The sequence below is a fragment of the Halomonas sp. EF61 genome (genome assembly GCF_040147045.1).
In the GTDB taxonomy this organism is placed as follows: Bacteria; Pseudomonadota; Gammaproteobacteria; order Pseudomonadales; family Halomonadaceae; genus Halomonas; species Halomonas litopenaei.
Window position 1 is genome coordinate 1436410 of record NZ_JAMSHM010000001.1, and the last position, 54186, is coordinate 1490595.

58 protein-coding genes and 1 pseudogene (1 of these 59 only partly in view) are annotated in these 54186 nt (G+C 65.6%); 20 read left to right on the forward strand and 39 right to left on the reverse strand.

Annotated elements, in window-relative coordinates; all coding sequences use genetic code 11:
* The first annotated feature begins 33 nt into the window (after positions 1-33).
* Positions 34-1113, forward strand: a complete 1080-nt coding sequence (locus NFI08_RS06235) for an aldo/keto reductase (protein ID WP_349588078.1) — start codon at positions 34-36, stop codon at positions 1111-1113.
* A 308-nt stretch (positions 1114-1421) separates the two neighbouring features.
* Entirely contained in the window at positions 1422-2972 is a 1551-nt protein-coding gene (locus tag NFI08_RS06240) for a Na+/H+ antiporter NhaC family protein (protein WP_045993895.1), read from the forward strand.
* Positions 2973-3189: 217 nt separating this feature from the next.
* On the opposite strand, the gene NFI08_RS06245 is transcribed toward NFI08_RS06240, so the two are convergent.
* The 5 genes from NFI08_RS06245 to ribA form a co-directional block, all read right to left on the reverse strand.
* Positions 3190-3486, reverse strand: coding sequence for a hypothetical protein (locus tag NFI08_RS06245; RefSeq protein WP_349588081.1), 297 nt, complete (start codon positions 3484-3486; stop codon positions 3190-3192).
* 204 nt (positions 3487-3690) lie between these two features.
* On the reverse strand, positions 3691-3987 hold the full coding sequence (locus tag NFI08_RS06250) for a hypothetical protein (protein WP_108131883.1): 297 nt from the start codon (positions 3985-3987) through the stop codon (positions 3691-3693).
* A gap of 282 nt (positions 3988-4269) precedes the next feature.
* Positions 4270-4587, reverse strand: a complete 318-nt coding sequence (locus tag NFI08_RS06255; RefSeq protein ID WP_108449474.1) for a hypothetical protein — start codon at positions 4585-4587, stop codon at positions 4270-4272.
* A gap of 174 nt (positions 4588-4761) precedes the next feature.
* Positions 4762-5046, reverse strand: a complete 285-nt coding sequence (locus NFI08_RS06260; RefSeq protein WP_045993899.1) for a hypothetical protein — start codon at positions 5044-5046, stop codon at positions 4762-4764.
* A gap of 84 nt (positions 5047-5130) precedes the next feature.
* Positions 5131-5766 carry a GTP cyclohydrolase II gene (gene ribA / locus NFI08_RS06265; RefSeq protein ID WP_045993900.1) on the reverse strand — a complete coding sequence of 212 codons (636 nt, stop codon included), beginning with the start codon at positions 5764-5766 and terminating at the stop codon, positions 5131-5133.
* Positions 5767-5937: 171 nt separating this feature from the next.
* Between ribA and hemE the strand changes: the two genes are divergently transcribed.
* Together hemE and NFI08_RS06275 are read left to right on the forward strand one after the other, a co-directional pair.
* Positions 5938-7014 (forward strand): uroporphyrinogen decarboxylase, encoded by a 1077-nt coding sequence (gene hemE, locus NFI08_RS06270; RefSeq protein ID WP_108131917.1) that lies wholly within the window; start codon positions 5938-5940, stop codon positions 7012-7014.
* Entirely contained in the window at positions 6992-7381 is a 390-nt protein-coding gene (locus NFI08_RS06275; RefSeq protein ID WP_108131881.1) for a VanZ family protein, read from the forward strand. Before hemE ends, NFI08_RS06275 begins: the two co-directional genes overlap by 23 nt.
* A gap of 300 nt (positions 7382-7681) precedes the next feature.
* Here the strand turns inward: NFI08_RS06275 and NFI08_RS06280 are convergent, their stop codons facing one another.
* Entirely contained in the window at positions 7682-8200 is a 519-nt protein-coding gene (locus tag NFI08_RS06280; protein WP_045993901.1) for a hypothetical protein, read from the reverse strand.
* Positions 8201-8490: 290 nt separating this feature from the next.
* Here NFI08_RS06280 and NFI08_RS06285 point away from each other — a divergent pair, with 290 nt between their 5' ends.
* A complete protein-coding gene (locus NFI08_RS06285) occupies positions 8491-8922 on the forward strand; it encodes a host attachment protein (protein WP_045993902.1) in 432 nt (143 codons plus the stop codon).
* Between the two features lie 58 nt (positions 8923-8980).
* Here NFI08_RS06285 and NFI08_RS06290 read toward each other — a convergent pair whose 3' ends face one another.
* Entirely contained in the window at positions 8981-9907 is a 927-nt protein-coding gene (locus NFI08_RS06290) for a LysR family transcriptional regulator (RefSeq protein WP_045993903.1), read from the reverse strand.
* Between the two features lie 187 nt (positions 9908-10094).
* Here NFI08_RS06290 and NFI08_RS06295 point away from each other — a divergent pair, with 187 nt between their 5' ends.
* Positions 10095-10871 (forward strand): ferredoxin--NADP reductase, encoded by a 777-nt coding sequence (locus tag NFI08_RS06295; protein ID WP_045993904.1) that lies wholly within the window; start codon positions 10095-10097, stop codon positions 10869-10871.
* A gap of 103 nt (positions 10872-10974) precedes the next feature.
* Here the strand turns inward: NFI08_RS06295 and NFI08_RS06300 are convergent, their stop codons facing one another.
* Positions 10975-11610 (reverse strand): SDR family oxidoreductase, encoded by a 636-nt coding sequence (locus tag NFI08_RS06300; RefSeq protein ID WP_349588089.1) that lies wholly within the window; start codon positions 11608-11610, stop codon positions 10975-10977.
* Between the two features lie 155 nt (positions 11611-11765).
* Here NFI08_RS06300 and NFI08_RS06305 point away from each other — a divergent pair, with 155 nt between their 5' ends.
* Positions 11766-11981 (forward strand): DUF3820 family protein, encoded by a 216-nt coding sequence (locus NFI08_RS06305; protein WP_045993906.1) that lies wholly within the window; start codon positions 11766-11768, stop codon positions 11979-11981.
* Between the two features lie 147 nt (positions 11982-12128).
* On the opposite strand, the gene glnK is transcribed toward NFI08_RS06305, so the two are convergent.
* From glnK to NFI08_RS06320, 3 genes are all read right to left on the reverse strand, one after another.
* Positions 12129-12467 carry a P-II family nitrogen regulator gene (gene glnK / locus NFI08_RS06310; RefSeq protein ID WP_045993907.1) on the reverse strand — a complete coding sequence of 113 codons (339 nt, stop codon included), beginning with the start codon at positions 12465-12467 and terminating at the stop codon, positions 12129-12131.
* Positions 12468-12657: 190 nt separating this feature from the next.
* Positions 12658-13908 (reverse strand): ammonium transporter AmtB, encoded by a 1251-nt coding sequence (locus NFI08_RS06315; protein WP_108131880.1) that lies wholly within the window; start codon positions 13906-13908, stop codon positions 12658-12660.
* A 49-nt stretch (positions 13909-13957) separates the two neighbouring features.
* On the reverse strand, positions 13958-14296 hold the full coding sequence (locus NFI08_RS06320) for a P-II family nitrogen regulator (RefSeq protein WP_045993909.1): 339 nt from the start codon (positions 14294-14296) through the stop codon (positions 13958-13960).
* Between the two features lie 409 nt (positions 14297-14705).
* Between NFI08_RS06320 and NFI08_RS06325 the strand changes: the two genes are divergently transcribed.
* Positions 14706-15086: an accessory factor UbiK family protein gene (locus tag NFI08_RS06325; RefSeq protein WP_045993910.1), complete on the forward strand. Its 381-nt coding sequence runs from the start codon at positions 14706-14708 to the stop codon at positions 15084-15086.
* Positions 15087-15205: 119 nt separating this feature from the next.
* Positions 15206-16711: a YifB family Mg chelatase-like AAA ATPase gene (locus NFI08_RS06330; protein ID WP_349588095.1), complete on the forward strand. Its 1506-nt coding sequence runs from the start codon at positions 15206-15208 to the stop codon at positions 16709-16711.
* Between the two features lie 108 nt (positions 16712-16819).
* Here the strand turns inward: NFI08_RS06330 and NFI08_RS06335 are convergent, their stop codons facing one another.
* Together NFI08_RS06335 and NFI08_RS06340 are read right to left on the reverse strand one after the other, a co-directional pair.
* Complete coding sequence (locus NFI08_RS06335) at positions 16820-17356, reverse strand: hypothetical protein (RefSeq protein ID WP_240184265.1); 537 nt, start codon at positions 17354-17356, stop codon at positions 16820-16822.
* Complete coding sequence (locus NFI08_RS06340) at positions 17341-18363, reverse strand: alpha/beta hydrolase (RefSeq protein WP_108449478.1); 1023 nt, start codon at positions 18361-18363, stop codon at positions 17341-17343. Before NFI08_RS06340 ends, NFI08_RS06335 begins: the two co-directional genes overlap by 16 nt.
* Before the next feature lie 473 nt (positions 18364-18836).
* Between NFI08_RS06340 and NFI08_RS06345 the strand changes: the two genes are divergently transcribed.
* Together NFI08_RS06345 and NFI08_RS06350 are read left to right on the forward strand one after the other, a co-directional pair.
* The gene (locus NFI08_RS06345; RefSeq protein WP_349588100.1) at positions 18837-21023 is read left to right on the forward strand and encodes a malate synthase G; all 2187 of its coding nucleotides are present in this window, start codon (positions 18837-18839) and stop codon (positions 21021-21023) included.
* Between the two features lie 200 nt (positions 21024-21223).
* Entirely contained in the window at positions 21224-21637 is a 414-nt protein-coding gene (locus tag NFI08_RS06350; protein WP_045993913.1) for a PaaI family thioesterase, read from the forward strand.
* A 9-nt stretch (positions 21638-21646) separates the two neighbouring features.
* Here NFI08_RS06350 and NFI08_RS06355 read toward each other — a convergent pair whose 3' ends face one another.
* Entirely contained in the window at positions 21647-22039 is a 393-nt protein-coding gene (locus tag NFI08_RS06355) for a DUF423 domain-containing protein (RefSeq protein ID WP_349588102.1), read from the reverse strand.
* A gap of 106 nt (positions 22040-22145) precedes the next feature.
* Here NFI08_RS06355 and thiS point away from each other — a divergent pair, with 106 nt between their 5' ends.
* The 3 genes from thiS to trmB all read left to right on the forward strand — a co-directional run bounded on the left by thiS (position 22146) and on the right by trmB (position 24059).
* Complete coding sequence (gene thiS, locus NFI08_RS06360; protein WP_181248714.1) at positions 22146-22346, forward strand: sulfur carrier protein ThiS; 201 nt, start codon at positions 22146-22148, stop codon at positions 22344-22346.
* Positions 22347-22432: 86 nt separating this feature from the next.
* The gene (locus tag NFI08_RS06365) at positions 22433-23227 is read left to right on the forward strand and encodes a thiazole synthase (protein WP_045993915.1); all 795 of its coding nucleotides are present in this window, start codon (positions 22433-22435) and stop codon (positions 23225-23227) included.
* 85 nt (positions 23228-23312) lie between these two features.
* Complete coding sequence (gene trmB / locus NFI08_RS06370) at positions 23313-24059, forward strand: tRNA (guanosine(46)-N7)-methyltransferase TrmB (RefSeq protein ID WP_045993958.1); 747 nt, start codon at positions 23313-23315, stop codon at positions 24057-24059.
* Between the two features lie 58 nt (positions 24060-24117).
* Here the strand turns inward: trmB and NFI08_RS06375 are convergent.
* Positions 24118-25065, reverse strand: a pseudogene (locus tag NFI08_RS06375) (DMT family transporter); the annotation flags it as partial.
* A gap of 168 nt (positions 25066-25233) precedes the next feature.
* On the opposite strand from NFI08_RS06375, the gene NFI08_RS06380 reads away from it, so the two are divergent.
* Positions 25234-26163 (forward strand): LysR family transcriptional regulator, encoded by a 930-nt coding sequence (locus NFI08_RS06380; RefSeq protein ID WP_045993916.1) that lies wholly within the window; start codon positions 25234-25236, stop codon positions 26161-26163.
* 643 nt (positions 26164-26806) lie between these two features.
* Here the strand turns inward: NFI08_RS06380 and NFI08_RS06385 are convergent.
* Positions 26807-27718: an AEC family transporter gene (locus NFI08_RS06385; protein WP_045993917.1), complete on the reverse strand. Its 912-nt coding sequence runs from the start codon at positions 27716-27718 to the stop codon at positions 26807-26809.
* Positions 27719-27875: 157 nt separating this feature from the next.
* On the opposite strand from NFI08_RS06385, the gene NFI08_RS06390 reads away from it, so the two are divergent.
* Both NFI08_RS06390 and NFI08_RS06395 read left to right on the forward strand, forming a co-directional pair.
* Positions 27876-28397, forward strand: coding sequence for a hypothetical protein (locus NFI08_RS06390; RefSeq protein WP_045993918.1), 522 nt, complete (start codon positions 27876-27878; stop codon positions 28395-28397).
* A complete protein-coding gene (locus NFI08_RS06395; protein ID WP_045993919.1) occupies positions 28394-29020 on the forward strand; it encodes an SCO family protein in 627 nt (208 codons plus the stop codon). Before NFI08_RS06390 ends, NFI08_RS06395 begins: the two co-directional genes overlap by 4 nt.
* Before the next feature lie 109 nt (positions 29021-29129).
* Here NFI08_RS06395 and NFI08_RS06400 read toward each other — a convergent pair whose 3' ends face one another.
* The 7 genes from NFI08_RS06400 to NFI08_RS06430 form a co-directional block, all read right to left on the reverse strand.
* Entirely contained in the window at positions 29130-30176 is a 1047-nt protein-coding gene (locus NFI08_RS06400) for an alpha/beta hydrolase family protein (RefSeq protein ID WP_045993920.1), read from the reverse strand.
* A gap of 4 nt (positions 30177-30180) precedes the next feature.
* Positions 30181-30897: a BamJ family beta-barrel-assembly machinery protein gene (gene bamJ / locus NFI08_RS06405; protein ID WP_045993921.1), complete on the reverse strand. Its 717-nt coding sequence runs from the start codon at positions 30895-30897 to the stop codon at positions 30181-30183.
* Between the two features lie 169 nt (positions 30898-31066).
* On the reverse strand, positions 31067-31510 hold the full coding sequence (locus NFI08_RS06410) for a universal stress protein (RefSeq protein ID WP_045993922.1): 444 nt from the start codon (positions 31508-31510) through the stop codon (positions 31067-31069).
* Positions 31511-31555: 45 nt separating this feature from the next.
* Entirely contained in the window at positions 31556-32839 is a 1284-nt protein-coding gene (locus tag NFI08_RS06415) for a TRAP transporter large permease (RefSeq protein WP_045993923.1), read from the reverse strand.
* Positions 32840-32873: 34 nt separating this feature from the next.
* A complete protein-coding gene (locus tag NFI08_RS06420) occupies positions 32874-33452 on the reverse strand; it encodes a TRAP transporter small permease (protein WP_045993924.1) in 579 nt (192 codons plus the stop codon).
* A 217-nt stretch (positions 33453-33669) separates the two neighbouring features.
* Positions 33670-34692: a TRAP transporter substrate-binding protein gene (locus tag NFI08_RS06425; RefSeq protein WP_045993925.1), complete on the reverse strand. Its 1023-nt coding sequence runs from the start codon at positions 34690-34692 to the stop codon at positions 33670-33672.
* Positions 34693-34850: 158 nt separating this feature from the next.
* The gene (locus NFI08_RS06430) at positions 34851-35378 is read right to left on the reverse strand and encodes a TIGR02444 family protein (RefSeq protein WP_045993926.1); all 528 of its coding nucleotides are present in this window, start codon (positions 35376-35378) and stop codon (positions 34851-34853) included.
* A 71-nt stretch (positions 35379-35449) separates the two neighbouring features.
* Here NFI08_RS06430 and NFI08_RS06435 point away from each other — a divergent pair, with 71 nt between their 5' ends.
* On the forward strand, positions 35450-37396 hold the full coding sequence (locus NFI08_RS06435) for an ATP-binding cassette domain-containing protein (RefSeq protein ID WP_045993927.1): 1947 nt from the start codon (positions 35450-35452) through the stop codon (positions 37394-37396).
* A 73-nt stretch (positions 37397-37469) separates the two neighbouring features.
* Here the strand turns inward: NFI08_RS06435 and NFI08_RS06440 are convergent, their stop codons facing one another.
* The 5 genes from NFI08_RS06440 to thiD all read right to left on the reverse strand — a co-directional run bounded on the left by NFI08_RS06440 (position 37470) and on the right by thiD (position 42165).
* On the reverse strand, positions 37470-38882 hold the full coding sequence (locus NFI08_RS06440) for a uracil-xanthine permease family protein (protein ID WP_349588113.1): 1413 nt from the start codon (positions 38880-38882) through the stop codon (positions 37470-37472).
* Positions 38883-39081: 199 nt separating this feature from the next.
* On the reverse strand, positions 39082-39519 hold the full coding sequence (gene dtd / locus NFI08_RS06445) for a D-aminoacyl-tRNA deacylase (RefSeq protein WP_045993928.1): 438 nt from the start codon (positions 39517-39519) through the stop codon (positions 39082-39084).
* A gap of 90 nt (positions 39520-39609) precedes the next feature.
* Positions 39610-40221 (reverse strand): chalcone isomerase family protein, encoded by a 612-nt coding sequence (locus NFI08_RS06450; protein WP_052704448.1) that lies wholly within the window; start codon positions 40219-40221, stop codon positions 39610-39612.
* A gap of 86 nt (positions 40222-40307) precedes the next feature.
* A complete protein-coding gene (locus NFI08_RS06455) occupies positions 40308-41153 on the reverse strand; it encodes a universal stress protein (RefSeq protein ID WP_045993929.1) in 846 nt (281 codons plus the stop codon).
* A 181-nt stretch (positions 41154-41334) separates the two neighbouring features.
* Complete coding sequence (gene thiD / locus NFI08_RS06460) at positions 41335-42165, reverse strand: bifunctional hydroxymethylpyrimidine kinase/phosphomethylpyrimidine kinase (RefSeq protein WP_287163596.1); 831 nt, start codon at positions 42163-42165, stop codon at positions 41335-41337.
* A 74-nt stretch (positions 42166-42239) separates the two neighbouring features.
* Between thiD and NFI08_RS06465 the strand changes: the two genes are divergently transcribed.
* Complete coding sequence (locus NFI08_RS06465; RefSeq protein ID WP_045993931.1) at positions 42240-42665, forward strand: YqaA family protein; 426 nt, start codon at positions 42240-42242, stop codon at positions 42663-42665.
* 138 nt (positions 42666-42803) lie between these two features.
* On the opposite strand, the gene NFI08_RS06470 is transcribed toward NFI08_RS06465, so the two are convergent.
* From NFI08_RS06470 to NFI08_RS06495, 6 genes are all read right to left on the reverse strand, one after another.
* Positions 42804-43907, reverse strand: a complete 1104-nt coding sequence (locus tag NFI08_RS06470) for a TRAP transporter substrate-binding protein (protein WP_045993932.1) — start codon at positions 43905-43907, stop codon at positions 42804-42806.
* Between the two features lie 266 nt (positions 43908-44173).
* A complete protein-coding gene (locus NFI08_RS06475) occupies positions 44174-45577 on the reverse strand; it encodes a TRAP transporter large permease (protein WP_108131869.1) in 1404 nt (467 codons plus the stop codon).
* Positions 45578-46138, reverse strand: coding sequence for a TRAP transporter small permease subunit (locus tag NFI08_RS06480; protein ID WP_124805047.1), 561 nt, complete (start codon positions 46136-46138; stop codon positions 45578-45580).
* A 315-nt stretch (positions 46139-46453) separates the two neighbouring features.
* Positions 46454-47278, reverse strand: coding sequence for an endonuclease/exonuclease/phosphatase family protein (locus NFI08_RS06485; protein ID WP_045993935.1), 825 nt, complete (start codon positions 47276-47278; stop codon positions 46454-46456).
* Positions 47275-47916: a thiol:disulfide interchange protein DsbA/DsbL gene (locus NFI08_RS06490; RefSeq protein ID WP_045993936.1), complete on the reverse strand. Its 642-nt coding sequence runs from the start codon at positions 47914-47916 to the stop codon at positions 47275-47277. The genes NFI08_RS06485 and NFI08_RS06490 overlap by 4 nt, the downstream gene beginning before the upstream one ends.
* 214 nt (positions 47917-48130) lie before the next feature.
* On the reverse strand, positions 48131-48751 hold the full coding sequence (locus NFI08_RS06495; RefSeq protein ID WP_045993937.1) for a c-type cytochrome: 621 nt from the start codon (positions 48749-48751) through the stop codon (positions 48131-48133).
* Between the two features lie 233 nt (positions 48752-48984).
* Here NFI08_RS06495 and yihA point away from each other — a divergent pair, with 233 nt between their 5' ends.
* A complete protein-coding gene (gene yihA, locus NFI08_RS06500) occupies positions 48985-49593 on the forward strand; it encodes a ribosome biogenesis GTP-binding protein YihA/YsxC (protein ID WP_108449490.1) in 609 nt (202 codons plus the stop codon).
* A 40-nt stretch (positions 49594-49633) separates the two neighbouring features.
* Here yihA and NFI08_RS06505 read toward each other — a convergent pair whose 3' ends face one another.
* The 5 genes from NFI08_RS06505 to dapF all read right to left on the reverse strand — a co-directional run.
* Positions 49634-50767, reverse strand: a complete 1134-nt coding sequence (locus tag NFI08_RS06505; RefSeq protein WP_162816506.1) for a fimbrial protein — start codon at positions 50765-50767, stop codon at positions 49634-49636.
* 75 nt (positions 50768-50842) lie between these two features.
* Complete coding sequence (locus NFI08_RS06510) at positions 50843-51601, reverse strand: HAD family hydrolase (RefSeq protein ID WP_240184269.1); 759 nt, start codon at positions 51599-51601, stop codon at positions 50843-50845.
* A complete protein-coding gene (locus NFI08_RS06515; RefSeq protein ID WP_108449540.1) occupies positions 51598-52578 on the reverse strand; it encodes a tyrosine recombinase XerC in 981 nt (326 codons plus the stop codon). The genes NFI08_RS06510 and NFI08_RS06515 overlap by 4 nt, the downstream gene beginning before the upstream one ends.
* Complete coding sequence (locus tag NFI08_RS06520) at positions 52571-53290, reverse strand: DUF484 family protein (protein WP_045993941.1); 720 nt, start codon at positions 53288-53290, stop codon at positions 52571-52573. Before NFI08_RS06520 ends, NFI08_RS06515 begins: the two co-directional genes overlap by 8 nt.
* 115 nt (positions 53291-53405) lie before the next feature.
* Positions 53406-54186, reverse strand: the 3' portion of a protein-coding gene (gene dapF / locus NFI08_RS06525; protein ID WP_108449492.1) for a diaminopimelate epimerase. The gene runs 53 nt beyond the window's last position; the window shows 781 of its 834 coding nt (coding positions 54-834); its start codon lies beyond the right edge, outside the window — the gene reads right to left on this strand; its stop codon occupies positions 53406-53408.

The window sequence follows — 54186 nt, forward strand, 5'->3', positions numbered from 1 at the left end:
GCTGTATCCGCCATCCGCGATCAGGAGCTTCACATGTCCTCGAATGACACTTGCCAGACCCCCGCAACCGCCACCTATACGGCGTCCGTCCCCGTTACCACATCCGCCGTGACCAGTTTGCGCCGGCTTGGCAGCGGACTGCGCGTCTTCCCGCTCGGGCTTGGCTGCATGGGCATGTCCGAGTTCTACGGGCAGAGCGATGACAAGGCCTCGCAGCGGCTGATCCATGAGGCGCTGGAGCGCGGGATCAGCCTGTTCGACAGCGCCGACACCTATGGCCAGGGCCATAACGAGAGCTTGCTGGGCAGAGCGTTGCTGGGGCGTCGCGAGAACGCCGTCATCGCCACCAAGTTCGGAATCGTGCGCGAGCCAGGTGCCTACGCCAGGACCATCAACACCCGCCCGGACTACGTGAAGCTGGCCTGCGAGGCCTCGCTGAAGCGCCTTGGCGTCGAGACCATCGATCTTTACTACGCCCATCGTCTCGACCCCCAGGTGCCCATCGAGGACACCGTGGGTGCCATGGCCGAACTGGTGGCGGAAGGCAAGGTGCGGGCGCTGGGTCTGTGCGAGGTGTCGGCGTCGACCCTGGAGCGCGCCTGCGCCGTTCATGCCATCGCGGCGGTGCAGAGCGAATACTCGTTGTGGAGCCGAGGTGTCGAGACCGAGGTACTGCCAGCCTGTCGTCGCCTGGGGGTGTCGCTGGTGCCTTATTCGCCACTGGGGCGTGGCTTTTTAAGCGGACAGATCCGCACCACCGACGCCATGAGTGAGGACGACTTTCGTCGTCAGGCTCCGCGCTTCACGGAGCATAACCTGGCGCTCAACCGTCACTTGCTGGAAAAGCTTGAGGCCTTCGCCCAGGGACGCCAGGTCACGACGGCTCAGGTCGCGCTGGCCTGGCTGCTGGCTCAGGGCGACGACATCGTGCCGATACCGGGTACCCGTCGCCTGGCGCGACTGGAGGAAAATCTTGGCGCACTGGCGCTGTCGTTGAGCCCGACGGAGAGGCAGCGTCTCGAGAACTGGTTTGCGCCTGACGTCGTTGCCGGCGAGCGCTACACGGCAGAGGGCATGAAGGGGGTGGAGGTGGAGACGCGGCGTCCTGACTGAGGCGAGGGCCGTCGGGGCGATGCCTGGTGTATCTCCAGAGAGGGTATCGGCTGTCGGTGTTGGGGAGGCGGGTCGCGGGGTGATGGAGGTATCTGTCGGCGCCGTCACCCGATGTCCGAGGGGAATTTTCAGGGTGGTCAGCTAGCTGCAGGCCGGCGCTGGCTTGTATTTCTGGAACGGCGGTTGCGGGGATGTGACAGCGCGGTTGCCGTTTGTGCCGCAAGCGCCTAGGATGCCCCGCTGCCCGCGCGACGCCGTCCGGCGTCATCCCCTCGGGCCAAGACCGACAAGAACCCAGGAGACTCCCGATGTCCTTCGGACTCTTATCCCTGTTGCCGCCGCTGCTGGCCATCCTGCTGGCATTGGCGACGCGCAACGTCATTCCCGCGCTGTTCTGCGGCGTCTGGCTCGGGGCGACCATGCTCGCCGGCTACAATCCTGCCGCCGGCCTCTACAACAGTTTTTCTGACTTTATCGTGCCGAGCATCGGCGACGAGTGGAACGCCACCGTGCTGATCTACTGTGGCCTGTTCGGGGTCTTGATCAGCGTGCTGCAGCGTACCGGCGGCGCTCACGCCATCGCCCGCGCCATCTCGCGCAAGGTCGCCAGCGCCCGTGGCGCCCAGGGCAGCACGCTTGGCCTTGGCATGCTGATCTTCTTCGAGGACTACTTCAACGCCCTCACCGTGGGCAGCGTGATGCGACCGATCACCGATCGCATGAAGGTCTCCCGCGAGAAGCTCGCCTACATCGTCGATTCCACCTCGGCCCCCATGTGCCTGCTGGGCCCGGTGTCCACCTGGGTGGTCTTCGTCATGGGGCTGATCGGTACTCAGCTGGGCGAGATGGAGGTGAGCGGCTCGGAGTACCTGATCTACCTGTCCTCGATTCCGCTGAACTTCTACGCCTGGCTGGCGCTGGGGATGATCTTCTATATCGTCGTCACCCAGTGGGACTTCGGTCCCATGGCACGGGCAGAACGTCGCGCCCGGGAGACCGGCAAGCTGATGGAAGACACCGCCAAGCCGCCTTCCGAGACCGATGCCATGGAGCTCAAGGCGCCGGAAGACACCGCTCGCAAGCGCAACATGCTGGTGCCGATCGGGGTGTTGCTGGCGATGATTCCGCCGCTGTTTCTGTGGACCGGCAACTTCCCGGAAAATGACCTGGTGACCGCGGTGGGCAACGCCGACGGCGGTCAGTCGATCCTGATCGCCACCCTGGTGGCGGTGATGACGGGGCTGGCCATGGGCATGAGTCAGCGGCTGTTCGACTTCCGCGAGGCCATGGATATCGTGGTCGAGGGCATCAAGAGCATGACCCTGGTCTACATCATTCTGGCGCTGGCCTGGTCCATCGGCAGCGTCACCTCCGAGCTTGGCACCGCCGACTACCTGGTCAGCCTGACCGAGGCCAGCATTCCGCCCAGCCTGGTACCGGTGCTGCTGTTCCTGATCGGCGCCGTGGTGGCCTTCACCACCGGCACCTCCTACGGCACTTTCGCCATCATGATTCCGATCGCCATGCCGGTGGCGGCGGCCATGGACCTGCCCATGGCGCTGGCCATCGCCTCGGTGCTCAGCGGCGGCATCTTCGGCGATCATTGCTCGCCGATTTCCGATACCACCATTCTGTCGTCGGCGGGGTCGAGCTGTGACCATATCGACCATGTGCGCACCCAGCTGCCCTATGCGGTGACAGCCGGTGTCGCAGGACTGGTGGCCTTCTTTGTGGCCGGCGTCACCGGTACCACCTGGATCGGGGCGATCAGTGGCGTCGCAGTGATGTTGACCATCGCGCTGGTGATGAAGGCGCTGTGGCAGCCACGGCAGGTCGATTCCGCGCCTCAGTCACGCTGACGCAGGCTCGATGGCCGGGTCGCCGGATCGCCGGGTCGCTGAGTGCCTGGTCCCGCACCTGGCCCCGTGACCGGTAGACCCTCCCCCAGGCCCAGCACAAAAAGGCCGAGCACAAAAAGACCCGGCACATAAAAAGGCCCCGCCGACATCACGTCGGCGGGGCCTCTGCGTTGGTACCCGGGGTCCTTACCCGCGGACACCCATCGGATCGGTGCGCTTAGCCGGTGGTGGCCTGACGGGCCAGGTCCAGGTCGTGCTCGCTCATGGCGAAGTCGGTGCGCTTGGCCTGAACCCGCAGCAGCTCCAGCCGGGCATTGGCCATGGCGTTGCTGCCGTTGTCGGCGATATGGGCGTTGCCGACCTGATGGGCGGCCTCCAGCGCGCTGGCGCTGACCTGAGCCAACGGCTCGGCGTTGAGCGCTTGGGCGCGGTCAGTGGCACGGTCGGCCTGGGCGGTCAGCGGCAGGGCAGTGGCGAGCAGGGCAGTAGCGGCGATCTTGGTAGTGGCTTTCATGGTGTCTCTCCTGTAGGCCTGATGGGCTTCTGGGTGAGCCCTTGGCCATCGCGTATGTCGGTTTCAGCGGTCGTCTTGCAGTCTTTGTCGAAGGGCCTTTGTTGCTGGCCTTCGCGATCGTCTGTTGGAGATGACGCCGGGCGTCATTTGGACGTTGCCGGTCATCACCAAGTCAAACGGTCGTTTTAATCTGGTCGGCAAAAATTAGCCGGTGGTGGCCTGACGGGCCAGGTCCAGGTCATGCTCGCTCATGGCGAAGTCGGTACGCTTGGCCTGTTCGCGCAGCAGCTCCAGGCGGGCGTTGGCCATCGCATTGCTGCCGTTGTCGGCGATATGGGCGTTGCCGACCTGATGGGCGGCGTCGAGGGCGGCGACGCTGAGGCTGGACAGCGGCTCGGCGTTGAGCGCCTGGGCACGGTCGCTGGCGCGGTCGGCCTGGGCGGTCAGCGGCAGGGCAGCGGCGAGCAGGGCAGTAGCGGCGATCTTGGTAGTGGCTTTCATGGTGTCTCTCCTATTGGGCCTCGTGGCCCTTGTCTCTCTTGAATTCGACAGATTCAAAATAAAACGGTCGTTTTAATTTTGGTGGCATTTTTTGGCCCCTCAGGGCCTGCCTTTTCTGCAGCTTGTCATCCTTGTCTGCCTGGACCTTGCTGACTCTGTCCTGCGTTCGAAGGATGTATCCAACGGGTACTGCATGAAAACTTGCGGCAATAATATTAACAGGCTAACGGAATGTCAAATACCGATGCGACCTTGGTCTAAGTCGCCTTTACACAGCGCAGCCTAGATGGTCACCGCGACACGCCGTCCGTCCAGCTGCAGAAAGCGAGTGGCCTGGGCCTGGTCGCGATGCAGTTGCAGCCTGGCGTTTGCCAGCGTCTTGCCATCATGGGTCGAGGCGGCGGTGTTGCCGATACGCTGACCACCGATAGCCAGAGGCTCGACATCGGCAACTTGCTGCCCCAACACGTCATCGACCAACGGGGCCTGGTCGGTCAAGGGCGATTCGTTCAGGGCCAGGGCGTACTTGGGTGGTGCAGCCTGGGCCAGAGCGGGCAGAGAGGCGACGATCAGGGCAGCGAGGATCAAGGTGGGTTTCATGTCGAAGCTCCTTCCGGTTTCAGCGGGTGGCGTCACCCGCTGTCGATGTGTGTATTTTGTTAGCGTTCTATCGAAAGTGCCAGGTAATCGCTTTTATGGCTTCGATAATGCGGCTCTATTAAAACGGTCGTATGCCTGTAGCGGTGCAAAAACAAAGGCATTTTTTTCTTGCTGTTACTTGGTGGCGGCGCGACCGAGGTCGAGATTGAGCATGAAGTCGGTCATTTCCACATGGCGAGACTGCAGCCGCAGGCGAGCCTTGCGCAGGGCTTCGGTGCTGTCGCTGGCGATGTGGGCATTGATCACTTCATGGCCCTGCTGGGGCATGGCGTCGCGCATGGACAGGGGTTGGCTGTTCAGCGCGCGGGCCAGGTCGGTGGCACGGGCGTCGGCCTGGGCCGTCAGCGGAAGTGTGGTCACGGCGGCAATGGCGGCAATCGAAAGCAGCTTGAGTTTCATGTCGGCACCTCGAAGGTCAAGATCAATGGAGCGTAATGTTGCGTTTGATCTTGAGTCGAGGGTGGGCCGGATTCCTTACGCGGCCTATGACTTTTTTTCGATATCCACGTCGTCAGCCTGGGTAAAGTCACCCAGCGCCATCATGTGGCCGAGCTTGCCTGCCTTGGTGGACAGGTAGTGCTCGTTGTGGGGATTGAGCCCGGTGGTCAGGGCGACGCGTTCCACCACCTGAACGCCGGCCTGGGTCAGGGCGTCGACCTTGCGCGGGTTGTTGGTCATCAGCTTGAGCCCCTCGACACCCAGGTGTTCGAGCATCGGCACGCACAGGTCATAGCGGCGCAGGTCGGCGGCGAAGCCCAGGCGTTCGTTGGCCTCGACGGTGTCGGCCCCCTGGTCCTGCAGGTGGTAGGCGCGAATCTTGTTGAGCAGGCCGATGCCGCGGCCTTCCTGACGCAGGTAGAGGATGACACCGCGGCCTTCGCTGGCGATACGCTTGAGCGCTTCCTGAAGCTGATAGCCGCAGTCGCAGCGCATCGAGAACAGGGCGTCGCCGGTCAGGCATTCAGAGTGCACCCGTCCCAGCACAGGAGCGCCATCGTCGATCTCCCCCAGGGTCAGGGCGATATGATCCTTGCCCGTGGCCTCGTCTTCGAAGCCGTGCATGGTGAAGGTCGCCCAGGGGGTGGGCAGGCGAGAGGCGGCGATAAAGCGAATCGTCACGGGGTACCTCGGAGTCGAAACAACGGCAGCGCCGTCAAGGGGGCGCCCAGTTTATCAGGAAGTCGTGCAAGGCTCACGACACCTTGCCGACGACACAGGGTCGCAGGAGGCCACGCGTTCGGGAGTCATTGCGGTACAATGAGTCGCACATTTTCCCTGGATGACGCCTGCATGGAACTGAAGAACGATCGATTTCTGCGCGCTCTCGCGCGTCAACCGGTGGATCGCACTCCGGTCTGGATGATGCGCCAGGCCGGTCGCTACCTGCCGGAGTACAAGGAAGTGCGCGCCCAGGCGGGAAGCTTCATGGACCTGTGTCGTGATACCGCCCGCGCCTGTGAGGTCACCCTGCAGCCGCTGGAACGCTATCCGCTGGACGCCGCCATCCTGTTCTCCGATATTCTGACCATCCCCGATGCCATGGGGCTGGGCTTGTACTTCGAGACCGGCGAGGGTCCCAAGTTCCGCAAGCCAGTGCGCAGCGCAGAAGACGTGGCCGCGCTGACGGCGCCCGACGCCGAACGCGACCTCGACTACGTGATGCGCGCGGTCTCGACCATCCGTCGCGAGCTCAACGGTCGGGTGCCGCTGATCGGTTTCTCCGGCAGCCCCTGGACCCTGGCGACCTATATGGTCGAAGGCGCCTCCAGCAAGGACTTTCGCCACGTCAAGGGCATGCTCTACTCAAGCCCCGACGTGATGCATCAGCTGCTCGATACCCTGGCCACCGCGGTGACCGACTACCTCAATGCGCAGATCCGAGCTGGCGCACAGGCGGTACAGATCTTCGATACCTGGGGAGGGACGCTGTCCACGCCGGCCTATCGCGAGTTCTCGCTGCGCTACATGGAACAGATCGTGGCGGGGCTGATTCGCGAACAGGATGGGCGCCGGGTACCGGTGATCCTGTTCACCAAGAACGGCGGCCAGTGGCTCGAGGATCTGGCCGACACCGGCGCCGACGCCCTGGGGCTGGACTGGACCACTGAACTGTCCAGCGCGCGCAGCCGGGTGGGCCGCAAGGTGGCACTGCAGGGCAACATGGACCCCAATGTGCTGTTCGCCAACCCTTCGGCGATTCGTGCCGAGGTCGGCCGTATCCTCGACAGCTACGGTCACGGCCCGGGCCACATCTTCAATCTCGGCCACGGCATCAGCCAGTTCACCGACCCCGACAACGTCACCGCCTTCATGGAGGCGCTGCACGAGTTGAGCCCGGCCTATCATGCCCAGATCGCCTCAGGCTGAAGTCTCGGGCAGGCGGTCTGTATTCGGGCGGTGGTGGTGGGGGCTGGCCGCCGCCGCCGCCCTGGTCATCGCCTGGGGCAGTCTGATGCCTGCCAGCGAATTGCCGGAAGACCTGCCCTGGGACAAGGCCAACCATCTGATCGCCTACGCCGGCCTGGCAACACTGCTGGCGTTGGCGAGCGGGCGCAGCGGGCTGTCCATGGCACTGGCGGTGGCCTACGGCGTCGCCATCGAGTTCGCCCAGATCCCGGTACCCGGGCGTCTTGGCGGCGATGTCTGGGACATCGTCGCCAATACCCTGGGTGCGGGGCTCGGTGTCGGGGCGGTCTGGCTGTGGCATCGAGGGCGCCAGCGCGCTCGCCGCTGATTCCCTTCCCGGATGACTCGACGGCGATGCCTGGGACGTCGTCGCCAACTTCCCATTGGTGCAGGGCTTGGTGTCGGGTCGGTCTGGCTGTGGTGCCAATGGCGCCAGCGCGCTCGCCGCTGATTCCCTTCCGCGAACTCGCCGCTGACTGCCTTCCCAAGTGACTCGGCGGCGATGCCTGGGACGTCGTCGCCAACTTCCCATGGGTGCGGGGCTCGGTGTCGGGGCGGTCTGGCTGTGGTGCCAATGGCGCCAGCGCGCTCGCCGCTGATTGCCTTCCCGGTCAAAGCGTCGACCGCGTCAGAGACTTGGCTCCTGGCGACTCGGCTTCTGGACCCTTTGTGATTCGGGCTCGCCGGTAGACGAACGGTTCAGGTCGAGGCCGGGCTCGCGATGTCCGCGTTTGCTCAGCGGTTCGGCCTTGCGCGTCACCCGAGCATCGCCGACCACCGCGTCGTCGTCCTCCAGCGGCCGGGCCTGGGAGGTCCAGGCCTTGTCGTCATCATGCACCGCCGGACGACGATCGTAGGAGCGGGTGACCACCGCGCCGGGGGCGAAGCCGGGCCGTTGACTGCCCAGGTGATGGGGCAGCAACCACAGCTCGGCCAGCAGGCGTAGTGCGACCATGGTCAGCAGGGTGAGGCCGGCGCCCAGCGCCAGGGGAGGCCAGCTCTCACTCCAGGTGGTCATGGCGACCCAGGGGGTGCGGGGGATCAGCCACCACAGACCGGCGGCGAGAACGCCGAGCTGGGCAATGAAATGACAGCTCAGCAGGGTGCGCCGGGCCAGTGGGGCGCGGGGAAAGAAGAACTGGCGCATGGTTGAGGTCCTCCAGCAGGGGAACTCGCAGGGCGCCAGGATGGGCGGCCCGCGAGTATCAGCGGTGCGGCGCAGGCAAAGGCGATAACCGGACAGGGCCGCAGGCCGCCGGGGCGTGTAACAGATGCCTGCATGCTACCCCAAAGGTGGCAGGGCTCGTCAGTGTCCGTGGAGGGCGACGCCGGTGTCGCCAATAACCACCAGTTGACGCTGCCGGGGTCCGTTGCCATGGTGACTTTGTACCGGTCATTGTGCCGGGAAGTCTGAACACAGGGAGGCGAGGACCGACCATGACGACGACTTATATCGTGGTAGCCGATGCGTCGCGTGCGCGAATCTTCACTCGGACAGGACGCAAGCTGAATGAAGTCGAGAGCCTGGTGCACGCCGAAGGGCGGCTCCACGAAGGCGATCTGGTGACCGACAAGGGCGGTGACGTTCATGAATCCAGTGCTACCGCCTCGCGTCAGGCTGGCGGCGAGGAGGTGGCGACCCAGCACCATGAAGTCATCTTTGCCCGAGAGGTAGCCGATCGACTGTATCGTGCCCGTGTCGACAACAGCATGGAAAAGCTGATCATGGTGGCGCCGCCGCGCTTTCTTGGCCACCTGCGCGACAAGCTCGATGCTCCCACCGCCAAACTGGTCATCCACTCCCTCTCCAAGGATCTGACCAAGGCCGACTGCGACAAGATCACCGACGCCGTCGACGATCTGCGCTGATCTGTGCCGCCCGCCGTCCGCGGCGGGCTCTCTCCTGCATAGCGCTAGTCGTTTCCGTTCAGGGCACCTGCGGCAGATCGATCTCGTCGCTGCGCTGGATCCCCTCCGTCATCTGCCGGCACTGGCGTAGAAATTCGCGCATGCCTGCGGTGAGGTACTTGTGACGGTGCCAGATAAAGGTGAACTGTCGACTCAGGTCCAGTTCCGGCGTGGGCAGTGGGGTCAGGCTGCCACGCCGAAAGGCGTCGCGCAGCGCCAGGCGTGAGACACAGCCGATTCCCAGCCCCGACTCCACCGCACGCTTGATGCCCTCGGTATGCTCCAGTTCGAGCAGGATATTGAAGCGACCACGCCGATGGCGGGCTGCCTGTTCGAGGGTCAGGCGCGTGCCTGAGCCCTCCTCTCGCATGATCCAGTCTTCACGCAGCAGGCGGTCGAGCTCCACCGGCCCGCGGTTGGCCAGCGGGTGACGGGGCGAACAGAACACCACCAGGTCGTCTTCGACCCAGGGCTGGGTGATGACCTCGTCCTCCTCGCACTGCCCCTCGATCAGCCCCAGGTCGAGCTGGTGATGGCGAACCGCATCGATGATCGAGCGAGTGTTGCGGACCTGCAGCCTTACCCGGCTGCCGGGGTGGCGCTGCATGAAGTCGCTGATCAACAGCGTCGCCAGATAGTTGCCGATGGTCAGGGTGGCGCCGACATCCAGATTGCCGATGCCTTGCTGGCCTCTGAGCAGTTCTTCCACTTCTTCGGCCCGATCGAGCAGGGCGACCGCCTTGGGCAGCAGCTGGAAGCCCAGTGCATTGAGCTTGAGGCGCTTGCCGATGCGATCGAGCAGCTGGCAGTCGAACTGGCGCTCGAGTTCGGACAGCGCGGTACTGGCCGCCGACTGCGACAGGGCCAGGGCGCGCGCCGCCTTGGACACGCTCTCGTGCTGGGCGACCGCAACAAAGACTTCCAGCTGTCGAAGGGTGTAGCGCATGGCACGGGCTCTCCGGCGCGATAGGGGTAAAGACGTCGGCGATGGACATCTATATCAATGAATTGGATAAGCGTTATCCATACAATCCATTTAACAGATAATATGGCCGGTCTTAGAATTATCCGCAAGACTTGATATCGGGCTTTATTCACTTCAGGAATAAGCCCACGCATTTTAAGGAGTTGGCATGAGCAAGTTTGCCCTGGAAGAAGTGCTGAGCGTTCATCACTGGAACGACTCCCTGTTCACCTTCCGCACGACCCGTGAGCGTAGCCTGCGTTTCAAGAACGGCCAGTTCGTGATGATCGGTCTCGAGGTCAACGGCAAGCCGCTGATGCGTGCCTACTCCGTGGCCAGCCCCAACTACGAGGACCACCTCGAGTTCTTCAGCATCAAGGTACCCGATGGTCCCCTGACCTCTCGCCTGCAGCACCTGCAAGTAGGCGATCAGATCATGGTCAGCCGCAAGCCTACCGGTACCCTGGTATGTGACGACCTGCTGCCTGGGCGCAATCTCTACATGCTGTCCACCGGCACCGGTCTGGCGCCCTTCCTCAGCCTGATCCAGGACCCCGAGGTTTACGAGCGCTTCGAAAAGGTAGTGCTGGTGCACGGCGTGCGCCACGTCAACGAGCTGGCCTACGCCGACTTCATCACCAAGGAGTTGCCGGCGCACGAGTACCTGGGCGAGGAGATCAGCGAGAAGCTGGTCTACTACCCCACCGTGACCCGTGAAGACTTCCACACCATGGGCCGCCTGACCGATCATATCCGCACCGGCAAGCTGACCGACGACAAGGGGCTTCCGCCCATCGATCCCAAGCAGGACCGGGCCATGATCTGCGGCAGCCCGGCCATGCTCGACGACACCAGCGCACTGCTCGACGAGCTCGGCTTCAATATTTCCCCGCGCATGGGCGAGCCCGGCGACTACGTCATCGAGCGTGCCTTCGTGGAGAAGTAAGACCCCACGACAGAACGCCGCAAACGACGACGCCGATGGCCACTTGCCATCGGCGTCGTCGTTGGTGCTGGCGGATTGAATCGCCTGGCCGGTGTGGCGGTGGTCAGTCGCCGAGAGCCTCGGCGATCTCGCGTTCGCCGTCCAGGAGTACCGTCTCGTGATTACGGATCTTTCGTTGCCCCAATAGATAGACCAGGGCCTGGGCCACGTTGGCTCGGGATATCTGGTTGTTGCCCCCGGTCTCGTCCAGCGACGTGGCTACGCGGCCGGTGGCGTCGTCGTCGGTGAGCCGGCCTGGCTTGACGATGACATGGTCCACCTTGCTGCTGCGCAGGTAGGCATCGGCAGCGAACTTGGCGGCCATGTAGGGCCTGAGCTTCTCCGGCGCCTGCAGCGGCTGCTCGGCGCGCATGGCGCTGACCATCAGCATGCGATCCAGCCCCTGGCGGCTGGCCTCGTCCGCCACCCGCGTAGCGGCGTAGAGGTCGATCAACAGTGTCTTGTCGGGCCCGGTGTTCGGGCCGGAGCCGGCGGTGAACAGCACCTGATCGCAACCTTCGAAGGCGGAGGCGAAGTCGTCCTCCAGGTCGGCGACGACCGTCCCGATACCTTGTTGCTCGAACCAGTCGCGTTGCTCGGCGCTACGGATCATGGCGCGAATCGGATGTCCCTGGCGGTGGGCGATGGCGCAGACCTGGCGGCCGATCTGGCCGTTGGCACCTATCACGAGTGTGGTCATGTCGGCCTCCTTGTCGATACCTGGAAATAACCATGGCGTCGATGGGGAAGACTTTCAACGGGGAGACTTTCAATGGGGAGGCGAATCGATGGCGACGCCGCCCGCAGGCCAGTACCCTGTGCGTCTTTCCCTCACCCACCCGCTCAGGAGCAGCGATGAATCCTCAGGACCTGGAACGCCTGGTTACCTTGCCGATGCCTTTCGGCAAGCATCAAGGCACCTTGATCGCCGATCTGCCCGGGCCTTACCTGGCGTGGTTTGCCCGGGTCGGGTTTCCCCCCGGAGAGATCGGACGCCTGCTGGCGCTGATGCACGAGATCGACCACAACGGCCTGAGCGACTTGCTGGAGCCGTTGCGACGCCGCGGCTGAGCGGCGCCACCTGGCGGGGAGAACCGGTCGCCGTCGTCAGACAGCGTCCTTGTCGGTCGAGGTCAGACAGCATCCTTGTCGGTCACGCCGGGTCGGATACGAATGACCTGCTCGAGGGGGGTGGCTGAAGACAGCTGCCATCGTCGGTCAGACAGCGTCCTTGTCGGTCTCGCCGGTACGGATACGAATGACCTGTTCCAGCGGGGTGACGAAGATCTTGCCATCACCGATCTTGCCGGTGTTGGCGACCTGGACGATGGCTTCGATGACCTGCTCGGTCATACCGTCGTCGACCGCCACCTCAAGCTTCACCTTGGGCAGAAAGTCGACCACGTACTCGGCTCCCCGGTACAGCTCGGTGTGGCCCTTCTGACGGCCAAAGCCCTTCACTTCAGTGACGGTGATGCCCTGAACACCGATCTCGGAGAGCGACTCGCGGACGTCGTCGAGCTTGAATGGCTTGATAATCGCGGTCACCAGTTTCATGGCGGGTTCCTCATCCTGTCCGTGTGGGGGCGGCGTCGGTCGTGCCTGGCGCCAACCCGTTGGCGGCGCGCCGTTGCGCCTGTCCTGACTAGTGTGACAAAGCATACCCCTGGCGAACAGCAATAAAAAAGGCCCCCGAAGGGGCCAGGAGGAGCACGCCAGCTCACTGGTGTCGCGGGTAAGCTCAGGCTTACTTCTTGGCGACGTTAAACTCGGGGTAGGCTTCGAGACCACATTCGGCCAGGTCGACGCCTTCGTATTCTTCTTCTTCGCTGACACGCACACCCATGATTGCCTTGATGATCAGCCACACGACCAGGCTAGCGGTGAAGACCCAGGCGAAGATGCCGATGATGCCGAGCATCTGTGCGCCGAAGGTGGCGTCGGCGTTGTTCAGCGGGACCGCCAGGACACCCCAGATACCGGCCACACCGTGGGCGGAGATGGCACCGACCGGATCGTCCAGGCGCAGCTTGTCGAGGACCACGATGGCGACCACCACCAGGACACCGCCGACTGCACCGATCAGGGTGGCGCCGAGGGCCGTGGAGGACAGCGGGTCGGCGGTAATGGAGACCAGGCCAGCGATGGCGCCGTTCAGGGCCATGGTCAGGTCGGCCTTGCGGAACCAGATCTTGGCCAGGATCAGCGCGGCGATGACACCCCCGGCGGCGGCAGCGTTGGTGTTCACCAGCACCTGGGCCATGTTGTTGGCGGAAGACACGTCGGAGAGCTTGAGCTCGGAGCCGCCGTTGAAGCCGAACCAGCCCAGCCACAGGACGAAGGTACCCAGGGTCGCCAGCGGCATGTTGGCACCGGGGATGGCGTAGATGGCGCCGTTCTTGCCGTACTTGCCCTTGCGCGGACCGAGCACCAGCACACCGGCCAGGGCTGCAGCGGCACCCGCCATGTGGACAATGCCGGAACCTGCGTAGTCGGAGAAGCCTGCTTCGGACAACCAGCCGCCGCCCCAGGTCCAGTAGCCGGAGACCGGGTAGATCACGGCGGTCATGACCACGGCGAAGGCCAGGAAGGCCCACAGCTTCATGCGCTCGGCGACAGCGCCGGAGACGATCGACATGGCGGTGGCCACGAACACGACCTGGAAGAAGAAGTCGGCGCGGGCCGAGTAGTAGGGTGCGTCTTCACCACCTGCCAGCACCGCATCGACGCTGTTTTCGGCGCCGATCAAGAAGCCGAGGTTGGGGATGAAGCCGCCGGCGTCGGAGGAGTACATCAGGGCGTAGCCCACCAGCAGATACATGGTGCAGGCGACCGCGAACAGCACGATGTTCTTGGTCAGAATCTCGGCGGTGTTCTTGGCTCGGACCAGGCCGGCCTCGAGCATGGCAAAGCCGGCGGCCATCCACATGACCAGGGCGCCGCAGATAAGGAAGTAGAAGGTGTCCAGCGCGTAGCTGAGTTCACTGATATCGACCATGGAAGTGTCTCGCTATATTTTTATCGGAAGTCGGGTCAGGGGACGGGGATCAGACCGCGTCGGAGCCGCGCTCGCCGGTGCGAATGCGGATGACGTCTTCCAGCGGCGTGACGAACACCTTGCCGTCACCGATCTTGCCGCTGTTGGCCGCGTTGCAGATGGCTTCCAGCACGCTGTCCAGTCGGGCCTCGTCGATCGCAACCTCGACCTTCACCTTGGGCAGAAAGTCGACGACATACTCGGCGCCGCGGTATAGCTCGGTGTGGCCCTTCTGGCGGCCGAAGCCCTTGACCTCGGTCACGGTGATGCCCTGGACGCCGTTGTCGGCCAGCGCCTCGCGGACGTCGTCCAGCTTGAAGGGCTTGATGATGGCGGTGATCAGTTTCATGGCATGGCTCCCTACGTGCATAAGGTGGCGGCTTGTGTCCGCTCGGTGCATGGATATCTATGCATAGCGATATACGTGCCATAAATTTGGCAAAAGCTTTGTTTACAATGGCTTGTGGTTGTTTTGGAAAGCGAGAAACGAAAAACACCCGCGAGTTTGCGGCACTGCATCAAAGTTAATGCACTGTTTTGGTGCTGGCGCGTATTGGTGGTGCGTCATTGGTGAGCATGTTGTGCTTGGTAGAGTGTTGGGCCGCGTGCTGCGTCGCGTGCCGGGGCGCGTGTAGGTATCAGGGAGTCGCCAATGCGCCGGGCGCCAATGGGCAAGGGCCACGAAGCATGCGTTGGGCGCCCGGCTTGCGTATCCTGTCGGCAACGGAGTTCCCATCGACGTTTCAAGGAGAGCCATCATGGTCAGTCAGGATCGCATCAGCCGTTTGGCACAGCAGATCGGCGAGCGCTTGCAGGGCGCCTCCCAGGCCCCGGAAGACATTCAGAAGGGGGTCCAGCAGGTGGTGCGTGGCGCCTTCGATCGTCTCGAACTGGTGTCACGCGAGGATTTCGACATCCTCATGGACGTGTTGCAGCGCACCCGCTCCCGGGTCGAGGCGCTGGAAAAGCAGGTGGCGGCGCTGGAGAGCCTGGTCGAGGAACGTGCAGCGCCCGCTGGCGAAGCGACCGCGGCGCCTGCCGTGGCCGAGGAAGCCGCCGAGGTGCCGGTGCCGCCGGTGCCGGAACAGGGCAAGCAGGACGAGGCGTCGAGCGGTTCAGCCGACAAGCCCTCCGCCTGAGGCTTCGGACGCAGAACATCACAAGATATGCCGGCCCGCCCTGGCGGGGGGCCGGTATGCGGCGCCGGTGAGGTGGGCGTGCTCTACTGGTCATGAGCCTTCCGTCAGGCAGGGAGCCCATGACGCTTGCCATCATTGCCACCCGTGCGGGACTGGGGCTGGACGCCCCCGAGGTGCAGGTCGAGGTACACCTGGCCAACGGCCTGCCGGGCATGACCCTGGTCGGCCTGCCCGAGACCGCAGTGCGCGAAAGCCGCGAACGGGTGCGCAGCGCCCTTGCCACCTGCGGCCTCGACTACCCGCTACGCCGTATTACCCTGAATCTTGCTCCCGCCGATCTGCCCAAGGAGGGTGGACGCTTCGATTTGCCCATCGCGCTGGGTCTGCTGGTGGCTTCCGGCCAGTTGCCCGCCGCCGCACTGGAGGGTGTCGAGTGTGCCGGCGAACTGGCCCTCGATGGCCGGTTGCGGCCGGTAGCCGGCATGCTGCCCTTCGCCATGGCCACCCGTCAGGCCGGGCGGCGCCTGATCCTGCCCGAGGCCAACGCCGATGAGGCGGCCCTGGTCAATGGACTGGAGGTGCTGCCGGCGGCGCACCTGCTCGACGTCGTCGCCCACCTGGTCGGGCGCATTCCCCTCGTTGCTCACCTACCCGCCGCACCGCCGCAAGACGGGCCTGCGGCGCTGGATCTGTGCGATGTGCGTGGCCAGTATCAGGCCCGGCGAGCGCTGGAGGTGGCGGCGGCGGGTGGGCACAACCTGCTGTTTGCCGGGCCGCCCGGCACCGGCAAGACGTTGCTGGCCAGCCGACTGCCCGGGCTCTTGCCGCCGCTTGGCGATGACGAGGCGCTGGAGGTAGCGGCGATTCGCTCGGTGTGCGCGCTTCCCCTGTCCGATGGCTTTGGCCGTCGTCCGTTTCGCTCGCCTCACCACACCGCCAGCGCGGTCTCGCTGGTCGGTGGCGGCTCACGTCCGCGGCCCGGCGAGATCTCGCTGGCCCATCGCGGCGTGCTGTTTCTCGACGAGCTGCCGGAGTTCAGTCGCCAGGTGCTGGAGGTGTTGCGCGAGCCGCTGGAAAGCGGCGAGATCCATATCGCCAGGGCCAGCCACGAACGACGATTTCCTGCTCGTTTTCAACTCGTTGCCGCAATGAATCCTTGCCCCTGCGGCCATCTGGGGGATCCGCGTCAGGACTGTGTATGCACCGCGTCCCAGATCCAGCGCTATCAGGCGCGCCTGTCCGGCCCCCTGCTAGATCGCATCGACCTGCAGGTGGAGGTGCCGGCGCTGCCGGTGGAACAGTTGACGTCGCATCAGCCGGGGGAAAGCACCGAGATGGTGCGCCGACGCGTGATGGCGGCGCGTCAGCGTCAGCAGCAGAGGGGGACGCTCAACGCCCAGCTCGCCGGCGCCGCGCTGGAGCGCGCCTGCGCCCTGGAGGTGGCCGAGCGCACCTGGCTGGCGCAATCGCTTGAGCGCCTGCGGCTGTCCGCCCGGGCCTACCACCGGGTGCTGCGGGTGGCGCTGACCCTGGCCGACCTGGCCGGGCGCGAGCGTCCGAGCCGTGATGATCTGATCGAGGCCATCGGCTATCGCCAGCTGGATCGACTGTTGCGCAAGGGCTGACGGGCGCCGCACGGTCGTTCCATGCACCCGTTATCGCCAGGCATAGTCCCTGCCCGGGTCCAGGCCTTGCCCGAGAAGTCGACGAGCGCAGGCACTTTTCAGCAAGCCCTAGAGCGCGTCGGCGTCGAAGGCGCCGCTAATGACCGTGGACCACAGCGCGGCACCGTCGCCGGGGCGGCGCAGGCGGAGTTCGAAGCGGTAGGGCAAAAGCTCGCGGTCAGACAGCGTCAGGCGTGGGCCATCGGCGATCAGTCGGCTATCGACCAGCCATTGATTGGTATCGGCGGCGGGGGTATCACCGGGCTGCCAGTCCAGCACCTGGGGGCCGTCGTCGATCGCCAGCAGGCCACGGGTCAGGCTCTCCTGGACGCGGCCGACGCCGAGCTCCAGCCTTTCGTCGACCTTGGGCGGGGACAGCAGCAGCACCTGATCGGCCAGGGTTTCCCCTGCCAGGGCCGGCGCCTCGGCGACCCTCTCGGCCGCCTGTTGGCCAAGGCCCAGCAGCGCCTGGCGCAGCGTCTCGGGGCGCTCGGGGGCGCTGGCACAGCCGGCCAGCCAGACCAGCAGCACCAGCGCCAGCCAGGGCAGCAAGGAGGCGTGGCTGCCGGCGCGGTGTACCGTCTGTCGGGTCAAGCGTCTGGGCATTGAGATGACATCCTTTTCGGTAGAGGCCCTTCACTGAGCTGTTGTTCCAGAAATTGGCGCACTTCGGCGAAAAGGTCCAGACGGATGGCCTCGGCCTCGTTGACCAGATGGTGGCGGGCTTGCGGGTGACAGCAGATGTGAGCGCCGGGAAACTTCTTGCCGAGTACCGCCAGATTCCAGGGCCCGTCCACCGTCAGGTCCTTCTCGCCTTGCAGGATCAGGGTCGGTAGCTGGCACGGGGGCAGCTGCATCAGGCGGGGCATCCAGCGGCGCATGGCGCTGACCCAGCCGGTGGGCAGGCGCACGGGCTGGAGCGGGTCCTGTTCGCGCAGAAAGGTGGCGAAGTCGTCATCATTGGTGTTCGCCCTAAACTTGCGCGGCACGCTGGAGACAAAGGGGCTGACCAGGCGATGGACCCAGGCTGCTCGGGTCCAGCCCCAGGGTCTGACCAGGGGCGCCAGCAGCACCAGCGCCGACCAGTGGCCGTCATCGCCCCGGCTCAGGGCATCGGTGGCCAGGATGGCGCCGCCGGTGCTCTGGCCGACGCCGACCCAAGGTCCCTGGGCCAGGCCGGCTTCGCTCAGGTGCTGCTGAAGCGTACGCAGGCAGTCGCCGTAGTCGGCAAAGTCGTCGATGTCGGCACGATCCCCACTGGACAGCCCGTGTCCCGGCAGATCCCACAGCACCACCGTGAGCTCGAGTTCCAGCAGCAGCTCGAGCAGGTGGCGGTACAGGCCCAGGTGGTCGTAGTAGCCGTGAACCACCACCGCGGTGCCCCGCGGGTGGGGCGGGCGCCATACCTGAGTCCACAGGCGGAAGCGTGGCGTCTCGATATTACCCGCGTGCAGCGTTACCCCTTCGGTGAGCAGGACATCGAGCCGATAGTGCGCCAGATAGCGTTCAAGGGTCGTTGCCATGGCCGGGGCGGCTGTCGCCACCAAGCCTTCGCCTTGTCTTGCCACCGGGGTCAGCCGTTCGATGGTCTCAAGGGGCGTGTAGTCGGTCATAGCGTCCTCCGCTGGGAAGGGGCGGTGGCGTGCGTTGCTCGGCACTCGGTTGTGCTGGGACGGCCAGATGGCGTGGAGGGTAGCGTCATCACCCTGCGCCTGGTTGCACCCTGACCGATCGTTGGCCACCTGCTTCTTCTGACACCGTCCGGAGGCCGTCGTTGCTCACCTGTGCCATGGAGGTATGGCCTTCGGCGTCAGATGAGGGAGTCGCCAGCACACGTCAACACCTTCCTGTCTGGGCTTCCTTGCCTGTTCCATGCTAGCGACCCATCGAGTTCGGCACCACTGTTTCCCAATCGACAAGGCCCTCGACAGCTCATCATTTGGTCTAGCCTTGAGCGGTAGAGCGGGGTTTTCGGTTTACAAATGGAATGATTTTCCACAAAATCATTCTGGAGCAGTCACCTTTTCCCCTGTCCGGCTGGAAGGTGCCAGGGGGGCACCCAAGGCCCAACGAGGAGCTAGACCCAATGACGCAACGCATTTCTCGCCATCGCCTGCAGGTGGCCGCCGAGCTGGACCAGTTCATCACCGAACAGGCGCTGCCTGGCACGGGGATCGATGCCGATGCCTTCTGGAAGGGCGTCGATGCCATCTTCCACGACCTGACGCCGACCAACCAGGCCCTGCTGGCCGAGCGCGACGCGCTGCAGCAGAAACTCTCGGCCTGGCACAGTGAGCACCCGGGGCCGGTCAACGACATGGCCGCTTACCAGGCCTTCCTCAAGGAAATCGGCTATCTGGTCGATTCGCCGGCCAAGGTCGAGGTGACCACCGAAAACGTGGATCGCGAGATCGCTTCCCAGGCGGGCCCCCAGCTGGTGGTGCCGGTGAACAACGCACGCTACTCGCTGAACGCCGCCAACGCGCGTTGGGGTAGCCTCTACGACGCGCTGTATGGCACCGACGTGATCAGCGAAGAGGATGGCTGCGAGAAGGGCTCGAGCTTCAACCCCAAGCGCGGCGAGAAGGTCGTGGCTTACGCCCGCAATGTGCTGGACCAGGCGGCACCGCTGGCGACCGGCTCCCACCGTGACGCGGTCAAGTACTTCCTGCGCGATGGCCACCTGGTGGTGTCTCTGGACGGCGGCCGCGAGACCGGCCTGAAGGAGCCGGGCAAGCTGGTGGGCTACCAGGGCGACGCCTCCGCGCCGAGTGCCGTGCTGCTGTCCCACCATGGCCTGCATCTGGAAATCCAGGTCGATGACAGCCACCCCATCGGCAAGACCGACCCGGCCCACGTCAAGGACGTGGTGGTGGAAGCCGCGCTGACCTCCATCATGGACTGCGAAGACTCCGTGGCGGCGGTGGATGCCGAGGACAAGGTGGGCGTCTACGCCAGCTGGCTGGGCCTGATGAAGGGTGACCTCACCGCCGAGGTGGCCAAGGGCGGCAGTTCCTTCACCCGTCGCCTGAATCCGGATCGCGACTACGTCACGCCGGATGGTTCCGAGCTGACCCTGCCGGGACGCTCGCTACTGTTCGTGCGCAACGTGGGTCACCTGATGACCAACCCGGCAGTGCTCGACGCCGACGGCAACGAAATGCCCGAGGGCATTCTCGACGCCATCATGACGTCGCTGATCGCCCTGCATGACCTCAACAAGGGTGACGATCAGCCGCGCAACTCGCGCACCGGCTCCGTCTATATCGTCAAGCCGAAGATGCACGGTCCCAAGGAAGTGGCCTTCGCCAACACCCTGTTCGGGCGTGTCGAAGACCTGCTGGGCATGGCCCGCAATACCCTCAAGATGGGCATCATGGACGAGGAGCGCCGCACCTCGGTCAACCTCAAGGCCTGCATCAACGAGGCCACCAGCCGGGTGGTGTTCATCAACACCGGCTTCCTCGATCGCACCGGTGACGAGATGCACACCGCCATGGAGGCGGGCCCCATGCTGCGCAAGGGCGACATGAAGGGTGCCGACTGGATTCAGGCCTACGAGCGCAGCAACGTGCTGGTCGGACTGGCCTGTGGCCTGCGCGGACGCGCCCAGATCGGCAAGGGCATGTGGGCCATGCCGGACCTGATGGCGGCGATGATCGAGCAGAAGATCGGCCATCCCAAGTCGGGCGCCAACACCGCCTGGGTGCCGTCTCCCACCGCTGCAGCGCTGCATGCCCTGCACTACCACCAGGTCGACGTGGCCCAGGTCCAGCGCGAACTCGAGGAGCTGGACGAAAGCGAGCAGCGCGATGATCTGCTCAAGGCGCTGCTGACCGTGCCGGTGGTCGCTTCCGCCGACTGGAGCGACGACGAGATCCAGCAGGAGCTCGACAACAACTGTCAGGGCATCCTCGGCTACGTAGTGCGCTGGGTCGAGCAGGGCGTCGGCGCCTCCAAGGTGCCTGACATCCACAACGTGGGCCTGATGGAGGACCGCGCTACCCTGCGGATCTCCAGCCAGCACATCGCCAACTGGCTGTACCACGGCGTAGTCGACGCGGCGCGTGTGGAAGAGACGCTCAAGCGCATGGCCAAGGTGGTGGACGGTCAGAACGAAGGCGACCCGGCCTACACCCCGATGAGCCCTGACTTCGACAAGTCCACCGCCTTCCAGGCGGCCAGCGACCTGATCTTCAAGGGGCGTGAGCAGCCGGCCGGCTACACCGAGCCGCTGCTGCACCACTGGCGTCAGGTCCACAAGGCGAAGTAACACACTCGGGACGCCACCGAGTACGCCAAGCTAACGCCGCGATCCAGGCGGCGTTTCCCTGGACACACCCCCGGGCCTCCCCGGGGGTGTGTCGTTGTGTCGAGGGGAAAGCGCACAGCAGCGAGGGCGTTGAGGCGTCGTATCCGGGCTTGAGTTATGGTGAAGCTATCACGAGCCGGATTGCCTTCAGGGAGAGAACCATGACCGTGATGACCGCCGCCGCCATCGAGGATTTTCTGGACGACGTCTTTCCCCAGCGCATGGGCACCATTGAAGCCGTCTCGGAGATGCGGGCCACCATGAGCCTGGCCATCGAGGATGAACACTTGCGGCCCGGCGCCAGCGTCTCCGGCCCGACCATGATGGGACTGGCGGACGTCTGCCTGTACGTGGCCATCCTGGCCCAGATCGGACCGGAGCCCATGGCGGTCACTAGCAACCTCAACTGCCACTTTCTACGGCGTGCCCGGGGTGATCGCGATCTGATCGCCAACGCCCGCTTGATCAAGCTGGGACGCCGCCTGGCGGTGGGTGAGGTGGAGCTTTTTTCCGACGGAGACGAGGCGCCGGTGGCGCACGTGACCGCCACCTACGTACTGCCCGATAACGACTGAGAGGCTATCTCATGCGCGGGCTCGCCATAGTCCCCAGGCCAGCGCCAGCCAGCCAAGCAGCAACAGCACGCCGCCGAGCGGTGTGATCAGCCCCAGTGGGCCGAGCCCGACGCCGTAGAGCCCGGCCAGGGCCATGGCGTACAGCGAACCCGAGAACAGCAGGATACCGGCCGACCACAGCCTCAATGCCGTTAGCTGGGCGGCCAGCGGCTGCTGGGCGCGCCAGGCCAGCAGCGCCAGGCCTGCCAGGGTGTGCCAGGCCTGGTAGCGCACCCCGGTGGTAAAGGCGGCGGTCAGACGCTCGGGCAGGCGTCCGTCGAGACCATGGGCGGCGAAGGCGCCGAGCGCCACCATCAGGGCTCCTGACAGGGCGAGGGTAATCCACCAGTGACGATCCGGCATCGAGGCTCCTTGACGACGAGAGAGAGGAATCTGCCCTCAACCGTACCCCGCGGCGGCCCGAGCCGCTACAATGTTGCCCCCGCGACATCTTGATAATGAGGTGGCCATGCAGATTCAGCTAAATGGTGAGCCCCACGCCCTCGACCGCGAGCAGACCGTGGCGGAGTTGATCGACGCCCTGGGTCTGGGCGGGCGCCGCATCGCCGTCGAGCTCAACGAGGACATCCTGCCGCGCAGCCAGCACGGCGAGACCCGCCTGGCGGATGGCGATCGCATCGAGATCGTCCATGCCATCGGCGGCGGCTGAGGCGAACCACCCGCCAGCAGATACCGACGACTATAGAGGTGCCGCTCGAAGGCGGCCTGGTTCCGTTTCGTGAGAAGGACTTGAGCATGACCGACATCTTTCAGGACAGCCCGCTGCGGGTCGCCGACCACGCCTTTTCCTCGCGTCTCTTGGTGGGCACCGGCAAGTACAAGGACTTCGACGAGACCGGCGAGGCGATCGCCGCCAGTGGCGCCGATGTCGTGACCTTCGCGGTGCGTCGCACCAACCTGGGGCAGGAGGCCGGTGAGCCCAACCTGCTCGACGTGGTGCCGCCGGAGCGCTATACCCTGCTGCCCAATACCGCCGGTTGCTACAACGCCAAGGATGCCGTGCGCACCTGTCGGCTGGCGCGGGAACTGCTCGACGGCCACAAGCTGGTCAAGCTCGAGGTGCTGGGGGACGACAACACCCTCTATCCCAATGTGGTGGAGACCCTCAAGGCCGCCGAGACGCTGGTCGCCGATGGCTTCGACGTGATGGTCTACACCAGTGACGACCCCATCGTCGCCAGGGAACTCGAGGCCATCGGCTGCTGCGCGGTGATGCCGTTGGGCTCGCTGATCGGCTCCGGCCACGGCATCCAGAATCCGCACAATGTGCGCCTGATCATCGAGCAGGCCAAGGTCCCGGTGCTGATCGATGCCGGCATCGGCACCGCCTCCGAGGCAGCCCTGGCCATGGAACTCGGCTGTGACGGCGTGCTGATGAACTCCGCCATCGCCCACGCGCGCCAGCCGGTGCTGATGGCCGAGGCCATGAAGCATGCCGTGCAGGCGGGACGCCAGGCGTTTCTCGCCGGTCGCATGCCGCGTCGCGGCGCCGAGGCATCATCGCCGTTCGCCGGCCGCATCAACGCCTGAAGCCGGCAGGAGCGGCATGGCCCGGCCTGCCGCTCCTGCTCAGCTTTCTCGCCCTGACACTTTCACCACGCCCCCAGACATCATCATGACCGACCAAGATCGCCCCGACGAGGGCAAGACCACCGGCCCGGAAGGACCGGACGCACCGCTGCATCGCCGTGGTATCAAGAGCTATGTGCTGCGGGCCGGGCGCATGACCCAGGCGCAGACCCGTGGGCTTGAGGAAGTCTGGCCGCGGCTGGGACTGACCCTCGCCCAGGGGCGCCAGGACCTCGATGCGCTGTTCGGCCGCCAGGCGCCCAGGGTGGTCGAGATCGGCTTCGGCATGGGAGCGTCGCTGATCGAGCAGGCCGAGACCCATCCGGACACCGACTTCATCGGAATCGAGGTACACGCCCCGGGCGTCGGCAAGTTGCTCGACGAAGCCGACAAGCGTGGGCTGACCAACCTGCGGGTCTACCGCGAGGATGCCCTGGCGGTGCTGGAGCAGTGCCTGCCCGAGGGCAGTCTGACCACCCTGCAGCTGTTCTTCCCCGACCCCTGGCCGAAGAAGAAGCATCACAAGCGGCGCATCGTCCAGCCGGCGTTCGTCGAGCTGGTGCGGACTCGCCTGGCCAGCGGTGGAACCCTGCACATGGCCACCGACTGGGAAGCCTACGCCGAATGGATGGCCGAGGTGATGGAGGCAGCCCCGGGCTACCTCAATACCGCGACCCCGGAGACGGCGCCCTATGTGCCGCGTCCCGACTTTCGTCCGCTGACCAAGTTCGAGGCGCGGGGCGAACGGCTCGGTCACGGTGTCTGGGACCTGATCTTCCGCCGCGTCGACTGACGCCGGCATCGGCGGCGCGGCCCTGGCCGCGTCGCCCGGCCGCCAGCGCCCACAGGGCGCCACCCAGCGACAGCACCAGTCCCGCCAGGCCCAGCCCATCCGGGCGCTCGCCGAACAGCGAAAGCGTCATCAACAGCGTCACCGCCGGGGTCAGCGCGATCAGCGCCGAGGTCGGGGTCACCCCGAAGCGCCCCAGGCACGCCACGAAGAAGCCGTAGCCACCGAAGGTGGCCAGCACCACCAGCCAGCCAATGGTCAGCCAGGCGTCCAGCGTCGCCGGAGGCAGCGCCGGCAGGCCTGGTTCGAGCATCACCGCCGCCAGCATGAACACCAGCGTTGCCGCGCTCAGCTGCAGCGCCAGGCGGGTGATCAGTGACAGCGGCACCACACCGCCATTCTCCTCGCCGGGCCTGGCGGTCGCCGGCGGCGTCAGGATGCTGCCGATCGATACCGCGGCGACTGCGACCAGCGGCAGCAGGTAGGCCCACCAGGGGGCGCCGCCGACGCTGCGCATGTCGCCAGCGATCATCGCCATGGCGCCGAGCGTCGCTACCCCCATGCCCCACCATTGCGCGCTGTCGCTGCGCTCCTTGAGCAGGTGCCGTGCCAGTAGCGCCGCCGCCAGCGGCTGCAGCGCGCCGATCAGCGCCGCCACCGAGGCGCTCACACCTTCGGCCACCGCCACCAGCATCGTCAGCAGGTAGACGCCCACCGTCAGACCACCGGTCAGCAGCTCGTGGCCTGCCTGGCGCCAGCTCGGGCGATGCCCCGGATGGCCCAGACGACAGACGACCAGCATCCAGGCCAGCAGGGTCGCCAGGGCAAAGCGCCAGGCATAGAGCCCCATCACCGGCACGTCCAGGTCCACCGCCATGCGACTGCCGACGAAACCGCTGCTCCAGCAGACCACGAAGCCCGTGGCGACGATCAGGGCACCCGAGTGCTTGCCCAGTTGCCGGGGAAGCTGGTGGAGCAGGGGGATCAGGCGGGGTAGCAGCGTCTGCATGGGGCCTCCTTGAGCACGGGTGGATGACGGCAGCGCTGGATAGACGAAGCGCTGGATGAGCAGTCTGCCGTGGTGCTAGCCTTTCGAGTAGCGAAACGTTTTTCACGCTGACTTCAATAATATTGAAGTCTTCGGGTAGGGTGGTCTGGCGCCATAGGGGGAGTAACGATGACCGAGAACACGGGAGCGGCGCTGGATCTGGAGGCGCTGCGCAGCTTTGTGACGGTGGCCCAGCAGGGCAGTCTGGCGGCGGCGGCGGAGTTGCGACACCGCACCGTCAGTGCCTTGAGCATGCAGATCAAGCGCCTCGAGCAGCGTCTCGATGCGCGCCTGCTGATCCGTGGGCCGCGCGGAGTGTCGCCGTCGCCGGCCGGCGAGGCCTTGCTGCAGGAGGCGCGTGAGCTGCTGCGCCAGCACGACGGCCTGGTGGCGCGACTGACCGGACAGGGACTCAGCGGGCGGGTGCGCTTCGGCATGCCGGAGGGCTACGCCCCGCATCTGGTCGAGCAGGTGCTGCCTGACTTTCTGGCCAGCCACCCCAATGTGCTGCTGGAGGCGGTCACGGCGCCCAGCGGAGAGCTGGCCCGGCGCCTGGAGCGCGGTGAGCTGTCGCTGGCGGTGGCGCTGGACCGTCCGCATCAGCTGACCAATGGCGAAACGCTGTGGCAGACCTCGCCGGTGTGGGCGGCGTCCCGTGAGTTTCGCGTCGCCGACGAGGCGCCGTTACCGCTGGCGCTCCATCCGCTGGACTGCCCATTCCGCTCGCTCGGGGTCGAGGCCCTGGAGAGTCAGGGGCGCGACTGGTACGCGGTCTTCACCAGTACCAGCATCCATGCGGTGGAAAAGGCCGTGGAAGTCGGCCTGGCCGTGAGCATCCTCGATCGCCAGCGGCTGACGCCGCGCATGCGCGTGCTGGATGAGGCCGAGGGCCTGCCCCACCTGGGTACCAGTGACGCCTGCCTGTACTTCAGCCGGCGCATCGCCGCAGCCTCATGGCCGGCGGTGGAAGCCCTGGCGGGGCTCTTGCGCCAGCGTCTGAGCGGTGCAGGCCCCTGGGCTGCGAATAGTCGCGAGGCCAGGCCGCTGGCACTGGGGTGAGATGAACGAGAGCGGTGAGACGCAGGGAGCGGTGCGACGAACAGGAGCCAAGGCCTTGGGGGCGAGGCTGAACAGAAGCGTCGATGGCCAGAAAAAAGAAAACCGCTCCCGGGGGAGCGGTGAAAGGACCGTGACTAGCAATGAGGAGGAGAAACCAGATAGCGACTGGCAATGTCTGGTATCTGGTGTCGGCGGCTCATCAACGCCGACAACCTCAGCGTAAATCATTCTCATTTTCTTCGTCAAGCGTAACGAGAATATTTTTTATTAAGGCGGTGTGTCCGCTCACACTCGCTGGCTTTCTGCCAAGGGGAACGCATGCGAGGGGCGGCGCCAAGACAGCAGGCGAAACCGGGCGGAGGCTCGGGATGGCGGAATCAAGCGGTGGCAGGACGTCGTGGGCAACGAGGCGAAGGAGCGCTGGCCGCGGGACCGAACCAAGCGGCCATGAAAAAGCCGCTTCCAGAGGGAAGCGGCGAAAGGACCGTGACTAGCAATGAGGAGGAGAAACCAGATAGCGACTGGCAATGTCTGGTATCTGGCGCCGGCGACTCATCAACGCCGACAACCTCAGCGTAAATCATTCTCATTTGTTTCGTCAACACAAACGAGAATCTTTTTTAATAAAGCCTCGCCTGGCCCCTCAGGTCAGCTGCATCCACAGCGGCAGGCTGATCATCGCCGCCAGGGTCTGGGCGGTTATCAGTCCGGCCATCAGCTCAGCGTCACCACCCAGCTGGCGTGCCAGAATATAGGCGGAGGTGGCGGTGGGCAGGGCGGCGTACAGCAGCGCCACATCCTGGCTGACAGGGTCGAGGCCCAGCAACCACGCCAGCATCAGCACCAGCGCCGGCATCAGCACCAGCTTGACCAGGCTCGAGACCCACAGGCCAAGATCGCGCCTCAGCAGGGCCTGGGGTCGCAGTGCCACCCCTACGGCCACCAGCCCCAGCGGCAGCGCCGCTCGTCCCAGCAGCTCCAGGGTTCCTGCCGACCAGCCTGGCAGGCCGATCCCCGAGAGATTGAGCCCGATGCCGATCAGGCAGGCGAGGATCAGCGGGTTCTGGGCCAGGGCGAGCAGTGAGCGCCATAGACCCGAGCGGCCGAGGGTGCCCGCGGCGATAAAGGTCAGCACGCACAGCACATTGACCGTGGGAATCATCAGCGCCAGGGCCACCGCTGCCACCGTGGCGCCCTGGGGACCGTGCAGCGCAGCGGCGCCGGCGACGCCGACATAGGTGTTGAAGCGCACCGCGCCCTGGAAGACAGAGGTAAAGGCGGCGGCGTCGAGATTCAAACGGGGCTTGAGCCACCACAGCAGGGCGGAGAGCACCAGCATGGTGCCCAGCAGCACCAGGGCGAGCCTGGCCACCGGTACCTGGCTGATGTCCGCCCTGGCCAGGGTCGCCACCAGCATGGCGGGAAACAGCAGAAAGTAGATCAGGCGCTCCATGCGCGCCCAGAAGTCCCCGCCTGGGATGCGTCCGACACCCAGCACGGCGCCAAGCAGGATAAGCAGAAAAAGCGGGCCCAGGGCCGCAGTGATGGAGGCCATGTACGTTCCTTGTCCGGGCGAGGCCGGTGGCAGAATAGTGCGCCGTCGAGCGTGAGTAAGCGCGCGTTGACGGCTGCGACATTGTCGCGCAGGGGGCGTCGGAGTTTTGCTGATAAGCTTACCCTACGCCCATTCCCTTTGGAGGCAGCCCTCCGACATGCATTCGCGCCAGTCCCCAGCCTCGCGCGGCGCCCGTCGTCCTCGGCTTCGCCTGCTGATCACGGTGACCGTGGTCACCTTGCTGATCGCCCTATGGTACCTGCTGCGCTACGAGCTTGGCGATCACCAGGAGACGACCTGGTATCCGGCCGCGCCCGGCTGCGATCTGCACCAGGGGCCCTGCGGCGTCGGCCTCGAGGAGGATGAGCGGCTGACCCTGGCGATCCCGGTGGAGGGTGACATTCGCCCGCTGGAGTCGTTGCCCCTCGAAGTACGCATCGACGGCGTGGAAGCGCAGAACGTACGGGTGGTGTTCGAAGGGGTCGGCATGGACATGGGCGAGCATCGCTTCCACCTCGACGCCGTGCAAGGCGGCGAACCGGGCCGCTTTCAGGGGGTGGGACAGCTCGGCATCTGCACCCGTGAGCGCATGACCTGGCGTGCCCGGGTCAGCTTCGATGCGCCGCGTGGGCGTCTCGGAAGTACCTTCGATCTGGACGTGGAGCGAAGCCTGCCATGACCCGACGGCAACGACAGCAGCAACGACGACACGGCTTCGATCGACGGACCCTGGGGCTGGTCCTGGCGGCGGTGGTGATGCTGGCGGCGGCCCTGTTGTGGACCTTCAAGCCCTGGCAGCCCGTCGAGCAGGACGGGCTGGTCGCTGGTGAGATACGCCTGGCGTCGACCGTGGGCGATTTTGCGCTGAGTGATCTCGATGATGACCAGCTGGCGGTGATCTTCTTCGGCTACACCTGGTGTCCCGACGTCTGCCCCATGAGCCTGGCGGTGGTGCGCCAGGCGCGCCAGGCACTGCCCGAAGAGCAGCGTCGGCGGGTGGTGCCGTTGATGATTTCGGTGGACCCCGAGCGTGACACCCTGGAGCGGTTGTCGGAGTACCTTGAGGCCTTCGGCGACGACTTCATCGGCGCCACCGGTAGCCAGGCCGAGCTTGCCGATATCGGCGAGCGCTACGGCGTCGTCTGGCGCAAGGTCGAGACGCCGGAATCCGCCGTGGAGTATCTGGTGGATCACTCGGCCTCGCTCTATCTGGTGGACGCCAGCGGCGAAATCATCGAACGGGTATTGCATGCGCCGACCCCGGGGCCGCTCTCGGCGGCGCTGGATCGGGCGTTGAACTAACTTCCTGCCAAGCCTAGGCCTCTAGCCAAGCAGGCGCCTCAGGGCGCCTGCTGTAGCCTGTCGAGGGCGCTCAACCTGCCCACGCGCTTGGCAAATCCCTTGCCACGCCTCAGGGCGCTTCCTGCAGTCTATCGACCATTTGCATCAGGGCGCTGACCTGACGGCCGTCCCGGCTGTCGTGCAAAGGGTCGCGCTGCCACGTGCTCTCGCTGAACCCCCACCAGTCCCAGCATCCCTTGGGATTGGCCAGGCTTGCCTCGGCCTGGGGGTAGAGCACCACCAGGTCGTTGCTCTCGGCGTAACGGTTCAGGCCGCTTGCCCGGGTGAATGGCGTCGCTGCGCTTTCATCGTCGTCCACGCCCATCTGGCAGCCATGCAGCGCCACCACCAGTGCGCAGTCGCCGCTCTCGCACTGCTTCGGCAGATAGACAAAGCCGGTGTCGGCGAGTCCCTTGGCGTCGAACTCGCTCTGGTCGAAGGCCAGCAGGCGCTGGTCGTCGGCCTCGCCGGCAGGCGCCAGATCGTCCCACCACCAGCCCAGCGCCTCGCCGGCCAGGTCCAGGCCGCAGTCGAGCAGGAAGGGCGCACCGCCCTCTTCGCAGTCGGCCAGGCCCGCCTCGCCAGCGGCGTCCAGCGCCGGCCAGCCGTGCCCCGCACCGTCCTGAAACACCGTCTTCAGTTGATCATCGTCGGCGAGCCAGTCACGCCATTGTCGAGCGGCGGCGTGTCCGACGTCGGGATCGATGGTGCCATCGTCCTCACCGTGCCAGAGATACACCTTGAGGTCGTCGAGCGATTCAGCGCTACCCGCGCGATCGAGCTCGCGGTAGTCCGCAAGGCGGCTGTCGATCTCCGCCAGGTCGGGGTCGCCAAGGCGAGTGAACATGCACTGACCCAGCGCCACTCCCAGCTCGCCCCGGGCACAGCCCCAGGGGCCGGCGGCGACCAGCCCGAGTGCATCGAAGCGCTCGGGCCAGGCCACCGCCAGCTGCGCGGCCATGTAGCCGCCGGACGAGACACCGATGGTGGCCAGACGGTCCTTCGAGAGACCCAGCGCGGGCAGGGCGTCGGGGGAGTCGGCCGTGGCCTGAGGTGCCAGCACGAAAAACGCCAGCCCCGCGAGGAGGCTGGCGTTGGCACGACTAAGGTGAGTCATCGACTCAGCCTTCGTCGCTGGGGTTCACGTCAAGCAGCTCGACCTTGAAGATCAGGGTCTCGTTGGGGCCGATGGGGCCCTGGCCACGCGCGCCGTAGCCCAGCTCCGGCGGAATCACGACTTCCCAGGTGTCGCCCACGTTCATCATCTTCAGGGCTTCCTGCCAGCCCTCGATGACCTGGCCCACCTGGAAGGATACCGGCTCGCCGCGCTCGTAGGAGCTGTCGAACACGGTGCCGTCGATCAGCTTGCCTTCGTAGTTGACCTGCACGGTGTCGCCGGCCTCGGGGGAGGCGCCGTCACCTTCCTCGAGCTCCTTGTACTGCAGCCCGGAGTCGGTAGTGGTAACGCCGTCCTTGTCGGCGTTCTCGGCCATGTAGGCCTCGCCTTCCTGCTTGTTGGCGTCCGCCTGCTGGGCCATCTCTTCGGCACGTTGCTGCTGTTCTTCAGCGCGCTTGGCCATGGCCTCTTCCTGGAACTTGGTCAGGGCGGCGGCAATCTCCTCGTCGGTCATGTCGAGGCCGTCGTCGGCGAACACGTCCTTGATCGCCTCGCTGAAGGCATCCGTGTCGAGGTCTTCCACGTCTTGCTTGATGCTCTGGCCCAGGGTCACACCCAGGCTGTAGCTAAGCTTTTCCTGGTCGCTCTCGGGGGCGGAGAAGGCCATGGGAGCGGCGCCCAGCAGGGCGATCAGGGAGGCGGAAGTCAGCAGTGTCTTCATGGAAATCCTTGGCTGGCGCGTTGGCCGTAGTGTGAATGTCGTTGTTGTGACTGTAACAGGGGCAAAAGGGTTCCGCACCCGCCGCGCGTTACCCCCTACGAGGCAGGCCCGGGCATGACCCGGGCCTGTGGTTGCGGCTGCGTCTGTGCTAGCCGTGATGAGTGTGGCGCTAGACCACCAGGGTCGGACACTGCGCCGACCCCGACACCCGTTGGGCGACACTGCCCAGGATCAGGCTGGCGTCGCCGTTGGTGCCCTGGGCGCCGATCACGATCAGGTCGCACTCGCGCTTGCGAGCGAAGCGCACGATGGTGCGCGAGGGGCGGCCTCCCTTGACGAAGGCGCGCACCTTTTCCAGCGGCACCCCCAGTTCCACCGCGTGGTTCTTGGCGTGCACGGCGATCTCCGAGGCGTACTCCTTGAGGGCATCGTCGGGCAGGTCCAGCTTGTCCGGGCGAACCATCGACAGGGAGGCCTCGAGCAGACTGTGGTGCTTGAACACGCACAGGATGTAGAGCTCGGCGCCGGTCAGGTACTGCAGCCCCACGGCCTTCTCCAGCGCCTTGAGGGCGCCCTTGGAGCCGTCCACCGCCACCAGGATTCGATTGAACATCGGTCTCTCCTCAAGCTTGGTCTCCGCGCATCCGATAGACGCCGCCTAGCGGAAGGCGACGTCGCGCAGGAACAACGCAATCTGCGGGAACATGATCAGCAGGGCCGCGGCCAGGATCAGCAGGAACACGAACGGAGGTGTGCCCTTGATCACGTCCAGATAGGGCCGCTTGAAGATCGCGATGGCGGTGAAGATGTCGCAGCCGAAGGGTGGCGTCGCCGAGCCGATGGCCACTTGCAGGGTGATCAGGATACCCACCAGCACCGGGTCGAGTCCGGTGGCCTCGATGGCCGGCGCGAAGATCGGCGTCAGCACCAGGATGACCACGATCGGGTCGACGAACATGCAGGCGACGAAGAAGGCGATGCAGATGGCGATCAGCACACCCGTGGGACCCGCTTCGTTGATCCCGGCCGCCTCGAGCATGGCCTGCGGAATCTGGGCGAAGGAGATGATCCACGAGAAGCCGTTGCCCACGGCGACCAGGATGAACACCACCGCGGTGATCAGGCCGGTGGACTTGGCGATGGCGTAGATGTCGTTCATCTTCAGCGATCGGAACACCACGAACTCCAGCAGCACCGCGTAGAGCACGCAGGCCGCGGCGGCCTCGGTGGGGCTGAAGATGCCGCCGTAGATGCCGCCGACGATGATCACCGGGAAGCCCAGCGGCCACAGCGCCTGACGCACCGCGGAGAGACGCTCGCTCCAGGACGCCTTGGGCTCGGTGGGGACGTCGCGGATCACCGCGTAGAGCACGCAGTAGATGGAGAACATCAGCAGGATCAGCAGGCCTGGCCCGATGCCGGCGATGAACAGCTCGCCGATGGAGGTGCCCGAGATCACGCCATAGATGATCATGCCGATGCTGGGCGGGATCAGAAAGGCGATGTCACTCGAGTTGATGATCAACGCCAGGGTGAAGGAGTCGGAGTAGCCGGCCTTGAGCATGCGCGGGCGTAGCGGCGAGCCCACCGCCACCACGGTGGCCTGGGTCGAGCCGGACACGGCGCCGAACAGGGTGCAGGATGCCGCGGTGGATACCGCCAGGCCGCCCTTCACGTGGCCGATGAAGGCCATGACCATGTTGATCAGGCGCTCTGCCGACTGGCCGCGGGTCATGATGTCGGCGGCGAGGATGAACATCGGCACGGCGATCAGCGAGGCCGGCCGGATGCCCGCCATCATCTGCTGGATCAGCGTGTCCATCTGGTCCAGGCCGTTGAACATCATGAAGAAACCGATGACCGCCGCGGTGATCAGCGGGATCATCATGGGGAAGCCCAGCAACAGCAGGGCGATCATGGTGGTGACCATTATGGTTGTCATTGGGGCTGTCCTCCTGCTGCCGCCGTCGCGTCACTCATACTTCGGTCTCCGTATCCTTGTAGCCATCCAGCACGCCGGTCGACAGGTAGACGTCGCGGGAGGTCAGGTTCTTGATGGCGGTGAGCAGGTACTGGATACCGGTGATCAGAAAGCCCAACGGTACCCACAGGTAGATCCAGAAGATCGGGATGCCAAGGGCGGGCAGAATGCGCCCCTTGTCATACAGGTCGACGATGTAGATCACCGAGTAGTACAGCAGGAAGAACATCACCAGAGAGGTAAACAGGGAGATGAAGATCATCAATGCCTTGCGGCCACCCACCGGCAGGGCATCGTAGATCGCCGACATGCGAATATGGCGCCCGTGGCGCGCCGCATAGCCGATACCGGCAAAGGTGATCATTATGATCAGAATGCGGTTGATCTCGCCGCTGAAGAAGATGCTCTCGCCGAGCACGAAGCGGCCAACGACGTTGGCGATGGTATTGGCCGCCATCAGCAGCACACCCACTGCAAGAATGATGGCTTCCAGCTTGCTGATCCACGTATCGATGGTGCCCAGAAAACCAGGCAACCCCGAGTGGTAGTGCTGTTCGGATTCTTCTTCGGTCATGATGGGATCCTTGGTCGGGAATTCCGGGAGAAACGCACGTACCTGTATCGCAGCGTACGCCCTCTGGGTCGCGGTTCGCAGCCATCTGGTCAACGCTGGATGCACGCAGCGCGCCTGGCGTGGCGGCGACTGTCGGGTCGCTATTCAGGGCTCTGGAAACACAAAAGGGGCAGCCGGGTAGGGCTGCCCCTTTCGGGAGCGATGGCTCAGACGAGGATTACTCCTCGCCGGACTGAACCGCTTCCAGGTCAGCCTTGAACTGGTCGAGCAGTTCCTGACCGCCTTCACCGGTCATCTCGATGAACTTCTCCTCGACCTGCGGAGCGCGATCCTTGAAGGCCTGGATCTGTTCGTCGTCCAGGCGAGTCACGGTGACCTCGTCAGACGCTTCCTGGATCTTGCCGAGTGCTTCTTCGGCGAGGCCCTGGATGTGCTCGATGGTGGTGTCGTAGGCGGAGTCGGTGGCGTCCTGGACGAGTTGCTTGTCCTCGTCGGACAGGCCGTCATAGAAGTCCTGGTTGGCCATCATGGCGGTGGTGAACCAGCCGTGGCCGGTGAAGGTCAGGTTCGGGGAGACCTCGTACAGACCGCCGGACTCGATCCAGAAGATCGGGTTTTCCTGACCGTCGATGATACCGGTCTGCAGACCGCCGTAGACCTCGCCCCAGGGCAGCGGCGTGGGGGTCGCGCCGAAGGCGTCGTAGGTCTCCGCCAGCAGCGGGTTGGTCATGGTGCGGATCTTCTTGTTGTCGAAGTCCTCCGGCGAGGTAATCGGCTCGTCGGCGGTGACCACCATTTCCCCTTCCGGGTACATCTGCAGCAACTTCAGCCCGTGCTCGGCGTAGAGCTCGGGGAACATCTCGTTGATCGCCTTGCTCTCGTCGAAGAACTTCAGCACGGTTTCTTCGTCGGTGGGCAGCAGGTAGGGAATGAAGAAGATCTGGGCTTCGGGAATCAGCGCGCCGGTGAAGCCGGGAGACTGGTTGACGAACTGCAGGATGCCGTTCTGGGTCTGCTCCATGATGTCGTCGGATTCGCCCAGTTCGCCGAAGCGGTAGACCTGGACGGAATGGTCGGAATTCTCCTCGACGTACTGCTTGAACGCCTGGGCAAAGACGTCCTGGACATCGCCCTCGTACTCTTCGTGGGCGTAGCGCCAGTTGTCGGCCATGGCGGTGGAGGAAAGACCCAGCATCAGGGCGCCGATGCTGGCGGTGGTCAGCAGCTGTGTTGCCTTCATTCTTGTGGTTCCTCTGCAGGTGTTGGAGCTATGGGCGGATCGCGTTCGCCTGTTGTATTGCTTCGTGTCTCGCTTCGGAATCTCGGACCTTGTGCTATTGGCGCGAACAAGATCGATCATGCAAAAAATGCAGGAATTCTCATGCAGTTAACGTCAGGCTAGCGCGCTGCCGGAAGAGGGTCAAGCTGGCTTTCCACGCTTCTTATGGCCATAAGTTGCGTTTTTTTCTGCCGTTGTTGGCTAGAAAGCAGCACATTTTCTAGACCTTGGAGTCTGGCGGGTATCGGCGAGAAAGCCAGTTCGTTCAGGCTAATTTTCATGAGCATCTGCAGGCATTGTTGCTCGGCTTCGAGCTCCGCTTGCTTGATCCGCGAGCGAACGCTCGCCACCTGCGGGTCGGCTTGCGCCTGGGACTTCAGATCCCTGCGCAGTCGGCGCAGCGGTTGGGTGACCTCGCGCTGCCAGGCGGCGACCTCTGACGGCAGTGCACCTGCCTGGGCGCCCTGTTGATACAGCCAGCATCGCCACAACAGTTCACACACGTCCCAGCCGTGCTCATCCTGCAGCGTCAGGCAGGCTTGCTCGACGCCTGGCCGGGCATAGATTGCCAGGGCGAAGTCCCATAGCGGCGAAGTCGCCAGGCGAGGGCGCAGGCGAGCGGTGAATTCGGTAGAATCGGGGTCCAAGACGATATCCTTCTTTTATTAGAGAAGCTCGCGGGTGCCCGGCCCGGCGGGCTCATCCCGATGGAGCCGTGATGATTGCACTGCGCCAAGTAACCCTGCAACGCGGCGCCGAGCCGTTGTTCGAGGGTGCCGACCTGACCCTGCACGCCGGCCACAAGGCCGGTATCGTGGGCCCCAATGGCGCCGGCAAGTCCAGTCTGTTTGGCCTGATCCTCGGCGAGATCGGCGCCGACAAGGGCGCGGTCGAGATGAGTGGCGGCCAGCGCATTGCCCATATGGCGCAGGAAGTCGAGGCGCTGTCTCGCCCCATCATCGAGTACGTGCTCGACGGGGATGCGGAACTAAGGCGTACCGAGGCTGCCCTCGCCTCTGCCCAGGCCGACGGTGACCACCACCGTGAGGCCGAACTTCACGGCGCCATCGAGGCGCTGGACGGCTACAGCGCGCCAGCCCGCGCAGCCCAGCTGCTGGTCGGGCTGGGCTTCGCCCAGCACGATCTGGACAAGCCGCTGTCGGCGTTCTCCGGCGGTTGGCGCATGCGAGCCAACCTGGCGCGTACCCTGTTCATGCCCTCCGACGTGCTGCTGCTCGACGAGCCGACCAACCACCTGGACCTGGACGCCCTGCTGTGGCTAGAGCAGTGGCTGACGCGCTATCCCGGCACCCTGTTGCTGATCTCCCACGACCGCGACTTTCTCGATGCGGTGTGTGACCACATCGTGCACTTCGATCGTCGCAGCCTGGTGCTCTATCGGGGCAACTACACCACCTTCGAGCGGACCCGGGCCGAGAAGCTGGCGCTGCAGCAGGCCCAGGCCGAGAAGCAGCAGGCGCGTCGCGAGGAAATCGAGAAGTTTGTCGCCCGCTTTCGCTACAAGGCGACCAAGGCGCGCCAGGCCCAGAGCCGACTGAAGATGCTCGAGCGCATGGGCGACATCGCCCTGGCCCATGTCGATTCCCCCTTTCACTTTACCCTGCCGGCGGCGGACAAGACGTCTCATCCGCTGCTGGTGATCGATGACGCCAGCCTGGGCTATCGTCGCGAGGACGGCAGCGAGCGCACCCAGCTGTCCGACGTGAAGCTGACTCTGCTGCCGGGACAGCGCATCGGTCTGCTCGGTCCCAATGGCGCGGGCAAGTCGACCCTGATCAAGTCGCTGACCGGCGATCTGCCGTTGCTCTCTGGCCGTCGGGTGCCCGGCGAGCACCTGGCGGTGGGCTACTTCGCCCAGCACCAGCTCGAAGGGCTCGATCTCAAGGCGACCCCCTTCACCCACGTGCAGCGCCTGTCGCCCCAGGCCGCCGACAGCGATATCCGCACCTTCCTGGGTGGCTTCGGCTTTCCGGGAGACGACGTGTTTGCCCGGGTCGAGCTGTTCTCCGGCGGCGAGAAGGCACGCCTGGCGCTGGCCCTGATTGCCTGGCAGAAGCCCAACCTGCTGCTGCTCGACGAGCCGACCAACCACCTGGACCTGGAGATGCGCGAGGCGCTGACCGAGGCGTTGGCGTCGTTCGAAGGGACGGTGATCGTGGTATCCCACGACCGCCACCTGCTCAAGGCCACCGTCGACGAGTTCTGGAAGGTCGCCGACCATCGGGTCGAACCCTTCGATGGCGACCTGGAGGATTACCGGGCCTGGCTCAAGTCACGCCTGGAAAGTGATCGTCGCGCGGCCAGGGAAGACAAGGCCGACAGGGCCGAGGCTGGCCAGGCCGCCCCGCGGGAGGATCGCAAGGCCTCGCGCCGTGCCGCCGCCGAGCTGCGCGAGAAGCTCAGGCCCTTGAAGCGCGAGCGGGACAAGGCCGAAAAGGCCATGGAGAAGGTCCAGGCTGAACTCGGCGAGGTGGAAGCGCAGCTCGGCGACGCCGAGCTCTACACCGATGCGGCGCGCAAGCAGGAACTGACCGACTGTCTGGCGCGCCAGGGCGAGCTCAAGGCGCGCCTCGAGGAGCTGGAGGCCGACTGGCTCGCCGCCGAAGAGGCGCTCGAGGAAATGAACGAGGCGCTGTCGGGCTGAGCCACGCTCGGTTCGATAGCGCCTCGGGTCGTCGGGTCGCCCGATAGCCGGGGCGAGTGGGCGTGGCGAACGGCTATTGCGAGTCGCACCGGGGTGAGGCGGGCACGCTTGCGGGAGCCGTGTCGCTGGCTTCCATGCGCGCGGCCAGCCGCTCGCGCTCGGCCTGCTCATCGGCCAGGCTCTTGTGAGGCAGCAGCAGATTGAGCAGCACGGCGGTGAGCGCCGCCACCACCACGGGTGATCCACCGATCGCCATCTCGATCGTGTCCGGCAGCGCGGCGATGGCCTGCGGCGCCGCGGCGAGCCCGAGGCCCAGCGCCAGCGCCAGGCTGGCGATGGTCATGTTGCGCCCGGACAGCTCGTCGCGGGTCAGCAGCTGGATACCGGTCATGGTGATCATGCCGAACACCGTGATGGTGGCGCCACCGAGCACCGGATAGGGAATGGTGGTCATCAGCGCGCCGAACTTCGGCATCAGTCCCGCCGCCAGCAGAAACAGCGCCGCCAGTGCCAGCACCGAACGACTGATGACCTTGGTCATGGCGACGATACCGACGTTCTGGCTGAACGACGCCGTCGGCAGAGCCGCGAACAGGGCACCGACCAGAGTGCACAGGCCGTTGCCCAGCAAGCCCCCGGACAGCTCCCGATGGCCCAGCTCGCGATTCATGCCACCGATGGTGGTAGCGGATAGATCACCGATGGTCTGCACCGAATTGACCACGCAGATGATCACCATGGACAGGATCGCCACCGGCGCGAATTCGAGCGTCACGGGGAGCGGGCGCGGCGCACTGAACCAGGCAGCCTGATGCACCGCAGTGAAGTCCACCATGCCCAGCGCGAGTGCCAGCGCGTAGCCCACCACGATGCCGCAGATGATCGCGGCGAGCTTGATGAAGCCCCGCCCGAACTGGGAAATCGCCAGCACCACGGCCAGAGTGACCAGTGCCACCAGCCACTGCCTGCCGCCACCGTAGTCAGCGCTGCCCTTGCCCCCGGCCATGTAGTGGATGGCGATGTCGTAGAGCGACAGGCCGATCACCAGCACCACCACCCCCGCCACCACCGGCGGAAACAGGTGACGCAGCGGGCGTATACCGAACCCGACCAGCAGCATCGCCGTGCCGCCGATCAACTGGGCGCCGAGGATGCCGCCGAGGCCATACTGGGCGCCCACGGCGGTCAGGGTGGGCACGTAGGCAAAGCCGACACCGAAGATGGTCGGCAGGCGGGCACCGAAGCGCCAGACGCCGAACAGCTGGATCAGCGTCGACAGCGCCGAGGCCACCAGCGAGATCTGGATCAGCAGCAGGGTTTCGGCGGTGGAGGCGCCGATGGCACCGGAGACGATGATCGGCACCGTGATGGTACCCATGATCATGGCGAGGATGTGTTGCAGCGACAGTGGCAGGGCACGGCTCAGTGGTGGCCGGCCGTGGAAGTCGAAGACCGAGACGCTGGCGGGGTAGCGGGCGTTGCTCATGGATACGATCACCGGTTGTTTTTGTATACAGGTGATTGTGGTAAATGTTTCCATAAACATCAAGGTGAGACGGGATTAGACGAGAGAGCCTGGTTTACCGCCCCGCCGACATCGCGTTGCGATCGGGCTTACGAAGATCAGAAAGGTGGCAGGTCGCCGCGTTCGCTGCCTATTGGCGCTCGGCTCTCGGCTGTCGGTGTCAGCTTTCGAGCAGAAAGGTCACCGGCCCGTCGTTTATCAATGCCACCTGCATATTGGCGCCGAACTCGCCGCTGGCCACCGGCGCATGGCGCTGGCGGGCCTGGTCGAGCAGGTAGTGAAACAGACGATCGCCTTCGGCCGGCGGCGCCGCGCTGGAGAAGCTGGGGCGCAGCCCCTTGCGGGTATCCGCGGCCAGGGTGAACTGGGATACCAGCAAGAGGCCACCGCCGGCCTGCTGCACATTGAGATTCATCTTGTCCTGGTCATCGGCGAACACGCGATAGTGCAGCAGCTTGTGCAACAGGCGGTCGGCCGAGGCCTCGTCATCGCCTTTTTCCACCCCGACCAGGGCCAGCAGGCCGTGGTCGATGGCGCCGACGGTGCGATCTTCGACCTCGACACTGGCACGGCGGACACGTTGGATCAGAGCTTTCATGCAGGGCTTCCTCTGGCAACAGGTGGGGGATTGCACACAGCAGGGCCCGCTAGCCTAGCACGGGCCTGCCTGGCCAGGGAGGCGCCGGCGTCAGCGCCCCAGCAGAGCGTCGCGGAAGTCGCGGTCCAGGGGATCTTCACCGAGCCAGATGGCGAACATGGCGTTGGCAAGCGCCTTGTCGTTGGAGCGGTACAGCGGGGCACCATTGAGCGCCAGGATCAGGCTCTCGCCATCCCAGGTCAGCGAATAGCGGTCGCCCGGCGCGACCGAGCGATAGCTGTCGACCAGCGCGGTCAGCGGGCGGCGAATCGACGGAAAGTCCACGGCACCGACCTGCTCGCGTACGGTCTCGAGGGTGGTGCTGGCGAAGTCATCGGCCTCGATGGCATGGAAGTAGTGCAGCACCAGCCGGCGCGGGACGTCGGACTCGGGAGCGGGGCGGGGGTACCCCGCGGCCTGGTAGTAGGCGCCGGCGTAGGCGTCCCACACCAGATAGGTGAAGAGCCCGTGGCCGATCATCTCGTAGCGTCGGCCGTCGTCGATCTGGGTGGCAAAGCTCGCGCTCTTGACGCTGACCTGCTGCGTCGACGTCTGGGCGTTGGCCTCGGGGGGCGCGGCCATGGTCAGGGTCAGACAGGTGATCAGGCTGACGGCGGCAAGCAGCCGAACCAGCGGGTGCTGTCGGGGTTGTCGCGAAGGCATGATGAAACTCCCGTGACATGATATTGTACACATCATGGCGCGAGATATGACTTATGTACAGTTTTTGTAGAGCGTTCTTCCCGTGACTACCAGGCGCGGCACAGCATGATGTCGCAACGGGGCTCCGCCAGAAGACGCTTGGTGATCTGACTGCGTCGGCCCGCCTGACTGCGGTTGCCCAGTGCCAGCAGATCGGGAGGCTGACGGCGCAGATGGGCGATCAACACGTCCAGGGGGTCGCCCTGTTCCAGCACCAGTTCCAGTTCCGGCACCCGATCGAATTCCGCCATCAGGTGGTCGATCTCCTGTTCGAGCTGCTGTCTAAGTCGGATGACCTCACGATCGCGCCACTGAGCAAAGTCGGTATCGGAGCCGAGTTCGCGCTCGCCCGGCACGTCCCAGGCGTGGAGCAGCTCGAGGCGGGATTCCGGAAAGTGTCGCAGGGTCTCGCGCAGGGTGCGACGGCAGGTCAGGGAGAAGTCCACCGGGACCAGAATGTCGTTCCACGGCTCTGCGGGGGGCTGGCTGACGGTCAGCACCGGACAGGGGGCGCTCAACAGCACCCGGGCCAGGGTGGTGCCGCCGATCAGATCAGGGTGTCCGCGCTTGCGATGGGTGCCGAGGATGATCATCTCGGCGTTGCGATCATGGGCCTCACGGATGATCTCGGCGTAGGGGGCGCCGGTCACCGTCTGCACCAGCAGCGGCGGTTCGGCCAGTGCGTAGTCCTCGCGCAGGTCGGTGGCGATGGCGTGGATGTCATCTACTACCGCACCTTCCAGGTCGCGCAGCACCCGGTGCGGCAGATAGGGATCCAGCACGTGCAGTACATCGAGACGGGCGCCCATCTCGTTGGCCAGGCGGATGGCGCGGCCGAAGGCGGAACGGTTTTCTGCCGACAGGTCACAGGCAAACAGCAGGGTGCGAGTCATGGCTCTGCCCTCACGACGCCAGTGGGTGAACCTTCAGCATGGGCGGACGTGCCGATTCGCGCAAGCGACGGTGTCGTCAGTCCCTGTCAGTGCACGATAGCGCCGTCCTGCGCTCGGATCAGATCAGACTCGGCGTGGCGTGGCTTTCACGGCCAGCCATCGCCCGCCGCTGCTCCTGCCGCTACCACCAGGCGTGGAAGTGATGCACCGGGCCGCGCCCCTTGCCCACCGACAGCCGCCGGCTGGCGTCGAGCGCCTGGTGCAGCCAGCGCTTGGCGTCGCCGATGGCGTCGATGACCTGCGCCTCGTCGGCGTCCTGGGGCAGATGGGCCAGCTTGGCGGCGATCGCCGAGGACAGGGCACAACCGGTACCATGCAGGTTCTGGGTATCGATGCGCGGCGCCGGCAGCCAGCGATCGCCACCGGGCGAGGCCAGCAGGTCGGGACAGCTGTCACCATCGAGATGGCCACCCTTGAGCAGCACATAGGGGGCGGACAGTTGCTTGAGCGCCGGCAGCATCGCCTCCATGGCATCGGCGCTGGTGGGCGGCTCGACCCCCAGCAGCACCGCCGCCTCGGGCAGGTTGGGGGTGATCACGTCGGCCAGCGGCACCAGCACATCGCGTACCGCGCTGATGCCGGCCTCATCGACCAGGATGTCGCCGCTCTTGGCCACCATCACCGGGTCGAGCACGATCCAGCGGGGACGCCTGGCCTCGAGCGCTTCACGCAGGGTCTCGGCGACCTCGCGGCTGGCGACCATGCCGATCTTCACCGCGTCGATGCGCACGTCGTCGAGCAGGTGATCGAGCTGCACCCGGATGCTCTCTGCAGCCACCGGGTGCACCTCGCGTACCCCACAGGTATTCTGCGCGATCACCGCGGTGATGACGTTGGTGGCATAGGTGCCCAGGGCCGACAGCGTCTTGAGGTCGCCCTGGAGGCCGGCGCCGCCAGAAGGATCGGAGCCGGCGATGGTCAGCGTGTGAGGGATGGATACGGTGTGGGACATGAAAGACACCCGAAAGTCAGCAGAAGACACAGAATACAAGAGGCGGCGCTGAGAGAGCCAATGTCGAGCGCATCATGCTGAGTCTGTTTGTCATGGCGTTTGCCAGCGCCACCCTGCTGCCCGGAGGGTCCGAGCTATGGCTGGCCGGGCTGTGGTGCCGGGGCGAAGCGCCGCTGGCGCTGTGGCTGGTTGCCACCCTGGGCAATACCCTGGGCAGTCTGGTCAATGTCGCCCTGGGCCGCTACGCCACCCAGTATGTGGATCGGCGCTGGTTTCCCGCCTCCCGGGCGGGACTGGCACGAGCCCAGCGCTGGTATCGCAAGGGCGGAGAAGCGAGTCTGCTGCTGGCCTGGCTGCCGGTGGTGGGGGATCCGCTGACGGTACTCGCGGGAATCGCCCGGCTGCCGTGGTGGCGTGCCACGCTGTGGATCGTCGTCAGCAAGGGCGGGCGCTACGCGGTGCTGCTGTGGTTTGCCGAACGCTATTTCAGCTGCGGCTGATCACTGCTCGAGAGCGAGCGCTTTGAGCAAGGCTCGAGAGTCGACACGATGTCCGCCCGTGCCCCGAAAACGGACAGGGGCCGCGCGAGGCGGCCCCTGGGTGCTTGTGTCGGCAATGCTCGACACCTTCTGGATGGGTTACTCCTGGCCGAAGTCGGTGCCGCCGTCCGGGTTGCGGGCGTTGTAGTAGGCCTGCTCGGAGATGGCGTGGTAGTTCACCACCTTGTCCTGGAAGTCGCGGTACGACTCGTAGATGCGACCGGCGATATCGCTGGAGTCGGCCAGTTCCTGCACCACCTCGGCGGAGATCTCCTGAGCCTGGGCGAGCACGTCGTCGGGCAGCTTGCGCAGCTGGACGTCGTGTTCGTTGATCAGGGTGGCCAGGGCATCGTTGTTGCGCGCGGTGTACTCGTCCAGCACGTCCTGGTTCACGTCGCGTACCGCGGTGCGCAGGATCGCCTGAAGGTCGGCGGGCAGCTCGGCCAGGGCCTCATCGTTGACGATGGCCTCGAACATCACCGTCGGCTCATGCCAGCCCGGGTAGTAGTAGTACTCGGCGGCCTGGTGCAGGCCGAAGGCCAGGTCGTTGTACGGACCGATCCACTCGGTGGCATCGATGGCGCCGGACTGCAGCGAGGTGAAGATCTCGCCGCCGGGCATATTGACGATGGCCACGCCCATGCGGTTCATGACCTCACCACCGAGGCCTGGCATGCGCATCTTGAGGCCGTCCAGGTCGTCGACAGAATTGATTTCCTGGTTGTACCAGCCGCCCATCTGTACGCCGGAGGCGCCGGCAGTCATGACCTCGACGCCGAAGTCATCGTAGAGCTCGTTCCACAGCTCCAGGCCGCCACCATAGTGCAGCCAGGCGTTCATTTCCTGGGCGTTCATGCCGAAGGGCACGGCGGCGAAGAACTGGGCGGCGGGCGCCTTGCCCTTCCAGTAGTAGGAGGCAGAGTGGCCCATCTGGGCGGTGCCTTCGGCGACGGCGTCGAAGACCTCGAAGCCCGGTACCAGCTGGCCGGCACCGAACACCTCGATCGTCAGGCGGCCGTCGGACATTTCCTCGACCAGCTTGGCCAGACGCTCGGGACCCTGGCCGACACCGGGGAAGTTCTTCGGCCAGGAGGTGACCAGCTTCCACTCGAAGGTGTCCTGGGCCTGGGCCTGGGCTCCGACCAGCAGTAGACCGGAGGCACCGGCGAGGGTAATGGCCTTGGCGATTGAGCTGCGTTGCATGTAAGTCCCCTTTGTATGGTATTGGCGTTGTCGGGACCTGCCGGCCAGGGTAGGGCCGGCGGGTAGTTGGCGTCTCGCGGGATGGCCCGAGACGCCGTGAAGCGGGCGATGGCTCGTCGGGCAACTATAGACGCCGGGGGCGCCCCCCGGCGTGGGCTGCCGTCCACGCATCGCCAACGCGCCGGATCAGAACGGCTCCGGCAGCCAGGTGGCGAGCTGCGGGCCAGCGTCGAGAGTGACAGGGCCCGGCGTCGAGGTTTTCGGCATCAGAACTGCTCAGGCAGCCAGGTGGCCAGTTCCGGGAAGAACGAAAGGGCCAGCAGCATGCCGAGCTGCAGCACGATGAACGGAATCACGCCTCGGTAGATCGCGGACGTCGGCACCGACTCCGGGGCCACCCCGCGCAGGTAGAACAGGGCGAAGCCGAAGGGAGGCGTCAGGAAGGAGGTCTGCAGGTTGATCGCGATCATGATGCCCAGCCAGATCGGATCCAGGCCCATGGCCAGCAGAATCGGACCGACGATCGGCACCACCACGAAGGTGATCTCGATGAAGTCGAGGATAAAGCCGAGCAGGAAGATCACCAGCATCACGATGATGGTGGCACCGACTACCCCGCCGGGCATGTTCTCGAACAGATGGGTGACCAGCTCTTCACCGCCGTAGGCGCGGAACACCAGCGAGAACAGCGCCGCGCCGATCAGGATCAGGAACACCATGGTGGTGACGTGGGTGGTGGAGCGCAGCACGTCCTTGAGCGTGGCCAGATCGAGGCGACGATAGGCCAGAGCCAGCACCAGGGCGCCGAAGGCACCCACCGCGGAAGCCTCGGTGGGGGTGGCCAGTCCGGCCAGGATCGAGCCGAGCACCGCGACGATCAGCACGATGGGCGGCACCAGGCCCTTGAGCAGCAACAGGCCGATGCCCGAGGTGTGGCCCAGCTCGGCCATCAGTTCCTGGCGATCGGCGGCAGGGGCGGCGCTGGGCTTGAACAGCGCCACCAGGCTGACGTAGACGATATACACCAGCACCAGGATCAGGCCCGGGACCAGCGCCCCCATGAACAGATCACCCACCGACACCGTCTTGGGGCTGAAGATGCCCATGGACAGCTGGGCCTGCTGGTAGGCGCTGGACAGCACGTCACCAAGCAGCACCAGAGCGATGGACGGCGGGATGATCTGACCCAGGGTGCCGGTGGCGCAGATGGTGCCGGTGGCCAGCGACTGGCTGTAGCCGCGCTTGAGCATGGTCGGCAGCGACATCAGGCCCATGGTGACCACGGTGGCGCCGACGATGCCGGTGGAAGCGGCCAGCATCATGCCGACCAGGGTCACCGAGATGCCGAGTCCGCCGCGCAGCGAGCCGAACAGCAGGGCCATGGCGTCGAGCAGGGTTTCGGCGACCTTGGACTTCTCGAGCAGCACGCCCATCAGCACGAACAAGGGCACCGCCAGCAGGGTGGTGTTGGTCATGATGCCGTAGAGGCGATTGGGGAAGGCGTTGAGGTAGCTGCCGTCGAAGTTGGCATCGATGCCGAGGGACTCCAGGCCGTAGCCGAGCCCGGCAAAGGCCAGGGCGGTACCGGCCAGCGACAGCGCGACCGGAAAACCGAACATCAATACCGTACAGATGACACCGAACAGCACCAGGGGCATGAACTCCAGCATTTACAGGTGCTCCTCGTCGGCGTCATGGGGAAGGGCGTTGGGGTCGAGACGTCCCTTTAAAATCAGGATATTGCGGTAGATCTCGACGAGGCCCTGGACAATCATCAGCACGGCGAAGGCCGGTATCAGCGTCTTCAGCAGGAACACCCCGGGGATGCCACCGGCGTCGGGTGAGCCCTCGAAGATGGCCCAGGACTTGCCGACGTAGCCGAGGCTGGTGGCGATCACGAAGCCCATCACCGGCAGCAGCAGCAGCAGGGTGCCGAGCAGGTCGACCAGCGCCTTGCGCCTGGGCGACATCGCTCGATAGAAGATGTCGACGCGCACGTGCCCGCCGTGCTTCAGGGTGTAGGCCGCCGCCAGCATGAACACGGCGGCGTGCATGTACATCACCGATTCCTGCATGGGGATGCTGTTGACGCTGAAGGCATAGCGCAGCACCACGATCAGGAACTGGATGATCATCATCGCCAGGATCAGCCAGGAAAGGCCCCTGCCAAGGCGTTCGGAGAAGGCGTCCAGGGCCGCCAGTGGCCCCGGCAAGCCGGAAGATGTAGACATTAGGAACTCGCTGGTGGTGTCAGGGCGATCATTGTCCAGGCTGGCGCCCGGGCACGCCGTCGCCAGGGCAGGACGTCGGCTTGCCGGGGGGACCTGGCGTCATGGATAGTGTGGCACGCGGAGACATTAGCGAATCTCGGTGCACGTCAACGCTGACTATACGGCAGTCGAGGTAGCACTGTCATGACACCAAAAGTCGAGGTCCGCTGGCGTGGCGTCCGCCGCCGACAGGATGGCTCTGGCGGGTGGGTCGGGCGTGCGGCTCAGACGGGTAGCTCAGGTGGGAAGCTCAGGTGGGAAGCTCAGGCGAGCGGTTCAGGCAGGTTGCTCGGGCTGATCGGCCTGGATGGCGGCGAGGCAGGGCTGGGGCAGGCGAATGTCGACGGCCACCGGCAGGTGGTCCGAAAACAGTCGGTCGAGGACTTCGGCCTCATCGGCCTCCAGCGACGACGACAGCAGGATATGGTCCAGCGCTCGGCTGGGGCGCCAGGAAGGGTAGCTCAGTGCCGGTCGCACCGGATGCAGCGGCAACGAGGCGCAGAAGCGGTCGTGGGCGTGCAGGCGATCCGGGGTGCAATTCAGGTCCCCCATCACCACCACGTGCTTGAGTGGCTGGATCAGCTCGCTGAGGTAGTCGAGCTGCAGGTTCTGGGTGCGCTGGCCCAGGGCCAGGTGGGCGACGAACAGGTGCAGGGCCTCGGGGCCCTGGCCGAAGCGCGCATGGATGGCGCCCCGGCCGGGCAGGGTTCCCGGCAGGCGGTGCTCCTCGATGCGGCTGGGTGCCAGCCGGGAGAGCAGGCCATTGCTGTGCTGGGCAAGTCGACCGAGGTTGCGGTTGAGCTGCTGATAGTGGTGGGGGAAGCCGCCTTGCATGGCCAGGTACTCGAGCTGATTGACCTGGTTCGAGCGAAAGCTGCCGCCGTCCACCTCCTGTAGCCCCACCATGTCGAAGTGCGACAGCACCTCGGCGATCATGTCCAGACGTCGTTGCCGACGCGGGTGAGGCAACAGGTGCTGCCAGCTACGGGTGAGGTAGTGGTGGTAGGCCGAGGTCTGGATACCCACCTGCAGGTTGAAGGTCACCAGCCTCAGGTGACCTCTGTCCAGCGTGGGGTGGCGTTCCTCGGCCAGTGACGTCATTGGGCTCCAGACTCCTGTTCGCTGCGGATCTGCTCCACCAGCGCCTCGGCGATGCGCGGCATGTTGTCGAGGCTGCCGGCGGTGCTCGGCGAGACGATGTAGCGACCATCGACGATCAGCGCGGGGACGCCCATCAGTTCGAGGTTGCGCATGGTGGCGCTGGCGCGATTGATCTGGGACTTCACGCCGAAGCCGTCCAGCGCCTTGAGCGCCTGCTCTTCGCTGACACCGTAGTCGCTGAAGAAGGCGGCGATGTCTGCTGGCTCGGTAAGCTGCTCGCCTTCCTGGTGGATGGCGTCGAAGAAGTCCTCGTGCACCTCGTCGAGGATCTCGAGCTGCTGGGCGGCATAGAAGGCCTTGGCGTGCTTGACCCAGGTCTCGCCCAGGGTGGCCGGCATGCGTTCGAACTCGACGTCATCGGGCAGCTCAGCGACCCAGGCATTGAGCGGATCTTCCAGCGAGTAGCAGTGCGGGCAGCCATACCAGAACACTTCGGTCACGTTGATCTTGCCATCGTCGCTGCCCAGCTCGACCTGATTGGGGGCGACGGTGTAGTCCTCGCCCTCGGTGATCGAGGCGGCGACCGCCATGGTCGACAGGCTAAGGCCAGCGAGGCCCATCATCAGTGACTTCAGCATAGAATGTTTTCTCCTTGATTGAGGCGGGCATGCCATGGCGGCGCGAGGGCGCGACGAACCTGGAGCCGCAAAGCGAACGCTGTTTTGAGTCTACAACGTTCGAAGGGTTCCCGAATATCCCGATTGGGCAGGCGTCGCATGTCTATCTTTGCTGGTAAACGCAACGGGGCGGCCACAAGGGCCGCCCCGCGGGACGCATCGAAAGGTGAATCGATCAGTGCAGGCCCTGGACGTAGTTGGCCACGGCTTCCATGTCGGCATCGCTCATCTTGGCGGCGATGTCGGCCATCACGCCACCGGGGCTGTTGGCGCGGGCGCCGGAGGCGAATGCCTGGAGGGTGCTGACCACATAGCCGGCGTGCTGGCCGGAAAGCCCCGGATAGACCGCCGAGCCGATGCCGCTGCCGGTCGGGCCATGGCAGGCGCTGCAGGCCGGGATGCCCTTGGCCAGGTCGCCAGCGCGGTAGAGCGCCTCGCCGCGCTCGAGCAACGCCTCGTCATCCTTGGCCTGCCCCACCACCGGGTCCTGGCCGGCGAAGAAGGCGGCCACGTCCCAGGCGTCCTGGTCGCTGAAGTTGTCCACCTGCCCCGCCATCTGCGGCACCGGACGGGTGCCGTCACGGATGTCGATGATCTGCTTGGCCAGGTAGGAGGCCTGCTGGCCGGCCAGGTTGGGGAAGGTCGGCGCGATACTGGCGCCGGTCTGGCCGTGACAGGCGGCGCAGGCGGTGGCCTTGTCGCGTCCTGCGGCGGCGTCTGCGTCACTCTGGAGGTCGGCATGGGCGGCGCCGACGACGCCGATGGAGATTGCCAGGCTTGCCAGTAACTGTCTCATCGCTAGTTCACTTATGCCGTTTTTAATGTTTTCACGGTCCCGCGGAAGGCGTGGCCTTCACTGCAGGGGGAAGCGCCCGCGCTGAGGCCGGTCGCTGGCGACAGCGGCACAATGTTATGATGATTCCCCGGGTCGCAGCCGCCTCAAAGCTTACTATAACCAAACACCCCGGGGGCGGGAATGCCAGGGCCCTCGACCCTACCTTTGATCACCGTCAGGATTTCTTCCATCTCATGGCTTTCAACTACTCCTTGGCCCGATTCCTCACCAGTGCGCCGACGCTGGCCCGATGCCCCGAAGACATTGGTGTCGAGGTCGCCTTTGCCGGACGTTCCAATGCCGGAAAGTCCAGCGCGATCAACACCATCACCCAACAGAAGGCGCTCGCTCGTACCTCCAAGACGCCGGGTCGCACCCAGCTCATCAACGTCTTTTCGCTGGGCGAGGACAGCGAGCGCCGGCTGGTGGACCTGCCCGGCTATGGCTACGCCAAGGTGCCCGAAAAGGTCAAATTGGAGTGGCAGCGCCACCTGGCCGAATACCTCCAGAAGCGAGCTTCGCTCAAGGGGCTGGTGCTGGTGATGGACGTGCGTCACCCATTGACCGAGTTCGACCTGGCGCTGCTGGATGTGGCCGATGAGCGCGACCTGCCGGTGCATATCCTGCTGACCAAGGCCGACAAGCTGAAGCAGGGCGCGGCCAAGAATGCCCTGCAGCAGGTGCGCTCGCGGCTGCGTGAGTGGGAGGACCTGGTCAGCGTGCAGCTTTTCTCGGCGCTCAAGCGCCAGGGCGTCGACGAGGCCCATCGGCGCCTGGACGGCTGGCTTGCGCACGAAGGCTAGCCAGCCTGACGAGCCCTAGCCAGCCTGACGAGCCCGCCGGCTACTTGTACGTAGCGGTGACCTCCAGCAGTCCCTTGACGCGCCCACCGGATGCCTGCTCGGCATAGCGGTAGTAGCTGACGCGTAACGGAACCTTGGGCGCCTCCCCCATCAGGCCAACCGCTCGCGAGCCAGACAGGTCCACGGGGTCGAAGTCGTGGGCTGAAAAAGCGTCGATTTCCAGCGCCAGCCCGATGCCCTTGGCGCCGCCGCCTGAGGTGTCGGCGTTGCCGAGGATGCCTTGGCGGGCGTTGATGACGCTGGCGCCGCCCGAGCGTATGGACAGATCCGCCATGTTGACCTCATCGCAGTCGTTGAAGCTCAGGTAGGCGGTGGTGGTACCGCCCCGAGATCCTGCTCCCGGCAGCTCGCTGAGGTCGATATCGGGCAGGATGATGTAGGGGGTCCACATCTTGCAGGTGCTCTCGATCACGGTGACGTAAGCGCCGCCAACTCCGACTACCGTACCGGTATAGTTGTCGCTGGCGCCGGTGCTGGTCGCCACGTGGGTATGAGGCCAGTAGGTAAACTGTTCGTAGTTGCCCGGTTCGGTGTCGCCATGGCGTACGATCGGTATCTCCTTCGTGACGCTGCCGGAGACACAGCCAGATGCATGGTTGGCGGTGCGCAGGGAAGCGACCAGGGTCTGGTGGTGATGGCCGCCCATGCTGGTGTCGGCCTTGTCGAAGTAGAAGCCCGGTATTGCGCTTTTGGCGTCACCGGTGGCGCTGTCGTAGGAACCCTGGGTATCGAGCAGGATATAGACGCGGCCGTCGCTGCCGGTCTGGCAGGCGTAGGTGGTGTGGAAGGAGGCTATCCCCGCGGTGTTGCCTTCCGGCGTGGTGCCGGACAAGGTCGAGGGGTAGGACATGCCGGTGCTGTAGAGGCCGCAGGTACCGGGCGGGCGTACGGTGTCGCAGGTAGGGCGTGCCGCCAGGGCTGGCGCGATGCCCAGGGGCAGGGCGAGAGCGGGCCCCAGTCCTGAAACACGCCCCGAAAGCAGTCCCGAAGACAGCCCCGAAACAAGCCCCAGTCCCGAAACCAGAGCAAACGCCAGCCCGAGCTTGAGCACTCGTCGCAGGTGACGCCGGGTCGGCGGTGATGAAGCGAGGGGGCGATAGAGCGGGCGGGGCATGGCGGCAGGCACTCAGGGTACAGGTGCCTGCCGGTTTACCACGTGGCGCCGGCGGTCGCCGGGGTTTTTCTCGCTTTATTGATCCTGATGCTCACCGAGCAGGGTTGGCAGCTCGGTGACCCGAGACAGTCGGGTCACGCCGCGTGGCAAGGGAGCCGTCTCGGCCTCTGGCGGCGCGATCCAGATCGCCCGCAAGCCCAGGCGAATCGCCGGCAGCACGTCTTCCTCCCAGGAATCGCCCACGTGCAGGGTCTCGCAGGCCTTGACCTCAAGCCGTGCCAGCATCGCCAGAAAGGGCCGCGGATCGGGCTTGGGGGCGAACATCTCGCCGGCGGCGATACGCGCCTGGAAGTGGCGGGCCAGCGGCAGACGGTGGAAGGCCACGTTGCCGTTGGTGATGCTGCCGAGACGATAGCGCCCCTTCAGCCTTTCCAGCATGGCGTCGGTGTCGGGGAAGGGCTTGACCAGGATGCGCAGCGAGTGAAAACGTTGCATCGCCAGCGCCGCCCACCAGTGGGCCGCCGCCCGGTTGACGCCGCTTTCCTCCAGCAGCTGGATCAGGGTGCGTTCACGCAGCCAGCTGAAGTCGCCGCGCCGCGACCAGCTACGCCTGGCCAGGGCCTGGCGTTCACGCAGGTAGTCCGAAAGCGCGATGGGGGGCGTCAACGGCTCCTCGCGGCCGCGCTGCCAGGCGCCGAGCTGTTCGGTCAGCCAGTCGACGTGGCCCTGCTCGGTGCGCTGCATGACGCCGCTGTTGTCCCACAGGGTGTCGTCCAGATCGAAGGTGATGGCCTTGAGTCGGCTGAAGTCGTCCGCTGCCGCGTGGTCGATCAAGGGGTGTCTCCGGGATGGCTGTCGTCGCTCCGGCTGCGCCGCGCGCGGGGGTGGGCCTTGTCGTAGCTCTCCGCCAGGTGCTGCCAGTCCAGCCGGGTATAGACCTGGGTGGTGGACAGGTTGGCGTGGCCCAGCAGCTCCTGGACGGCGCGCAGGTCCTGGCTCGATTCCAGCAGGTGGCTGGCGAAGGAGTGGCGCAGGCGGTGGGGATGCAGGTGCTCCGGCAGGCCGCGCCGGCGGGCCTGGGTGACCAGGCGTGCCTGGATGGCACGATGGCCGAGCCGGTGGCCCTGCTGGCCGACGAACAGCGCCGTTTCGCCGTCGGCGGCCAGCACCGAGCGCACGCCGAGCCACTGGTCGATGGCCTGGCGCGCACGCGAGCCCACCGGCACCTGGCGCGGCTTGTTGCCCTTGCCGAGGACCCGCACCCGGCCGCCGTGGAGGTCGGGGAGATCCAGCGCCGCCAGCTCCGCCAGCCGTAGCCCGCTGGAATAGAGCAGCTCCAGCATCGCCTGGTCGCGTACCGACAGCGGCGAGCCATCGTGGGGGGTGTCGAGAAAGCGCGCCAGCAGGTCCACGTCCACCGGCCGCGGTAGATCCTTCGGCGCCCGGGGGCCGCGGCTCAGGCCGACCGGGTTGTAGTCGAGTCGGCCAGCCGCCACCAGGTGTTCACACAGTCGCGACAGGGCGGCGCGGCGGCGCTTCAGGCTGCGTGGTGCCATGCCTCGGCTGCGTTCGGCGGCCAGAAAACGCCTGAGCGTGTGGGACGTCAGGGCCTGATCATCCGGCGGCCTGGCGTCGGTGTCATTGGCCTGGGCGTGCCACCAGTTCTCGAAGGTGGCCAGGTCACGCCGGTAGGCGTCGACGGTGGCAGCACTGGCGGTGCGTCCCAGCTCATCGAGAAAGTCCGCTACCGCGCCGGCAAGCTGCCACTTGGGCGTCGTCTCAGCCGTCGTCTCAGCCGCCTTTTCAGCCATCATCACGCTCGCACAGGCGCACGCTGAGGCGCACCAGCACCTCGGCCAGGTACTCGGTAAACAGGGTGTCCATGCTGGCACGGAAGTGGTCGGGATCAGGGCTTGCCAGCACCACAAAGCCCTGGGGCTCGCCCAGGGTCATGCGGGCGATGGCGCAGGAGCCCGACTTGGTCGGCGCCTTGGCGTGGGGCAGCAGGCGCTTCCAGTCGGTGGGGGTAAGACGGGTACAGCGGCTGGCGCGCCCATCGAGCAGCGCGGTCAGGCGCTGGCCGGTGTGGTCGTCGAGCACGTGACGCGGGGCCTGGGGCGGTCTGGGGTCGCGATCGGTCAGGCTGGCGGGGCACCACAGCGACACCGCTGGCGTCTGGAAGCGCTCGCTTAGCTGGGTGGCCAGGGCCTGGCCCAGGGCGTCGTTGTCCTGTGCTTCCAGCAGTGCCAGCACCAGCTCGCGGGTGCGCCGATACTGCGCCTCGTTGTGGCGGGCCGAGTCGAGCAGTTGCTCGAGCCGCAGTTCCGCGCCTTCGGCGCGCTTGCGCAGGTCATGAACCAGCCGTTCCAGCAGCGAGGTGGCGCCCTGGGTCTCCGGATGGGGAATCGTGAGGCTCTGCAGCAGGCCTTCGCGACCGACGAAGAAATCCGGGTGGCGCGCCAGCCATTCGGCGACGCGGTCCGGGTCGAGCGTCTTGCGGGGCTCTGGGGCGGCTTGAGGCATGCGCGTCTTCCTGTTGGAGTTCAATGTCTAGGCTGGATCGAGTTTCCGGGAAAGCGAGGGACCGGTACCTTGCTGGCAGCTTAGCCCAGTCCCGTCGAGTCCTGTGCGCCTGGGGTCAACGCAGCGGAATTCGTCCATCGAACACCCGCTCGGCGGGGCCGGTCATGATCAAGGGGCGCTCGCCACCTTCCCAGCGGATCGTCAGGCTGCCGCCGGGCAGGTGGACGGTCACCGGGCTTTCGAGCAGGCCCTGGCGAATGCCGCAGGCCACCGCAGCGCAGGCGCCGGTGCCACAGGCCAGGGTCTCGCCGCTGCCGCGCTCGAACACCCGCAGGCGAATCTCGTGGCTTGAGACCACCTGCATGAAGCCCACGTTGACCCGCTTGGGAAAGCGCGGGTGGTGTTCGACCAGCGGTCCCAGGCGCTCCACCGGCGCCTGGTCGACGCTGTCGACCTTGATCACCGCGTGGGGGTTGCCCATGGAGGCGACGGCGATCTCGAGGGTCTCGCCGTCGACCTCGAGGGTGTGACGCAGGCGGTCCTCGTCGGCCTCGAAGGGCAGGCTCGGCGGGGCGAAGCGCGGGGCACCCATGTCGACGCTGACCTGCTCGTCGTCATGCACGTCCAGCACCAGCGGGCCGCCGGCGGTCTCGACCTGGATCTGGCGCTTGTGGGTCAGCCGCTTGTCACGTACGAAGCGGGCAAAGCAGCGCGCACCATTGCCGCAATTCTCGACCTCGCTGCCGTCGGCGTTGTAGATCCGGTAGCGAAAGTCCATGTCCGGGTCCCGCGGCGGTTCCACCACCAGGAGCTGATCGAAACCGATGCCGAAGCGCCGGTCGGCCAGACGGCGGATTTCCTCGGCCTCGATGCGGGCCCGCTGGGTGACCAGATCG

Excerpts from the sequence above, each read along its gene's own strand:
- NFI08_RS06485 (WP_045993935.1), bottom strand. The coding sequence starts at position 47,278 with ATGACGTCACTGGCCGAGGAACGCCACCCCACGCTGGACAGAGGTCAC.
- NFI08_RS06465 (WP_045993931.1), top strand. The coding sequence starts at position 42,240 with ATGCTGAGTCTGTTTGTCATGGCGTTTGCCAGCGCCACCCTGCTGCCC.
- thiS (WP_181248714.1), top strand. The coding sequence starts at position 22,146 with ATGCAGATTCAGCTAAATGGTGAGCCCCACGCCCTCGACCGCGAGCAG.
- NFI08_RS06450 (WP_052704448.1), bottom strand. The coding sequence starts at position 40,221 with ATGCCTTCGCGACAACCCCGACAGCACCCGCTGGTTCGGCTGCTTGCC.
- NFI08_RS06505 (WP_162816506.1), bottom strand. The coding sequence starts at position 50,767 with ATGCCCCGCCCGCTCTATCGCCCCCTCGCTTCATCACCGCCGACCCGG.
- NFI08_RS06470 (WP_045993932.1), bottom strand. The coding sequence starts at position 43,907 with ATGCAACGCAGCTCAATCGCCAAGGCCATTACCCTCGCCGGTGCCTCC.
- NFI08_RS06350 (WP_045993913.1), top strand. The coding sequence starts at position 21,224 with ATGACCGTGATGACCGCCGCCGCCATCGAGGATTTTCTGGACGACGTC.
- NFI08_RS06260 (WP_045993899.1), bottom strand. The coding sequence starts at position 5,046 with ATGAAACTCAAGCTGCTTTCGATTGCCGCCATTGCCGCCGTGACCACA.
- NFI08_RS06440 (WP_349588113.1), bottom strand. The coding sequence starts at position 38,882 with ATGAGCAACGCCCGCTACCCCGCCAGCGTCTCGGTCTTCGACTTCCAC.
- NFI08_RS06400 (WP_045993920.1), bottom strand. The coding sequence starts at position 30,176 with ATGACTCACCTTAGTCGTGCCAACGCCAGCCTCCTCGCGGGGCTGGCG.
- NFI08_RS06420 (WP_045993924.1), bottom strand. The coding sequence starts at position 33,452 with ATGACCGAAGAAGAATCCGAACAGCACTACCACTCGGGGTTGCCTGGT.
- NFI08_RS06285 (WP_045993902.1), top strand. The coding sequence starts at position 8,491 with ATGACGACGACTTATATCGTGGTAGCCGATGCGTCGCGTGCGCGAATC.
- NFI08_RS06365 (WP_045993915.1), top strand. The coding sequence starts at position 22,433 with ATGACCGACATCTTTCAGGACAGCCCGCTGCGGGTCGCCGACCACGCC.
- NFI08_RS06280 (WP_045993901.1), bottom strand. The coding sequence starts at position 8,200 with ATGCGCCAGTTCTTCTTTCCCCGCGCCCCACTGGCCCGGCGCACCCTG.
- NFI08_RS06410 (WP_045993922.1), bottom strand. The coding sequence starts at position 31,510 with ATGTTCAATCGAATCCTGGTGGCGGTGGACGGCTCCAAGGGCGCCCTC.
- NFI08_RS06290 (WP_045993903.1), bottom strand. The coding sequence starts at position 9,907 with ATGCGCTACACCCTTCGACAGCTGGAAGTCTTTGTTGCGGTCGCCCAG.
- NFI08_RS06480 (WP_124805047.1), bottom strand. The coding sequence starts at position 46,138 with ATGTCTACATCTTCCGGCTTGCCGGGGCCACTGGCGGCCCTGGACGCC.
- NFI08_RS06250 (WP_108131883.1), bottom strand. The coding sequence starts at position 3,987 with ATGAAAGCCACTACCAAGATCGCCGCTACTGCCCTGCTCGCCGCTGCC.
- NFI08_RS06455 (WP_045993929.1), bottom strand. The coding sequence starts at position 41,153 with ATGACTCGCACCCTGCTGTTTGCCTGTGACCTGTCGGCAGAAAACCGT.
- hemE (WP_108131917.1), top strand. The coding sequence starts at position 5,938 with ATGGAACTGAAGAACGATCGATTTCTGCGCGCTCTCGCGCGTCAACCG.
- NFI08_RS06340 (WP_108449478.1), bottom strand. The coding sequence starts at position 18,363 with ATGACCGACTACACGCCCCTTGAGACCATCGAACGGCTGACCCCGGTG.
- NFI08_RS06275 (WP_108131881.1), top strand. The coding sequence starts at position 6,992 with ATGCCCAGATCGCCTCAGGCTGAAGTCTCGGGCAGGCGGTCTGTATTC.
- NFI08_RS06355 (WP_349588102.1), bottom strand. The coding sequence starts at position 22,039 with ATGCCGGATCGTCACTGGTGGATTACCCTCGCCCTGTCAGGAGCCCTG.
- yihA (WP_108449490.1), top strand. The coding sequence starts at position 48,985 with ATGGCTTTCAACTACTCCTTGGCCCGATTCCTCACCAGTGCGCCGACG.
- NFI08_RS06300 (WP_349588089.1), bottom strand. The coding sequence starts at position 11,610 with ATGACCACACTCGTGATAGGTGCCAACGGCCAGATCGGCCGCCAGGTC.
- NFI08_RS06320 (WP_045993909.1), bottom strand. The coding sequence starts at position 14,296 with ATGAAACTGATCACCGCCATCATCAAGCCCTTCAAGCTGGACGACGTC.
- NFI08_RS06390 (WP_045993918.1), top strand. The coding sequence starts at position 27,876 with ATGCATTCGCGCCAGTCCCCAGCCTCGCGCGGCGCCCGTCGTCCTCGG.
- NFI08_RS06515 (WP_108449540.1), bottom strand. The coding sequence starts at position 52,578 with ATGGCTGAAAAGGCGGCTGAGACGACGGCTGAGACGACGCCCAAGTGG.
- NFI08_RS06325 (WP_045993910.1), top strand. The coding sequence starts at position 14,706 with ATGGTCAGTCAGGATCGCATCAGCCGTTTGGCACAGCAGATCGGCGAG.
- NFI08_RS06490 (WP_045993936.1), bottom strand. The coding sequence starts at position 47,916 with ATGCTGAAGTCACTGATGATGGGCCTCGCTGGCCTTAGCCTGTCGACC.
- thiD (WP_287163596.1), bottom strand. The coding sequence starts at position 42,165 with ATGTCCCACACCGTATCCATCCCTCACACGCTGACCATCGCCGGCTCC.
- NFI08_RS06330 (WP_349588095.1), top strand. The coding sequence starts at position 15,206 with ATGACGCTTGCCATCATTGCCACCCGTGCGGGACTGGGGCTGGACGCC.
- NFI08_RS06520 (WP_045993941.1), bottom strand. The coding sequence starts at position 53,290 with ATGCCTCAAGCCGCCCCAGAGCCCCGCAAGACGCTCGACCCGGACCGC.
- NFI08_RS06435 (WP_045993927.1), top strand. The coding sequence starts at position 35,450 with ATGATTGCACTGCGCCAAGTAACCCTGCAACGCGGCGCCGAGCCGTTG.
- NFI08_RS06425 (WP_045993925.1), bottom strand. The coding sequence starts at position 34,692 with ATGAAGGCAACACAGCTGCTGACCACCGCCAGCATCGGCGCCCTGATG.
- NFI08_RS06305 (WP_045993906.1), top strand. The coding sequence starts at position 11,766 with ATGAATCCTCAGGACCTGGAACGCCTGGTTACCTTGCCGATGCCTTTC.
- NFI08_RS06315 (WP_108131880.1), bottom strand. The coding sequence starts at position 13,908 with ATGGTCGATATCAGTGAACTCAGCTACGCGCTGGACACCTTCTACTTC.
- NFI08_RS06495 (WP_045993937.1), bottom strand. The coding sequence starts at position 48,751 with ATGAGACAGTTACTGGCAAGCCTGGCAATCTCCATCGGCGTCGTCGGC.
- NFI08_RS06345 (WP_349588100.1), top strand. The coding sequence starts at position 18,837 with ATGACGCAACGCATTTCTCGCCATCGCCTGCAGGTGGCCGCCGAGCTG.
- NFI08_RS06295 (WP_045993904.1), top strand. The coding sequence starts at position 10,095 with ATGAGCAAGTTTGCCCTGGAAGAAGTGCTGAGCGTTCATCACTGGAAC.
- NFI08_RS06395 (WP_045993919.1), top strand. The coding sequence starts at position 28,394 with ATGACCCGACGGCAACGACAGCAGCAACGACGACACGGCTTCGATCGA.
- dtd (WP_045993928.1), bottom strand. The coding sequence starts at position 39,519 with ATGAAAGCTCTGATCCAACGTGTCCGCCGTGCCAGTGTCGAGGTCGAA.
- bamJ (WP_045993921.1), bottom strand. The coding sequence starts at position 30,897 with ATGAAGACACTGCTGACTTCCGCCTCCCTGATCGCCCTGCTGGGCGCC.
- glnK (WP_045993907.1), bottom strand. The coding sequence starts at position 12,467 with ATGAAACTGGTGACCGCGATTATCAAGCCATTCAAGCTCGACGACGTC.
- trmB (WP_045993958.1), top strand. The coding sequence starts at position 23,313 with ATGACCGACCAAGATCGCCCCGACGAGGGCAAGACCACCGGCCCGGAA.
- NFI08_RS06385 (WP_045993917.1), bottom strand. The coding sequence starts at position 27,718 with ATGGCCTCCATCACTGCGGCCCTGGGCCCGCTTTTTCTGCTTATCCTG.
- NFI08_RS06255 (WP_108449474.1), bottom strand. The coding sequence starts at position 4,587 with ATGAAACCCACCTTGATCCTCGCTGCCCTGATCGTCGCCTCTCTGCCC.
- NFI08_RS06245 (WP_349588081.1), bottom strand. The coding sequence starts at position 3,486 with ATGAAAGCCACTACCAAGATCGCCGCTACTGCCCTGCTCGCCACTGCC.
- NFI08_RS06335 (WP_240184265.1), bottom strand. The coding sequence starts at position 17,356 with ATGCCCAGACGCTTGACCCGACAGACGGTACACCGCGCCGGCAGCCAC.
- NFI08_RS06415 (WP_045993923.1), bottom strand. The coding sequence starts at position 32,839 with ATGACAACCATAATGGTCACCACCATGATCGCCCTGCTGTTGCTGGGC.
- NFI08_RS06475 (WP_108131869.1), bottom strand. The coding sequence starts at position 45,577 with ATGCTGGAGTTCATGCCCCTGGTGCTGTTCGGTGTCATCTGTACGGTA.
- NFI08_RS06235 (WP_349588078.1), top strand. The coding sequence starts at position 34 with ATGTCCTCGAATGACACTTGCCAGACCCCCGCAACCGCCACCTATACG.
- NFI08_RS06380 (WP_045993916.1), top strand. The coding sequence starts at position 25,234 with ATGACCGAGAACACGGGAGCGGCGCTGGATCTGGAGGCGCTGCGCAGC.
- NFI08_RS06240 (WP_045993895.1), top strand. The coding sequence starts at position 1,422 with ATGTCCTTCGGACTCTTATCCCTGTTGCCGCCGCTGCTGGCCATCCTG.